The sequence below is a fragment of the Pseudomonas sp. Irchel s3b5 genome (assembly GCF_900187435.1).
Lineage (GTDB): Bacteria > Pseudomonadota > Gammaproteobacteria > Pseudomonadales > Pseudomonadaceae > Aquipseudomonas.
This window is the reverse complement of sequence record NZ_FYDY01000006.1, coordinates 223234-269717: the sequence shown is the minus strand read 5'-3', so window position 1 is coordinate 269717 and position 46484 is coordinate 223234. Positions and strand designations below refer to the sequence as shown.

General features: G+C 60.1%; 41 protein-coding genes (1 of these 41 running past the window's edge). 19 read left to right on the top strand and 22 right to left on the bottom strand.

The features are described from left to right. A partial coding sequence (locus CKW15_RS09915; protein ID WP_143498415.1) for an integrase core domain-containing protein occupies positions 1–230 on the top strand: 230 nt, incomplete at its 5' end. A 63-nt stretch (positions 231–293) separates the two neighbouring features. On the opposite strand, the gene CKW15_RS09910 is transcribed toward CKW15_RS09915, so the two are convergent. Next, on the bottom strand, positions 294–515 hold the full coding sequence (locus tag CKW15_RS09910; RefSeq protein ID WP_095057644.1) for a hypothetical protein: 222 nt from the start codon (positions 513–515) through the stop codon (positions 294–296). Between the two features lie 108 nt (positions 516–623). Beyond that, the gene (locus CKW15_RS09905) at positions 624–986 is read right to left on the bottom strand and encodes a cupin domain-containing protein (RefSeq protein WP_095057643.1); all 363 of its coding nucleotides are present in this window, start codon (positions 984–986) and stop codon (positions 624–626) included. A gap of 237 nt (positions 987–1223) precedes the next feature. Here CKW15_RS09905 and CKW15_RS09900 point away from each other — a divergent pair, with 237 nt between their 5' ends. Both CKW15_RS09900 and CKW15_RS09895 read left to right on the top strand, forming a co-directional pair. Further along, the gene (locus CKW15_RS09900; RefSeq protein ID WP_095057642.1) at positions 1224–2717 is read left to right on the top strand and encodes an aldehyde dehydrogenase; all 1494 of its coding nucleotides are present in this window, start codon (positions 1224–1226) and stop codon (positions 2715–2717) included. A 155-nt stretch (positions 2718–2872) separates the two neighbouring features. After that, complete coding sequence (locus CKW15_RS09895) at positions 2873–4018, top strand: MFS transporter (RefSeq protein ID WP_095057641.1); 1146 nt, start codon at positions 2873–2875, stop codon at positions 4016–4018. A 58-nt stretch (positions 4019–4076) separates the two neighbouring features. Here the strand turns inward: CKW15_RS09895 and CKW15_RS09890 are convergent, their stop codons facing one another. Next, positions 4077–5645, bottom strand: a complete 1569-nt coding sequence (locus CKW15_RS09890; protein WP_095057640.1) for a phospholipase D family protein — start codon at positions 5643–5645, stop codon at positions 4077–4079. A gap of 57 nt (positions 5646–5702) precedes the next feature. Then, positions 5703–7136, bottom strand: coding sequence for a PLP-dependent aminotransferase family protein (locus CKW15_RS09885; RefSeq protein WP_095057639.1), 1434 nt, complete (start codon positions 7134–7136; stop codon positions 5703–5705). Positions 7137–7315: 179 nt separating this feature from the next. Here CKW15_RS09885 and CKW15_RS09880 point away from each other — a divergent pair, with 179 nt between their 5' ends. Further along, positions 7316–7561: a DUF1127 domain-containing protein gene (locus CKW15_RS09880; protein ID WP_095057638.1), complete on the top strand. Its 246-nt coding sequence runs from the start codon at positions 7316–7318 to the stop codon at positions 7559–7561. Positions 7562–7678: 117 nt separating this feature from the next. On the opposite strand, the gene CKW15_RS09875 is transcribed toward CKW15_RS09880, so the two are convergent. Continuing rightward, positions 7679–8992: an FAD-binding oxidoreductase gene (locus CKW15_RS09875; RefSeq protein ID WP_095057637.1), complete on the bottom strand. Its 1314-nt coding sequence runs from the start codon at positions 8990–8992 to the stop codon at positions 7679–7681. 147 nt (positions 8993–9139) lie between these two features. Between CKW15_RS09875 and CKW15_RS09870 the strand changes: the two genes are divergently transcribed. Further along, positions 9140–9493 carry a YkgJ family cysteine cluster protein gene (locus tag CKW15_RS09870; RefSeq protein ID WP_095057636.1) on the top strand — a complete coding sequence of 118 codons (354 nt, stop codon included), beginning with the start codon at positions 9140–9142 and terminating at the stop codon, positions 9491–9493. Positions 9494–9619: 126 nt separating this feature from the next. Here CKW15_RS09870 and CKW15_RS09865 read toward each other — a convergent pair whose 3' ends face one another. Further along, on the bottom strand, positions 9620–10108 hold the full coding sequence (locus CKW15_RS09865; protein ID WP_007975155.1) for an Lrp/AsnC ligand binding domain-containing protein: 489 nt from the start codon (positions 10106–10108) through the stop codon (positions 9620–9622). Between the two features lie 156 nt (positions 10109–10264). On the opposite strand from CKW15_RS09865, the gene dadA reads away from it, so the two are divergent. The 6 genes from dadA to CKW15_RS09835 all read left to right on the top strand — a co-directional run bounded on the left by dadA (position 10265) and on the right by CKW15_RS09835 (position 16528). Beyond that, complete coding sequence (gene dadA, locus CKW15_RS09860; protein WP_095057635.1) at positions 10265–11569, top strand: D-amino acid dehydrogenase; 1305 nt, start codon at positions 10265–10267, stop codon at positions 11567–11569. Next, on the top strand, positions 11541–11894 hold the full coding sequence (locus CKW15_RS09855; RefSeq protein ID WP_095057634.1) for a RidA family protein: 354 nt from the start codon (positions 11541–11543) through the stop codon (positions 11892–11894). The genes dadA and CKW15_RS09855 overlap by 29 nt, the downstream gene beginning before the upstream one ends. A 97-nt stretch (positions 11895–11991) precedes the next feature. Then, positions 11992–13065: an alanine racemase gene (gene alr, locus CKW15_RS09850; RefSeq protein ID WP_095057633.1), complete on the top strand. Its 1074-nt coding sequence runs from the start codon at positions 11992–11994 to the stop codon at positions 13063–13065. A 126-nt stretch (positions 13066–13191) separates the two neighbouring features. Further along, positions 13192–13740, top strand: a complete 549-nt coding sequence (locus tag CKW15_RS09845) for a cupin domain-containing protein (protein ID WP_053163807.1) — start codon at positions 13192–13194, stop codon at positions 13738–13740. A gap of 182 nt (positions 13741–13922) precedes the next feature. After that, positions 13923–14336 (top strand): cytochrome c5 family protein, encoded by a 414-nt coding sequence (locus CKW15_RS09840; RefSeq protein WP_095057632.1) that lies wholly within the window; start codon positions 13923–13925, stop codon positions 14334–14336. Between the two features lie 272 nt (positions 14337–14608). After that, positions 14609–16528 (top strand): acetyl-CoA hydrolase/transferase C-terminal domain-containing protein, encoded by a 1920-nt coding sequence (locus CKW15_RS09835; RefSeq protein ID WP_095057631.1) that lies wholly within the window; start codon positions 14609–14611, stop codon positions 16526–16528. Positions 16529–16656: 128 nt separating this feature from the next. Here CKW15_RS09835 and CKW15_RS09830 read toward each other — a convergent pair whose 3' ends face one another. Together CKW15_RS09830 and rep are read right to left on the bottom strand one after the other, a co-directional pair. Continuing rightward, on the bottom strand, positions 16657–17229 hold the full coding sequence (locus tag CKW15_RS09830) for a xanthine phosphoribosyltransferase (RefSeq protein ID WP_046038985.1): 573 nt from the start codon (positions 17227–17229) through the stop codon (positions 16657–16659). Positions 17230–17286: 57 nt separating this feature from the next. Further along, positions 17287–19296 (bottom strand): DNA helicase Rep, encoded by a 2010-nt coding sequence (rep, locus tag CKW15_RS09825; protein WP_095057630.1) that lies wholly within the window; start codon positions 19294–19296, stop codon positions 17287–17289. A gap of 264 nt (positions 19297–19560) precedes the next feature. Here rep and CKW15_RS09820 point away from each other — a divergent pair, with 264 nt between their 5' ends. Beyond that, positions 19561–21234 (top strand): bifunctional diguanylate cyclase/phosphodiesterase, encoded by a 1674-nt coding sequence (locus tag CKW15_RS09820; protein ID WP_095057629.1) that lies wholly within the window; start codon positions 19561–19563, stop codon positions 21232–21234. 109 nt (positions 21235–21343) lie between these two features. Here CKW15_RS09820 and CKW15_RS09815 read toward each other — a convergent pair whose 3' ends face one another. After that, positions 21344–22741: a NorM family multidrug efflux MATE transporter gene (locus CKW15_RS09815; RefSeq protein WP_095057628.1), complete on the bottom strand. Its 1398-nt coding sequence runs from the start codon at positions 22739–22741 to the stop codon at positions 21344–21346. A gap of 158 nt (positions 22742–22899) precedes the next feature. Here CKW15_RS09815 and CKW15_RS09810 point away from each other — a divergent pair, with 158 nt between their 5' ends. Next, positions 22900–23820 (top strand): LysR substrate-binding domain-containing protein, encoded by a 921-nt coding sequence (locus tag CKW15_RS09810; protein WP_095057627.1) that lies wholly within the window; start codon positions 22900–22902, stop codon positions 23818–23820. 203 nt (positions 23821–24023) lie between these two features. Here the strand turns inward: CKW15_RS09810 and CKW15_RS09805 are convergent, their stop codons facing one another. The 12 genes from CKW15_RS09805 to CKW15_RS09750 form a co-directional block, all read right to left on the bottom strand. Further along, positions 24024–25502: a VWA domain-containing protein gene (locus CKW15_RS09805; protein ID WP_095057626.1), complete on the bottom strand. Its 1479-nt coding sequence runs from the start codon at positions 25500–25502 to the stop codon at positions 24024–24026. A gap of 57 nt (positions 25503–25559) precedes the next feature. Further along, positions 25560–26066 carry a hypothetical protein gene (locus tag CKW15_RS09800; protein ID WP_095057625.1) on the bottom strand — a complete coding sequence of 169 codons (507 nt, stop codon included), beginning with the start codon at positions 26064–26066 and terminating at the stop codon, positions 25560–25562. A gap of 4 nt (positions 26067–26070) precedes the next feature. Beyond that, positions 26071–26802, bottom strand: a complete 732-nt coding sequence (locus tag CKW15_RS09795) for a hypothetical protein (protein WP_095057624.1) — start codon at positions 26800–26802, stop codon at positions 26071–26073. 34 nt (positions 26803–26836) lie between these two features. Then, the gene (locus CKW15_RS09790) at positions 26837–28381 is read right to left on the bottom strand and encodes an SUMF1/EgtB/PvdO family nonheme iron enzyme (protein WP_095057623.1); all 1545 of its coding nucleotides are present in this window, start codon (positions 28379–28381) and stop codon (positions 26837–26839) included. Then, on the bottom strand, positions 28371–29594 hold the full coding sequence (locus tag CKW15_RS09785; protein WP_095057622.1) for an ABC transporter permease: 1224 nt from the start codon (positions 29592–29594) through the stop codon (positions 28371–28373). Before CKW15_RS09785 ends, CKW15_RS09790 begins: the two co-directional genes overlap by 11 nt. After that, positions 29578–30279: an ABC transporter ATP-binding protein gene (locus CKW15_RS09780; protein ID WP_095057621.1), complete on the bottom strand. Its 702-nt coding sequence runs from the start codon at positions 30277–30279 to the stop codon at positions 29578–29580. Before CKW15_RS09780 ends, CKW15_RS09785 begins: the two co-directional genes overlap by 17 nt. Positions 30280–30289: 10 nt before the next feature. Continuing rightward, positions 30290–32269 carry a vWA domain-containing protein gene (locus CKW15_RS09775; protein ID WP_095057682.1) on the bottom strand — a complete coding sequence of 660 codons (1980 nt, stop codon included), beginning with the start codon at positions 32267–32269 and terminating at the stop codon, positions 30290–30292. An 11-nt stretch (positions 32270–32280) separates the two neighbouring features. After that, entirely contained in the window at positions 32281–33303 is a 1023-nt protein-coding gene (locus CKW15_RS09770) for a hypothetical protein (RefSeq protein ID WP_095057620.1), read from the bottom strand. A gap of 3 nt (positions 33304–33306) precedes the next feature. Beyond that, the gene (locus CKW15_RS09765) at positions 33307–36015 is read right to left on the bottom strand and encodes a putative virulence factor (protein WP_095057619.1); all 2709 of its coding nucleotides are present in this window, start codon (positions 36013–36015) and stop codon (positions 33307–33309) included. Next, positions 36012–39077: a virulence factor SrfB gene (locus CKW15_RS09760; RefSeq protein ID WP_095057618.1), complete on the bottom strand. Its 3066-nt coding sequence runs from the start codon at positions 39075–39077 to the stop codon at positions 36012–36014. The genes CKW15_RS09765 and CKW15_RS09760 overlap by 4 nt, the downstream gene beginning before the upstream one ends. 17 nt (positions 39078–39094) lie before the next feature. Next, positions 39095–40456, bottom strand: a complete 1362-nt coding sequence (locus tag CKW15_RS09755; RefSeq protein ID WP_095057617.1) for an SrfA family protein — start codon at positions 40454–40456, stop codon at positions 39095–39097. Between the two features lie 359 nt (positions 40457–40815). Beyond that, on the bottom strand, positions 40816–42309 hold the full coding sequence (locus tag CKW15_RS09750) for a YifB family Mg chelatase-like AAA ATPase (protein WP_095152079.1): 1494 nt from the start codon (positions 42307–42309) through the stop codon (positions 40816–40818). Positions 42310–42537: 228 nt separating this feature from the next. On the opposite strand from CKW15_RS09750, the gene CKW15_RS09745 reads away from it, so the two are divergent. Then, positions 42538–42816 carry a type II toxin-antitoxin system RelE/ParE family toxin gene (locus CKW15_RS09745; RefSeq protein WP_095057591.1) on the top strand — a complete coding sequence of 93 codons (279 nt, stop codon included), beginning with the start codon at positions 42538–42540 and terminating at the stop codon, positions 42814–42816. An 8-nt stretch (positions 42817–42824) separates the two neighbouring features. Continuing rightward, the gene (locus CKW15_RS09740) at positions 42825–43130 is read left to right on the top strand and encodes a HigA family addiction module antitoxin (RefSeq protein ID WP_095057590.1); all 306 of its coding nucleotides are present in this window, start codon (positions 42825–42827) and stop codon (positions 43128–43130) included. 155 nt (positions 43131–43285) lie between these two features. Here CKW15_RS09740 and CKW15_RS09735 read toward each other — a convergent pair whose 3' ends face one another. Continuing rightward, entirely contained in the window at positions 43286–43546 is a 261-nt protein-coding gene (locus CKW15_RS09735) for an accessory factor UbiK family protein (RefSeq protein WP_095057589.1), read from the bottom strand. A 409-nt stretch (positions 43547–43955) separates the two neighbouring features. On the opposite strand from CKW15_RS09735, the gene glnK reads away from it, so the two are divergent. The 4 genes from glnK to sutA form a co-directional block, all read left to right on the top strand. Further along, positions 43956–44294: a P-II family nitrogen regulator gene (gene glnK, locus CKW15_RS09730; protein ID WP_002555808.1), complete on the top strand. Its 339-nt coding sequence runs from the start codon at positions 43956–43958 to the stop codon at positions 44292–44294. Between the two features lie 35 nt (positions 44295–44329). Then, positions 44330–45667 carry an ammonium transporter gene (locus CKW15_RS09725; protein WP_095057588.1) on the top strand — a complete coding sequence of 446 codons (1338 nt, stop codon included), beginning with the start codon at positions 44330–44332 and terminating at the stop codon, positions 45665–45667. A gap of 214 nt (positions 45668–45881) precedes the next feature. Next, the gene (locus CKW15_RS09720) at positions 45882–46307 is read left to right on the top strand and encodes a secondary thiamine-phosphate synthase enzyme YjbQ (RefSeq protein WP_095057587.1); all 426 of its coding nucleotides are present in this window, start codon (positions 45882–45884) and stop codon (positions 46305–46307) included. A 101-nt stretch (positions 46308–46408) separates the two neighbouring features. After that, a protein-coding gene (sutA, locus tag CKW15_RS09715) for a transcriptional regulator SutA (RefSeq protein WP_095057586.1) crosses the window boundary here: on the top strand, positions 46409–46484 show its beginning. Its footprint extends 251 nt past the window's final position; the window shows 76 of its 327 coding nt (coding positions 1–76); its start codon is at positions 46409–46411; its stop codon lies off the right edge, out of view.

Sequence of the window (46484 nt, the reverse complement as noted above, 5' to 3'; positions counted from 1 at the left end):
ACACCAAGCACGGGGTCATTTGTTCGATGACCGATGGCTATGACTGCTATCAGAACGCGATGGCGGAGCGAATAAACGGGATTTTGAAGACGGAGTTTTTGCTGCATCGCCCCAAGAACCTGGCCGATGCGGTGAGAATGGTTGATGAATCGGTGCTGATCTACAACGCGGAGCGGCCACATCTGGCCTTGAAATACAAAACGCCCGATGCGGTGCATCGGGCGTTTTGAGACTGAAACAGGTGTAAACCTATTTCAGGACTAGACATTGCGCCTTACGTCAGGGCGAAAGGATCAGCCGAAGTAAATGGAAATGATGATGTCCTTTTCGTTGACGTTCAGGTTGATGCGTTCTGCGCGGGAGTCGTAGGTCGCGACGTAGTTGCCCCACGGGCGAGTAGGGCGACCGGTTGTGTCTTCGACCTGTTGGCGCAGTTCTTCGGAGTAAGGCGAGCCGACAATGGAGTTGATCAGGTCAAGTACCTGCTTGTCGGTGTAGGTGGTTGCGTTTGGCATGTTGCTTCCTTGCGGTGAGTGATCAATCGAGGCGCTTCGTCCTTCGAAGCGCCTGTGAATGATCCAACCGAAAAGGCTGCCTGGTGCGGTATATAGTTATTGCGAATCTCAGGCTTTCTGTTCAAACGCCACGTAGATCTTGCGGCACGGCTCCAGCACTTCCCACGTCCCTTTGAACCCGGCCGGGATTACGAAACGATCGCCCACGCGCAAGGTCTTGGCGTTGCCCTCGCTATCTCGCAGCACCGAAACCCCCTGCACGATTTCGCAGTATTCGTGTTCGGTGAAGTTCACCATCCATTGCCCGGTTTCCGCTTCCCACACCCCGGCGTTCAGTTGGCCGCACGGGCTGTTGTAGTGGTTGTACAAGGTTTGCTCAGGATCGCCCTTGAGCACTTTGGCCGCGTCTGGGCGGTAGCGTTCAGGTTCGGTGGTGGCCTGGCTGAAGTCGACGACGTTCTGGATGTTCATTGTTGTTATCCCCCGTAAATACGGCGCGAGTTGGTAGGTCAGCCCAAAGTCTATGTTTATTAAAATGAACATCGCAAGGCCGTTTGCCGGTGTTGTGTCAAATATATTGAAACTTCACCCGCCGCTGGTTTAGGGTGACGGTTGCCTTGGGCCGAAAAAGCAGGCTGGCCGGGCAGAATTCCTGACAGCGCCCGCGAAGAACGCGGGTGTCGTATTCAATAAGAGGAGGACACTCGCATGACCACCCTGACCCGTGCCGACTGGGAACAACGTGCCCGCGACCTGAAAATCGAAGGTCGCGCCTACATCAATGGCGAATACACCGATGCCGTCTCCGCCGAGACCTTCGAGTGCATCAGCCCGGTCGATGGCCGTCTGCTGGGCAAGATTGCCAGCTGTGATGCCGCCGACGCCCAGCGCGCTGTGGAAAACGCCCGTGCCACTTTCAACTCCGGTGTCTGGTCGCGTCTGGCACCAGCCAAGCGCAAATCCACCATGATCCGTTTCGCCGGCCTGCTCAAACAGCATGCCGAAGAGCTGGCCCTGCTTGAAACCCTGGACATGGGCAAGCCGATCAGTGACTCCCTGTACATCGACGTTCCAGGCGCGGCGCAAGCGCTGAGCTGGAGCGGTGAAGCCATCGACAAGATCTACGACGAAGTCGCAGCCACTCCGCACGATCAATTGGGTCTGGTGACCCGCGAGCCGGTAGGCGTGGTTGGCGCCATCGTGCCGTGGAACTTCCCGCTGATGATGGCCTGCTGGAAACTCGGCCCGGCACTGTCCACCGGCAACTCGGTGATCCTCAAACCGTCGGAAAAATCCCCGCTGACCGCCATCCGCATCGCGGCGCTGGCCGTTGAAGCCGGCATTCCGAAAGGCGTGCTGAACGTGCTGCCAGGTTACGGTCACACCGTCGGCAAGGCCTTGGCCCTGCATAACGACGTCGACACCCTGGTGTTCACCGGTTCGACCAAGATCGCCAAGCAACTGCTGATCTACTCCGGCGAATCGAACATGAAGCGCGTCTGGCTCGAAGCCGGCGGCAAGAGCCCGAACATCGTGTTCGCCGATGCGCCGAACCTGCAGGACGCTGCCGAAGCTGCTGCCGGTGCGATCGCGTTCAACCAGGGCGAAGTCTGCACCGCCGGTTCGCGCCTGCTGGTGGAGCGTTCGATCAAGGACAAATTCCTGCCGCTGGTGATCGAGGCCCTGAAAACCTGGAAGCCGGGCAACCCGCTGGACCCGGCGACCAACGTCGGCGCGTTGGTGGACACCCAGCAGATGAACACCGTGCTGTCCTACATCGAATCGGGTCACACCGACGGTGCCAAGCTGGTGGCTGGCGGCAAGCGCATTCTGGAAGAAACCGGCGGCACTTATGTCGAACCGACGATTTTCGACGGCGTGAGCAACGCGATGAAAATCGCCCAGGAAGAAATCTTCGGGCCGGTGCTGTCGGTCATCACCTTCGACAGCGCTGAAGAAGCCATCGCGATCGCCAACGACACGCCGTATGGCCTGGCCGCTGCAGTCTGGACGACCGATATCTCCAAGGCGCATCTCACCGCCCGCGCCCTGCGTGCCGGTAGCGTGTGGGTCAACCAGTATGACGGTGGCGACATGACCGCTCCGTTTGGTGGTTTCAAACAGTCCGGTAACGGTCGCGACAAATCGCTGCATGCGTTCGACAAGTACACCGAGCTGAAGGCGACCTGGATCAAGTTGTAAGCCGTTAGGGGGCCTGTTGTAGAGCAGGCCTCCAAACGACACAGATTCCTTGTGGGAGCGAGCCTTTGTGGCGAGGGAGCAAGCCCCCTCGCCACAAAGGCTCGCTCCCACAGTGCTTTGTGTTGCACATAAAAATATCCACAGGAGCGTGGTACATGCGTTGGGCGACGTATTTCGCCGTGTTGGCGTCTGTCTTGAGTGTTGGCCTGGCCCTGGGGGTCAGTATGCCGCTGGTGTCGTTTCGCCTGGAAAGCTGGGGCTACGGCTCGTTTGCTATCGGCGTGATGGCGGCGATGCCGGCCGTTGGCGTGTTGCTGGGGGCGAAGATCTCGAGTCACCTGGCGGCGCGTTTCGGCACGGCGAATCTGATGCGCCTGTGTCTGTGGGCCGGGGCGGTTTCCATTGGTTTGCTGGCGCTGCTTCCGAGCTATCCGATCTGGCTGGTGTTGCGGTTGATGATCGGGGTGATCCTGACCCTCGTCTTCATCATCGGTGAAAGCTGGATCAATCAATTGGTGGTCGAACAATGGCGCGGACGGTTGGTGGCGCTGTATGGCAGCTGCTATGCGCTGAGTCAGCTGGCCGGGCCGGTGTTGCTGGGCTTCATCGGTACCGATCACGATTATGGTTTTTGGGTGGGCGTCGGATTGTTGATGAGCGCGCCGTTCCTGTTGTTCGGTCGAAGCGGCGCGCCCAGCAGCGAGGCCAGCAGCGTGACCCTGACCGACTTGCTTGCTTTCTGTCGTGGCCTGCCGGCGATTGCCTGGGCGGTGTCGCTGTTCGCGGCGTTCGAAGCGATGATCCTGACGCTGTTGCCGGTTTACTGCCTGCGCCAGGGCTTCACCACGGAGATCGCTTTGGCGATGGTCAGCACGGTGGTGGTCGGCGATGCGATCCTGCAGTTGCCGATTGGCGCCTTGGCAGATCGCCTGTCGCGGCGTGCTTTGTTCACCGGTTGTGCGGTGGTTCTGTTGGTGTCGAGCCTGGCGATTCCGATGCTGATCGATACGCTGCTGATCTGGCCGTTGTGGGTGTTGTTTGGCGCCAGTGCCGGTGGGCTGTTCACCTTGTCGCTGATCCTGATCGGCGAGCGTTATCGCGACGATGCGCTGGTGCGGGCCAATGCGCACGTCGCCCAGCTCTGGGGGATCGGATGCCTGATCGGGCCGTTGCTGGCCGGTGCGGGCAGCCAGTGGATCAGCGGGCATGCGTTGCCGTTGTTGATGGCGGTCGGGGCCTTGGGTGTGTTGATTGTGGTGTCGCGGCAAGGGGCGTTTGGCACGGCCGCAGAACCAGCCTGAGGAACAACAAACTGTGGCGAGGGAGCTTGCTCCCTCGCCACAATGGATCATTGGCTGGTTACAACATCTTCTCCAGGCCGACGGTATTGCTCAGCCAGGCATTGAATCGCCGCCACCAGTCTGCCGGCTCTCGGGTCAGGGTATGCGTGTTGCCGTTGTCTTCGGTGGTCCACACGACCTGTTCGTTTTCCAGTTTCACCTGATAACTCAGGGCTGGCGCCATGCCTTGCATCGCCAGTTCGCGGACCTTCGCGGCCAGTTCCGGGCTGTCGACCAACACGCCGACTTCGGTGTTCCACAAGACCGAGCGCGGGTCGAAATTGAATGAGCCGATGAAGGATTTCTGCTGGTCGAAGATGATCGCCTTGCTGTGCAGGCTCGAATCGGATTCGCCGTAGGATTTGGTGGAGAACAGGCGAGGTCCGCTACCGCTTTCATCGCCGGGCTGGCGGCGCAGCTCGAACAGCTGCACGCCGTGTTCCAGCAGGGCCTTGCGATAAGGCGCGTAGCCACCGTGCACCGCCGGTACGTCCGTGGCTTCCAGCGAATTGGTCAGCAATTTCACCGAGACCCCGGCATCAGCCCGTCCGGTGAGGTACACCAGGCCCGGTTGTCCCGGTACAAAGTAGGCCGAGACCATGATCAGTTCTTTTCTGACGCCATCGAGTTCCGGCGCCAACTGTGTGGTCAGCAGCAAATGCGGATCAGGTTCGCCGTCGGCCAGCACCTTGCTCGGCGCATCCCACAGCGCCTGATTCCAGGCCCAGATCAGTTCCTGGCGCCAGGCGTCCAGGCGTGGATGTGTGGTGTAGGTCATCAGGTGCTGATAGAGCGCGTGATTCTGTTGGCGCGATTCGGCCAGGGATTTTTCCAGTCGGCTGCGGGTTTCTTCAAGGTCCTTGGCCGTCGGTTTTTCCGACAGGAACTCCTCGATCGGCTTGCTCAGGGCGCTGTTCCAGTACTGGTCGAAACTCTGTCCCAGCTGCTCGGCGACCGGGCCGACACCGAGCAAGTCGATGTCGGTGAAGTTCATGTTGGTCTCGGCATCGAAATACTCGTCGCCCAGATTGCGCCCGCCGACAATGGCCATGCTGTTGTCCGCCAGCCACAGCTTGTTGTGCATGCGTCGGTGTTGCCGTGACAGGTTGAGAAACCGCCCCAAGGTTCGCGTGACGCCGGTGCTGCGGCCCAGATGCAAGGGATTGAATACGCGGATCTGGATCTTGGGATGGGCTGCCAGGGTCGCAATGGTGCGGTCCTGGCCGTCGCTGGTCGTGTCGTCGAGCAGAATGCGAAAGCGTACGCCGCGGTCGGCGGCCTTGAGCATTTCATCCACCAGCATGCGTGTGCTGATGCCGTCATGCACGATGTAGTACTGCAAATCGATGCTGCTCTGAGCATGGCGGATCAGTTCGGCCCGCGCAGTGAAGGCTTCAGTACCGTCAGACAACAGGCGAAAACCCGATTGCCCCTGATAAGGCGCGGCTTGCGCCTTGACCGAGCGACCGAACGCGGAATCCGTCGCCGGCAGTACCTGGCTCGGTTGAACCTGAAGGTCGAAGTTGGCACAACCGCCTAGAAACGAGGCAAGTAGCAGAAGAGCAAGCAGGGGCTGTCTGGCGCTCACGTAGGCTCGTTCCGATTGGCGGCTGTTGGCATATGGACGCTGGTTTTCCGAGAAAAGTCAGTCGGTCAGTCGTGCGCTTTCTGCCAGCAACTGGATGGCGGTTGCGCCGACCTTGCGCACCGCTTCTTCAATCAGCGGTGTTGGTTTGGCAGCGTAGTTCATGCGCAGGCAATTGCGGTATTTGCCCGAGGCGGAAAAAATGCTGCCGACTGCAATCTGTACGCCTTGGTCGTGCAGGGCACGATTCAGTTTCAGCGTATCGAAGCCGTCCGGCAGCTCGACCCACAACATGAAGCTGCCTTGGGGGCGGCTGGCGCGGGTGCCGGCCGGGAAATAGCGGGTGACCCAATCGAGCATCATGTCGCGATTACGCTGGTATTGCGTGCGCATCCGCCGCAAATGCGGTTCGAAATGCCCGCCCTTGAGGAATTCGGCGATAGCAATTTGCGGTTGCGGCGCCGTGGAGCCGGTGCTGATGTATTTCATGTGCAGCACCCGTTCCAGATAGCGGCCGGGCGCGACCCAGCCGATGCGCAGGCCCGGCGCCAACGTCTTGGAAAACGAACTGCACAGCAGCACGCGACCGTCCTCGTCGAAGGACTTGATCGTGCGCGGGCGCGGGTAGGTGTAGGCCAGCTCGCCATACACATCGTCTTCGATGATCGCGACATCAAACCGCTGGGCAAGCGTCAACAACGCACGTTTGCGCGACTCGGGCATGATGTAGCCCAACGGGTTGTTGCAGTTGGGGGTCAGCTGTATGACTTTGATCGGCCATTGCTCCAGCGCCAGTTCCAACGCTTCGAGGCTGATCCCGGTCAGCGGATCGGTCGGGATTTCCAGGGCTTTCATGCCCAGGCCCTTGAGGGTCTGCATGGCGCCGTGAAAGCTCGGGGAGTCCACCGCCACAATGTCCCCCGGTTCGCAGATCGCCCGAACGCTGGTGGACAGGGCCTCATGGCAGCCGGTCGTCACCACCAGATCGCTGGCGCTCAACTGGCAGCCGGAGTCGAGCATCAGGCGGGCGATTTGCTCGCGCAGTTCCAGGTTGCCGTGGATGTTGTCGTAATACAGACCGGGCATGTCCTGCCGCCGACTGATGCGCGCCAGATCGCGCAGCAGCGGTTTCATGGTCGGCGAGCTGATGTCCGGCATGCCCCGGCCCAGTTGCACCACGTCTTTGCGTGGCACTGCGCGAATCAGCTCCAGCACCTGATCCCACTGGGAAATATCCACCGGACGCTGGGCCGGGCGGCCCACTGCGGGCAGATCGGGCAATTCTCGACAGGCCGGAACGAAATACCCGGACTTGGGCTTCGGCATCGCCAGGCCGCTGTCTTCCAGCACCCGATAGGCCTGCTGCACCGTGCTCAGGCTGACTCCATGCTCGACGCTCAATGCCCGCACCGACGGCAGCCGGTCACCGGGGCGATAGAAGCCCTGTTCGATACGTGTGCCGAGCAATTCGGCGAGGTTGACGTAGAGGGTCATGGCGCAGCCTCGGTGTTGGTGATTCGGTAGACCAGTACAGATGACGCAGAAATACGCCATTCAGTCGCAAAAACGGCAAATCTGTATGGAGTTAATACAGTTTGTTTGAATCTGTAACGATTTTATTCGCCCGCGCATCATGGAACCTCTGGCTACCCAAGTAAACAGGAGCAACCACCATGAACGGCTTGAGCGATGTGCGGCTGACGTTACACAGTCAGGAACTGGAGACCGGGCAGAAGGACACTGCGCGCCATGCGCTGATGCGTAACGCGTCGTCCGGCCTGGGTCGCTGGGATCTGTTCTGGCAGCGTCTGCACACGCGCAGGGCGTTGCTGGCGCTGACGCATGATCAGCTCAAGGATATCGGGCTGACACGGGAGCAGGCGCGGGAGGAAGGGTTGAAGCCTTTCTGGCGGATCTGAGTTTTGCAGTGTTCTTGTGGGCCTCTTCGCTGGCAAGCCAGCTCCTACAGGTTTTGCGCGGAACCTGTAGGAGCTGGCTTGCCAGCGAAGGCGCCGGAACTGCCACAAAACAATCTTTCAGACCAACTCTTTCAGCCGATGCCACAACATCCCCAGCGCCAACAGCGGCGAGCGCAGATGCTTGCCACCCGGGAAGGTGATGTGTGGCACCTTGGCGAACAAATCAAAACCACCGCCGTGCTGCCCGCTGATGGCTTCAGCCAGTAGCTTGCCGGCCAGGTGCGTGGCATTCACACCATGACCGGAATAGGCCTGGGCGTAATACACGTTCGGCTGGTCATTGAGTCGGCCGATCTGCGGCAGGCGATTGGCGCCGATGCCGATCATGCCGCCCCACTGATAGTCGATCTTCACGTCAGCCAATTGTGGAAAGACTTCGAGCATTTTCGGCCGCATGTACGCAGCAACGTCTTTCGGATCGCGTCCTGAGTAATGACAAGCACCGCCGAACAACAGGCGTCGGTCCGCCGAGAGCCGGTAATAATCCAGCGCCACCCGTTGATCACAGACCGCCATGTTTTGTGGCAGCAACGCGTGGGCGAGCTCTTCACTCAAAGGCTCGGTGGCAATGATGTAGCTGCCCGCCGGCAGGACTTTGCCGCTGAGTTCGGAATTGAGCCCACTGAGATAAGCGTTGCAGCCCAACACCAGCGTCTTGGCGCGAACCGTACCTTGGGCGGTATGGACCTTGACCTCTGGACCGTAGTCGATGCGCGTGACAGCCGATTGCTCAAACAGCTTCACCCCCAGTTGCTGCGCAGCGGCCGCTTCGCCCAAGGCCAGGTTCAAAGGATGCAGATGCCCGGAGCCCATGTCGATCAAACCGCCGACATAACGCTTGGAACCGACCACGGTGTGCATTTCATGGGCTTGCAGCAAACGGGTCTCGTAGCGGTAGCCGAGACCGCGCAGTTCTTCGGCATCTTCGGCGAAGCCTTCGAGGTCCCGGGGTTTGTTGGCCAGGTCGCAGTAACCCCACGTCAGGTCGCAAGGGATCTGAAAACGCTCGACGCGTTGGCGGACGATTTCCACCGCTTCCAGGCCCATGAGTTTCATCTGCCGAACACCGTCGACGCCGATGATGTTGGCGAATTGATCGAGGCCATGGCCGACGCCGCGAATCAGTTGCCCGCCGTTGCGCCCGCTGGCACCCCAGCCGATTTTATGCGCTTCGAGCAGCACCACACTCAGACCGCGTTCGGCCAGTTCAAGGGCCGTGTTCAACCCGGAAAATCCCCCGCCGACCACGCAGACATCGGCCAGCACTTCGCCTGTCAGCGCTGGATATTCTGGCTGCGGCAAACTGCTGGCGGCGTAGTAAGACGCGGCGTGTTGGTGGCTTGGGGCGGGCTGTTGAGCACGGGCATTCATGTGCATGCTCCTGATTTTTGTGTCTGGAAAATTTGCAGGAGCATAAGCCGGACGTTCCTGAGTGGGCAACATTGGTCGGCTAGCGCTGTCTGGATCGGGTTTTTTGCGTCAGAATCGCGCTCTATTCCGCCTTCGGTTACCGCTTCAATGAGCTGCAACAGTCAGACAATTCGCACCTTGCGCCAACAGATTCCCTCGTTCGAGTGCGTCCCCGGCTGCCATGACTGCTGCGGGCCGGTGACCACCTCGCCGGAGGAAATGTCGCGTCTGCCGCGCAAGACTCGCGCCGAGCAGGATGCGGCGATGGATGAACTCAATTGCGTTCATCTGGGTCCGAACGGTTGCACGGTGTATGAAGAGCGGCCGCTGATCTGCCGGCTGTTCGGGACCACCAAAACCTTGCCGTGCCCGAATGGGCGCGGGCCGGTGGAACTGATTCATCCGCGGGTGGAGAAGCAGGTGTTCGAGTACATGGCCTCGAACCGACAGGTGTTGGTTTAGACCCTCGAACCGAGTTTTCCGCATCGCTAGCAGGCTAGCTCCCACAGGGTGCGAGTGAACCACGGATTTGTGTTCACCACCGAACCTGTGGGAGCCAGCCTGCTGGCGATAGCAGCACCACAAATGTCAGTCCGGAATCGGCAGGGTCAGGCTCTCTTTCACCTCTTCCATCACGATGTAGCTCTTGGATTCCCGCACATGCGGCAGCTTGAGCAGAATGTCGCCCAGCAGCTTGCGATACGAAGCCATCTCGGAAATCCGCGCCTTCACCAGATAGTCGAAATCCCCTGACACCAAGTGGCATTCCAGCACGTGGGGCAATTTCAGCACCGCACGGCGGAACTCCTCGAACGTATCACCGGACTTGTAATCCAGGCTGATCTCGACGAACACCAGCAAACTCCCCTTCAGGTGCTGCGGATTGAGCCGGGCGTTGTAGCCCATGATGATCCCTTCGCGCTCCAGGCGCCGGACCCGCTCAGTACAGGGCGTGGTCGAGAGCCCGACCTTTTCTCCAAGCTCTGTAAAGGAAATCCGCCCGTCCGCTTGCAGGATCCGCAGGATATTGCGGTCGATCTTGTCCAGCTCACGTTTGGTCTGAGTGTTGGTACGCATAGGGGATGCGCCTCCGTGAAAAGGGTTTTTGCCGAGAATTGTCGCCAAATATAGGCGCTTATATAGTGAAAAGCACTGGCAAATCTTTTTTACACTGCGCGTATCTAAAGCTCTCAATAACAAACGTCAGCGGTTAGCCGCGATGAGGGATATAAAATGCGCGTCATGGTCTTGGGTAGCGGCGTCATCGGTACCACCAGTGCTTATTATCTGGCCCGTGCCGGGTTTGAAGTGGTGGTCGTGGACCGGCAGCCGGCTGCCGCGATGGAGACCAGTTTCGCCAACGCAGGGCAAGTGTCGCCAGGCTATGCCTCGCCGTGGGCTGCGCCGGGCGTGCCGCTCAAGGCTATCAAGTGGCTGTTGCAGCGCCACGCCCCGCTGGCGATCAAGGCGACTGCGGACATCGATCAGTACCTGTGGATGGCCCAGATGCTGCGCAACTGCACCGCCAGCCGTTATGCGGTGAACAAGGAGCGCATGGTCCGTCTGTCCGAGTACAGCCGTGACTGCCTCGACGAACTGCGTGCTGAAACCGGCATTGCCTACGAAGGCCGCAGCCTCGGTACCACCCAACTGTTCCGCACCCAGGCTCAACTCGACGGCGCCGCAAAAGACATCGCCGTGTTGAAAGAGTCCGGCGTGCCGTTTGAACTGCTCGACCGTGAAGGCATTGCCCGCGTTGAGCCGGCACTGGCCAGCGTCACCGACATCCTCGCCGGTGCCCTGCGCCTGCCGAATGACCAGACTGGCGACTGCCAGATGTTCACCACCAAGCTCGCCGAGATGGCTACGAACCTTGGCGTGCAGTTCCGTTTCGGTCAGGACATTCAGCGCCTCGACTTCGCCGGTGATCGCATCAACGGCGTGTGGATCGACGGCAAGCTGGAAACCGCCGACCGCTACGTGCTGGCCCTCGGCAGTTACTCGCCGCAACTGCTCAAGCCGTTGGGGATCAAGGCGCCGGTGTACCCGCTCAAGGGCTACTCCCTGACCGTGCCGATCACCAACCCGGCGATGGCCCCGACGTCAACCATTCTCGACGAGACCTACAAGGTCGCGATCACCCGTTTCGACAACCGCATCCGTGTTGGCGGCATGGCCGAGATTGCCGGTTTTGACCTGTCGCTGAACCCGCGTCGCCGTGAAACCCTGGAGATGATCGTCAACGATCTTTATCCTCAGGGCGGCGATCTGGCCCAGGCCGATTTCTGGACCGGCCTGCGTCCGACCACTCCGGACGGCACCCCGATTGTCGGCGCCACCCCGTTCAAGAATCTGTTCCTGAACACCGGTCACGGCACACTCGGCTGGACCATGGCGTGCGGCTCCGGTCGCTTGCTGGCTGACCTGATGGCGAAGAAAAAGCCGCAGATCAGCGCCGAAGGCCTCGATATTTCCCGTTATGGCAAAAAAATTCAGGAGTCTGCAAAGCATGTCAGTCCAGCGCCAGCTCACCAATGAGCGCATGAGTCAGATCGTCACCCATAACGGCACGGTGTACCTGGCCGGGCAGGTCGGCGACGACATGAACGCCGGGATTGAACAGCAGACCCGCGAAACCCTGGCCAACATCGAGCGTTTGCTCGATCTGGCCGGCACCGACAAAAGCAATCTGTTGTCGGTGACGATTTACCTGAAGGACATCGACGCGCATTTTGAAGGCATGAACGCGGTGTGGGACAAGTGGCTGCCAAAAGGCGTCGCCCCGGCCCGCGCCACCGTCGAATCGAAACTGTGCGAACCGGAAATCCTGGTCGAGCTGTCGGTTGTCGCCGCTCTGCCATAAGCTTTCAGACAGATCCCTCTCCCGGTGCTGCCGGCGGTTTACGCCACCAGTCAGCGCCGGTTTTTCTTCCCGATGACCCGACCAGAAGTCTGCCGCCATGCGTCCTGCCCGTGCCCTGATCGACCTTCAAGCCCTGCGTCACAACTACCGAATCGCCCGTGAACTCACGGGGGCCAAAGCCCTTGCCGTGATCAAGGCCGATGCCTATGGCCATGGCGCCGTGCGTTGTGCCCAGGCACTCGAAGCCGAGACGGACGGTTTTGCGGTAGCGTGTATCGAAGAGGCGTTGGAGCTGCGGGCGGCGGGCATTCGTGCGCCGATCCTGTTGCTGGAAGGTTTTTTCGAAGCCGATGAGCTGGCGCTGATCGTCGAGCACGATTTCTGGTGCGTGGTGCATTCGCTGTGGCAACTCGAAGCCATCGAGAAAGCCTCACTGAACAAACCGATTACGGTGTGGCTGAAGCTTGATTCGGGCATGCACCGCGTGGGGCTGCACCCGGCGGATTATCAGGCGGCCTACCATCGACTGTTGGCCTGCGGCAAAGTCGCGAAAGTGGTGCTGATGAGCCACTTTGCCCGTGCCGATGAACTGCACGAGCAGGCCAGTGCCGATCAGGTGGCGGTATTTGAAGCGGCGCGCAAGGGCTTGTCCGCCGAGGTCAGCCTGCGCAACTCGCCGGCGGTGCTCGGATGGCCGCAGATTCCGAGCGATTGGGTGCGCCCAGGCATCATGCTCTATGGCGCCACACCTTTCGAAGAAGCCAACGAAGTAGCATCGCGCCTGCAACCGGTCATGACCCTGGAATCGAAAGTGATCAGCGTGCGTGAATTGCCGGCCGGCGAACCTGTCGGTTACGGCGCCAAATTCATCACTCAAAAACCAATGCGCATTGGCGTCGTGGCCATGGGCTACGCCGACGGCTACCCGCGTCTGGCACCGACCGGCACGCCAGTGCTGGTGGCAGGGCAGCGCAGCCAGTTGATCGGCCGGGTATCGATGGACATGCTCTGCATCGACCTGACCGATGTGCCGCAGGCCGGTCTGGGGTCGACCGTCGAATTGTGGGGCAAAAACATCCTCGCCAGTGACGTGGCCATCGCCGCCGGCACCATTCCTTATCAGATTTTTTGCAACCTGCGCCGGGTGCCACTGCTCTATTCCGGGGCTTAGTGCCAAACGCGGCGGACCGGAAGTCGCCTCGCTGAACAGGATTCAGGTCAAAGTGTTGTAAATACTGAACGCTGTCGCCATGATAACGCTCACTATTCCAACAATTGAATCCTGGAGGCGCAAGCTTTGGACGTCGGTGAACGACTGCAATCCATCCGTAGGCTCAAAGGCCTTTCCCAGCGTGAACTCGCCAAACGGGCGGGGGTCACCAACAGCACGATTTCGATGATCGAGAAAAACAGCGTCAGCCCCTCGATCAGTTCGCTGCGCAAAGTGCTGGGCGGAATTCCCATGTCCATGGTCGAGTTCTTTTCCGAAGAAATCCTGCAGGAGAAACCGACTCAGATCGTCTACAAGGCCAACGAGCTGATCGATATTTCCGATGGCGCGGTGACCATGAAACTGGTCGGTCGGGCGCACCCGAGCCGGGCTATCGCATTCCTCAATGAAATTTACCCGCCAGGCGCCGACACCGGTGACGAGATGCTCACCCACGAGGGCGAGGAAACCGGCATTTTGGTCGAAGGCAAACTGGAGTTGGTGGTCGGGCAGGAAACTTTTGTGCTCGAAGCCGGCGATAGCTACTACTTTGAAAGTACCAAGCCACACCGTTTCCGGAATCCGTTCGATGCGCCAGCGCGACTAATCAGCGCAGCCACACCGGCGAATTTCTAAGAGAAGCGGCGTCCTGTCAGCCTCGCAGAGGCGGTCAGGCGGCTTTTCCGCCGCCGCCTAAGACCCCTTCGACTTTGGGGTTGTTTCAGTGCGACGGGCTTACCGCTATACTTGCGCCCGCCTGCGAACCGTGGCCGTAGGCGTGACTAGCCACCATTGAGGGTGAACGCGTGAATCTAATTATGAAAATGCTGGCTGTACCAGCAACCGTATTGGCCCTATGGGCTGCCAGCGCTCAAGCTGCGACCAACGACGAAATTGCCAAACGCCTTGAGCCGGTCGGCCAGGTCTGTGTGACAGGTAAAGAGTGCAAGGGCATGGAAGTCGCCGCTTCGGCTGGCGGCGGCGGTGGTGCCAAGGCACCTAAAGATGTTATTGCCAAGCATTGCAACGCTTGCCACGGCACCGGCCTGTTGGGCGCGCCGAAAGTCGGCGACAAAGCGGCCTGGAAAGAACGCGCCGATCACCAGGGCGGCCTCGACGGCATCCTGGCCAAAGCCATTACCGGTATCAACGCGATGCCGCCTAAAGGCACCTGCGCCGACTGCTCCGACGACGAGCTGAAGGGCGCCATCAAAGAGATGTCCGGTCTGTAACCAGCCCGCCTCTTTCGCGAAGAAGCCGCTTTCGAGCGGCTTTTTTGTGCCTGCGATTTTTGTTGCTTACCGTAGGAGCGAGCCTGCTCGCGATGGTCGTTAACGATAACTTGGCGAACCTGAAACCCCGCGGCGTCTGAGAGTCCTTCGCGAGCATGCTCGCTCCTACACGGTTTTTGTGTGGGGCGATGGTTTTTTACAGGCTGTTCAATGCAGCAAAGACCCGGCAAGCTCGGTCCAACCCCATACCATGGAATGCGAGGGAGGTTCGGATGGTTCAGTTGTGTACTATCGAACAAGCGGTCGATGACGTTCTGGCGCGGTTGCCGGCGCATATTCACATGGGCCTGCCGTTGGGATTGGGCAAACCCAATCATTTCGTCAACGCGCTGTATCGACGTATCGCCCAGTTGCCCGAGCGGCGGCTGACGATCTACACCGCACTGTGCCTGGGCCGTCCGTCCTTGGGCGATGGCTTGCAGAAGCGTTTCCTCGAGCCCTTCACCGAACGGGTCTTCGGCGATTATCCGGAGCTGGATCTCCTCGCCGACCTGCGCCGCGACAACCTGCCGGGCAACATTCACATCCAGCAATTTTTCATGCAGCCCGGCAGCCTGCTCAACAGCCCGCCTGCCCAGCAGGATTACGTCAGCAGCAACTACAGCCACGCGGCGCGGGACATCAATGCGGCTGGGCTGAACCTGGTGGCGCAGTTGGTGGCCAGCCATGCCGAGCACCCTGATCGCTTGAGCCTGAGCTGCAACCCGGACATCACCCTCGACCTGTTGCCCATGATCGCCAAGCGCCGCGCCGTCGGGGAAACTATTCTGCTGGTCGGCCAGGTCCACAACGATCTGCCCTATATGCCGGGCGATGCGGAGGTCGGCATTGATACGTTCGACCTGCTGATCGACGAGAAAGACAGCACCACACTGTTTTCCACGCCCAACATGCCGGTAGGTTTTCAGGACCATTTCATCGGGCTGCACGCCAGCACCCTGGTGCGTGATGGCGGCACGCTTCAGATCGGCATCGGTTCGATGGGCGATGCGCTGACGGCAGCGCTGTTGGCCAGGCAGACGGAAAATGATGGCTACAAAGCTTTGCTGGCGGATGTAAATCTCAGCCACTGGGCGCAGTTGATCGAGCGCGAAGGGGGCCTCGAACCTTTCGCCAAAGGCCTGTACGGTTGCAGCGAAATGTTCGTCAACGGCTTGCTGATGCTGTCCGACGCCGGAATCGTGCGGCGCAAGGTCTACCCGGATGTTGAAACTCAACAGCAGGCGAATGCCGGCACCCTCGACGAAGCGGCAACCGATGGCATCTCGGTGCACGGTGGCTTCTTCCTCGGGCCGCGCAGCTTCTACGAACGCTTGCGTGAGTTGCCACAGAGCAAGCGGCTTGAATTCAACATGACCCGCATCAGCTACATCAACGAGCTCTACGGCCAGGAAGAACTCAAGCGGTTGCAGCGTCTCGATGCGCGGTTCATCAACACGGCGTTTACCGTGACCTTGCTCGGCGCCGCCGTGGCGGATCAGCTGGAAGACGGACGTGTACTTAGCGGCGTGGGCGGGCAGTACAACTTCGTGGTGCAGGGGCATGCACTGGCAGGCGCGCGCTCGGTCTTGTTGCTGCGCAGCTGGCGCGAATCCGGCGGCGACGTCAGCTCGAACATTGTCTGGGAATACGGCCACTGCACGATCCCCCGGCATCTGCGCGATGTCGTGGTGACCGAGTACGGCATCGCCGATCTGCGCGGCAAGACCGATGCGGCAGTGATCGAAGCGTTGCTCAATATTTGCGATTCACGCTTTCAACAGGGATTGATCGAGCAGGCGCAAAAAGTCGGCAAGTTGCCGAAGGGTTTTCAGCTTGATCCACGTTTCAGTGATAACCGACCGGAGCGCTTGCAGGGCATTGAGGCGCGGCATCCGAATCTGTTTCCGGAGTATCCGTTGGGTTGTGATTTCACCGACGTGGAGCGGGATGTGTTGCGGGCGCTGAACTGGCTCAAGAGCAAATTCAAGCTGAGTGAAGTGCTGGAGTTGGGCAAGGCAGCGCTGGATGCGCCGGAGCCTGGGGCGTTTCCTGAGCATCTGGAACGCATGCAGCTGAGCAAGCCGGAAGGGTTGAAGGAAGACTTGTATCAACGGCTGTTGCTGGCGGGCCTGAAAGCCACCGGGCAATAACTGCCCATCCCAAAACCAACTGTGGGAGCTAGCCTGCTAGCGATTTCAGTCTGTCAGTCATGAAGATTGTGACTGACACGACGCCATCGCTAGCAGGCTAGCTCCTACAGGGGGGTTGCGGTCCGGCTTTATTCGATGAAGGTCACAACACCGTCAGCCAGCGACTTGACGCGGGCCAGCGATTCAACGCGATAACCCTGCGAATCCAGCTCCGCACGCCCGCCCTGGAACGACTTCTCGATCACGATGCCCAAACCGGCGACGGTGGCGCCAGCCTGCTTGATGATCGAGATCAGCGCCTGGGACGCCTTACCGTTGGCCAGGAAGTCATCGATGATCAGCACGCGGTCGCTGCTGGTCAGGTGACGCGGGGAAATCGCCACGGTGCTTTCGGTCTGCTTGGTGAACGAGTAGACGGTCGCCGACAGCAGGTTTTCAGTCAGGGTCAGGGACTGGTGTTTGCGGGCGAAAATCACCGGCACACCCAGGTTCAGACCGGTCATGATCGCCGGGGCAATGCCCGAGGCTTCGATGGTGACGATCTTGGTGATGCCCGAATCCTTGAACAGCGTGGCGAATTCGTCGCCGATCAGCTTCATCAGGGCCGGGTCGATCTGGTGGTTCAAAAAGGCGTCGACCTTCAGGACCTGGTCGGAAAGCACGATGCCTTCTTCGCGAATTTTCTTGTGCAGGGCTTCCATGAAGCTGTCCTCTGTTGGCGCTTTGTGCGCCCTAAGGTTGTAAAAAAGTGGTCAATTCTAGCGCTTTAACATCGCGCGTATATCCGCCAATGCGCTATTGCCCCGCACGGCTTTGACTTCGGTCGGTGTATCGTCGTTGCCTTCCCACGCCAGATCGTCCGGCGGCAGCTCATCGAGGAAGCGGCTGGGCGCGCAATCAATGATCTCACCATACTGCTTACGCTTGGCGGCGAAGGTGAACGCCAGCGTTTGACGTGCGCGGGTAATACCCACGTAGGCCAGGCGGCGTTCTTCTTCGATGGTGTCGGCTTCGATGCTGGAGCGGTGCGGGAGGATTTCCTCTTCCATGCCCATGATGAACACGTAGGGGAATTCCAGGCCTTTGGACGCATGCAAGGTCATCATCTGCACGCCTTCGGCGCCGTCTTCTTCTTCCTGCTGACGTTCGAGCATGTCGCGCAGGACGAGTTTGCCGATGGCGTCTTCGACGGTCATTTCGCCGTCTTCGTCTTTTTCCAGGGTGTTCTTCAGCGCCTCGATCAGGAACCAGACGTTACCCATGCGGTAATCGGCGGCCTTGTCGCTGGAGCTGTTGGTGCGCAGCCAGTTCTCGTAGTCGATGTCCATGACCATGCTGCGCAGGGCTGAAATCGGGTCTTCGCCCGCGCACTGCTCGCGCACCCGGTCCATGAAACGCTTGAAGCGCGACAGGCGATCGGTGAAGCGGCTGTCCAGATGCTCGCCCAAGCCGATTTCATCGGTGGCGGCGTACATCGAGATCTTGCGTTCGGTGGAGTAGTTGCCGAGCTTTTCCAGCGTGGTCGAGCCGATTTCGCGGCGCGGTACGTTGATCACCCGCAGGAAGGCGTTGTCGTCGTCAGGGTTCACGATCAGGCGGAAGTACGCCATCAGGTCTTTGACTTCCTGACGCCCGAAGAAGCTGTTGCCACCGGACAGGCGATACGGCACCTGGTGATGCTGCAACTTCAGCTCGATCAGCTTGGCCTGGTAGTTGCCGCGATAGAGGATCGCAAAGTCGCTGTACGGGCGATCGGTGCGCAAGTGCAGGCTGAGGATTTCCACGGCCACGCGCTCGGCTTCGGCGTCTTCGTTGCGGCAACGGATCACGCGGATCTCGTCGCCGTGACCCATCTCGCTCCACAGCTGCTTTTCGAATTCGTGCGGGTTGTTCGAGATCAACACGTTGGCGCAGCGCAGGATGCGGCTGGTGGAGCGGTAGTTCTGCTCCAGCATCACCACTTTCAGGGACGGGTAATCGTCCTTGAGCAGCATCAGGTTTTCCGGCCGCGCACCCCGCCAGGCGTAGATCGACTGGTCGTCGTCGCCTACCACGGTGAACTGGTTGCGTTTGCCGATGAGCATTTTCACCAGCAAATATTGGCTGGCGTTGGTGTCCTGGTATTCGTCGACCAGCAGGTAACGCACCTTGTTCTGCCACTTTTCCAGGATGTCGGCGTGCTCTTCAAACAGCTTCACCGGCAGCAGGATCAGGTCGTCAAAGTCCACCGCGTTGAACGCCTTGAGCGTGCGCTGGTAGTGGGTGTAGACGATGGCAGCGGTCTGCTCCTTGGGGTTGCGCGCGTTTTCCAGGGCCTGGGGCGGCAGGATCAGGTCGTTTTTCCAGGCGCCGATCATGTTCTTGATCTCGTCGACGCCGTCTTCGCCCGAGTATTCCTTCTGCATGATGTCGGTCATCAGGGCTTTGACGTCGGTCTCGTCGAAAATCGAGAAGCCCGGTTTGTAGCCCAGCCGCACGTGTTCCTTGCGGATGATGTTCAGGCCCAGGTTGTGGAAGGTGCAGACGGTCAGCCCGCGGCCTTCGCCGGCGCGCAGCAGGGTGCCGACCCGCTCCTTCATCTCGCGTGCGGCCTTGTTGGTGAAGGTCATGGCGACGATGTACTGGGCGCGGATGCCGCAGTTCTGGATCAGGTGCGCGATTTTGCGCGTGATCACGCTGGTCTTGCCGGAGCCTGCGCCGGCGAGCACCAATAGAGGGCCGCCGACGTAGTTCACGGCTTCTTGCTGCCGGGGATTGAGTCGGGACATACGTAAATTCAGAAGTCAGTCACGAAATGGGCCGGCATTTTAACAGGCTCAGCGAATTGTGCTGCTCTGTCCGACTTGTGACGTACAACGCTTTCTGTATTTGCCGGTTTTGTTACTTTCACGCAGGATGCGCAATAAATTTGCGGCTAATGTTCGTAATTCCAGATACAAAGACCGCGTTTTGATAATTGATGTCATTGCCATTGGTTATCGGCACGGCATAATGCCGGTCGCCTACATCTTTGCAGAGTCTAGGGAGCTAGCTTGTCTACGCCTGTCGAACCCTTGCGTTTGCTGTTACTGGCCGAAGAGCCAGCGTGGGCAGCGTTGTTGCGCGAGTGTCTGGCTCCGATGGGGAGCACGGCCGTGCTTATCAGTGCGCCGAGCTGGGACTCGGTCAGCAGTCTGTTCGATGACAACCGCAGCGCGGTGTTATTGACGATCCCGGCACTTCAGCCGGCACCCGGCCGTTGCAATCTGCCGACGGTGTTGCTGCTGGATCACGAGCCCCAGACCCCGCCCGATGGCGTGAGTGACTGGTTGGTGCGCGATCTGCTCGATCACGGCATGTTGCGCCGTTGCCTGCGCCATGTGCGCGAACGTGGCGTGCTGGAAAACACCCTGCAACGCCTGGCCGAGCAAGACCCGCTGACCGGCATCGCCAATCGCCAGGGTTTTCAGACCTTGCTGACAGCGCGGCTGGCGGAAAACGACGGGCGCGGTCTGGCTCTCGGTCACCTCGACCTCGACAATTTCCGTTACGCCAATGATGCCCTCGGTCATCAGGCCGGTGACCGCCTGATCCTGCAAGTGGTGGCGCGGCTCAAGAGCCAGCTTGAGGCCGGCGATCAGTTGGCGCGCCTGGGCAGTGATGAATTTGCTCTGCTGATCGACACTCGTCGCGCTCCCCAGCGTGCCGAGTGGATGGCCGAGCGCATCAGCGAAGCATTGGCCGAGCCTTATTGGGTCGATGGCGAAAGCCTGCTGATCGGCTCCAGCCTGGGCATTGCCCATGCACGGGCCCAGGCCGGTGCGGACCCGCTGATGTGGCACGCGCACATCGCCATGCAACAGGCCAAGAGCACCCAGGGCTGCACCTTTCACATTTTCAACGAACGCATCAACCGCAATGCCCGCAGCATCGCCGACCTTGAAAGCGAACTGCGCCGGGCGTTGCGTCGTGACGAACTGGAACTGCATTACCAGCCACGGCTGAACCTTGAAGACGGGGAGATCGTCGGCCTCGAAGCCCTGGTCCGTTGGCGTCATGCCGAGCGCGGTTTGCTGCCACCGAGTGAATTCGTGCCGCTGGCCGAGCAAAGCGGCCTGATCGTGCCGCTGGGCTACTGGGTGATTTCCCGGGCGTTGCGCGACATGCAGGCGTTGCTTGAACTGGGCTTGCCGCCGCTGCACATGGCAATCAACCTGTCGTTCCGCCAGTTCCAGGACAGCCAGTTGCTCTCGACCCTGAGCCGTTTGATCGCCGAACGCGGTGTCGAGGCGCAATGGCTGGAATTCGAATTGACCGAAACCGCGGTCATGCGTCGCAGCGATCTGGTCAAGCAGACCATGGACGCCCTCGGGCGCCTCGGTGTGCGCTTCTCCCTCGACGACTTCGGAACGGGTTTTTCGTCGTTCGTGCACCTCAACAGCCTGCCGATCACGCTGCTGAAGATCGACAAGAGCTTTGTCGGCGGCATGGAGCAGCGCGAGGAGAACCGCAAACTGGTCCACGCGATGATCAACCTGGCGCACAACCTCAACCTCGAGGTCGTGGCTGAAGGCGTGGAAACGCCGGAGCAGCTGGATTTGTTGCGCGGGTTTGATTGCGATCAGGTGCAAGGGTATTTGATCAGCAAACCGTTGCCGCTGGCCGAGTTGGTGGAGTACCTGACGTTCGACGCCAGACAGCAGCCGATGATGGAAATCGTTAGTTAAGGCGCCACAAGTCACCTGTAGGAGCTGGCTTGCCGGCGATGATGGCCTGACAGCCAGCGATGATGTGACGGTCATCGCTATCGCTGGCAAGCCAGCTCCTACAGGGATCTCAGTCTGGCTGAGCGACTGTGAAACCGTTCCGTTGCGCTGGCTCGCGCTCGATCATCCGTTTCATCTTCCACTCAAATCCAAGCGTCAGGCTCACCGCCGCGCACGCCAGCCCCAGCGCCAAACCCCACCAGACGCCGGTCGGTCCCCAGTTCAGGTGAAACGCCATCCACCAGGCCGCAGGCGCGCCAATCAGCCAGTAGCAACCCAGGCCGACGAGGAACGTGGTCTTCGCATCCTTGAGCCCGCGAATGCAACCCATGGCAATGGTTTGCACGCCGTCGAACAGCTCGAACCACGCGGCCACCGCCAACAGGCTCACCGCCAGACTGATGACTTCGCGGAAGGCCGGGTCATTGTGGTCGAGGAACAGACCCACCAATTGATTCGGCAGCAGCCAGAACACCATCGCGAAACACAACATCGCCACCGCGCCGAAGACTATGCCGACACGGCCAGCCAGGCGTGCGCTCAACAGTTGCCCGGCGCCGTAGTGCTGACCGATGCGCATGGTGATCGCGTAAGAAATCCCCGCCGGCACCATGAACGCCACCGACACGATCTGCAGGGCGATCTGGTGCGCGCCCAGTTGCGTACTGCCCATGGTGCCCATGCACAGCGCGGCGAAAGCAAACAGCCCGACTTCCACCGCATAGGTGCCACCAATCGGCAGGCCCAGGCGCCACAGCTCCTTCAGGTACTGACGGTTGAGTCGCGATAGACCCTGGCGCAGCGGATAGTCGTTGTAGGCCGAGTGCCGACGGATGTGCCACGCCAGTGCCAGCGCCATGAGGTTGGCGACAATCGCCGTCACGAGCCCGATCCCCATCAGCCCCAGTTTTGGCAGGCCGAACATGCCGGTGATCAACGCATAGTTGAGCAAGAAGTTGGCGACCGTACCGCCCACGCTGATGACCATTACCGGTGTTGCGCGGCCGATGGCACTGGTGAACCCGCGCAGGGCCATGAAGCTCAGGTAACCGGGCAGAGCGAACGGCAGGAAGATCAAAAACTGACCGGCCGCGTTGACGTTGGTTTCGGTTTGGCCAAACAGCAGCAGGACCGGTTTGAGGTTCCACAGCAGCAGGCCGGCAACCAGTGCCATCAGCCACGCCAGCCATAACCCGGCCTGGGTCAATCGGGTCGCTCCGAGGATGTCGCCGGCACCTTGCCGGATCGCCACCAGGGTGCCGACCGCGGCAATCACGCCGATGCAGAAAATCGACACGAACGAATAGGTCGCCGCACCGAGCCCGCCACCGGCCAGCGCCTCGGGACTCAGGCGCGCCATCATCAATGTGTCGGTGAGGACCATCAACATGTGCGCCAACTGCGAGGCAATCAACGGCCCCGCCAGCCGCAGGATGGCCCAGAGTTCAATACGCGCTGGATGCTGCATGGTCATCACGCTCGAATATCAGAGAGAACAGGAAAGCGTCGATTCTCGGCGCTTTGCGGGGATTGCACAAAGGGATAAAAAGGATAGATGGCATGATTCAAACTCATGCTGAATAGTTTCTGCTAGGGTTGGCGAGTCCCGCTGTAGGAGCATTCCTGATGTCACGTCGTCTTCCTCCCTTGTATGCCCTGCGCGCATTCGAAGCGGCGGCGCGGCACAGTTCGTTTACCCGCGCCGCCGAAGAACTGTCGATCACCCAAAGTGCGGTCAGCCGGCATATTCGTACGCTGGAAGATCATTTTGCCTGCCGCTTGTTTCACCGCAGTGGCCGCAACCTGCAACTGACCGAGTCGGCCCGTTTGCTGTTGCCGGGTATTCGCGAGGGTTTCACAGCCCTGGAGCGGGCCTGCAACACCCTGCGTGCCGAAGACGACATCCTGCGCATGAAAGCCCCGTCGACCCTGACCATGCGCTGGTTGCTGGCGCGCCTCAGCCGCTTCCGTCATCTGCAACCGGGCAACGAAGTGCAATTGACCAGCGCCTGGATGGACATCGATACGGTGGACTTCAATCACGAACCCTTTGACTGTGCCGTCATCCTCAGCAACGGGCATTTTCCTCCGGACTGGGAGACGACTTTCCTATTCCCCGAAGAGCTGATTCCGGTGGGCGCACCGAATCTTCTGAAGGATCAACCGTGGGACGTTGCGCGCCTGGCCAGCGCCGAGCTGCTGCACCCGACGCCGGACCGCCGTGACTGGCGCAAGTGGCTGGAGCGCATGGGCCTGACCGATCAAGTCTCGCTCAAGGGCGGGCAGGTGTTCGACACACTGGAACTGGGCATGATTGCTGCCGCCCGAGGCTATGGTGTGTCCATGGGCGATTTGCTGATGGTGGCGGAGGATGTTGCGCAGGGACGTCTGAGTTTGCCGTGGCCGACAGCCGTCGCCAGCGGTGAGAATTATTACCTGGTCTGGCCGAAAACCCGCCCTGGAGGTGAACGTTTGCGCCGCCTCAGCGTTTTCCTCTTGGGTGAGGTTCGGGCCATGGAATTACCGGCGGTCGAGCACCTGAGCTGAATCGATGTGGCACTGTGGCTGTGACTGCCTAGGGGCTGGAAAGCCTGGCGCAGACTTGCGGCATGATGTTGACCGGTTTCGTTGAGGCGCCTCTGAGATAGCCATCGCGAGCAGGCTCCAACACTGTATTTGTGATCGACACAAACCCTGTGGGAGCGAGCCTGCTCGCGAATGGGGTCACTTCATTTCAGCATGCTCCCAAGCTAATCACACTTGGCATTGCTGGATAATTCCTTGCTTGCCTGTTTCAACTGGTTGCCCAGTTCAGCCGCGTTGGTGCTGTTGTAAACCCGGCCGCCGGTGTTTTCAGCGATGCAACGTGACGGGCCGCCAACACCGATTTTCACCACGTTGACCCGCAGGCGCGGTTGTTCCCTGGCGATTCGACGGGATACCGCGCAAACGTCCTGCCCGCAACCGTCTTCTCCGTCGACAAACATCACGATAACCGCATCGTTATTGCGCCCGTCGACGGTACTCGCCGCGTGGGCCAGGCTGTCGGCCAGCGGTGTGCCATCGTCGGGAACCAGACCTCGAATCCCGTTGATCAGCCTCGGGCGGTCGCCGAACCTGAACACACCCCGGTCCGGTGTTCTTTCGCAGCCGGCGAAGGTGATCAGGCGTGTGTCGATCTTCGGGTCCAGCCCGTTGATCATGCTGGCCAGCGAGTCCTTGGCGACGTCCATGCGGCTGGGTCTGGCGGTGAGCCGCATGGTGCGGTTCGGGTCCAGGAGCTTGTTGAGGTCACTACCGAAGAACCAGTCCTCGTCGGCTTTCACTGACTTGATGTTCAAGTTCATCGAACCCGAGGTGTCGAGCACCACCACGAATTGCGGGATCTCTGAGTTCGGCGCATTTTTACGGCATGCGAAGTTGTCCAGCGTTGGGGCTGGTGGCGGGGCAGCCACTACCGGTTTGGGTGGTGGAACCGGTTTGGGTGGCGGGATCGGCTTGGGTTCCGGTGCTGGTTTTGGTGGCGGGACCGGCTTGGGTTCCGGTACTGGTACTGGTACCGGTTCTGGCGCGGGTGCTGGTACCGGAGCAGGTTTCGGTTCCGGTTCCACGACAGGCTCGGGAGCAGGTTCAACCGGTTTCTCAACCGGCGTCACCACTGGCGCCACTGGCGCGACAGGCGGAACCACAACAACCGGCTCACGGTGCAGGAACCACCAGAGCCAGAGCGCCAGAAGCAGCAGCAACAACGCGAGCAAGGCCGCCGCGATCCACCAGCCTCGACGCGATGGCGGCACGACCGGAGCGAGAGGTACCACCGGCGGCACGATCGGTTTGGGCGGACGCAGGTTCCAGCGCACCACCAAAGGCTCACCGTTGAGGCTGTAGAGTTTGTCCAGCTCAGGCGCGCCGAGCAGGCTGCGCAGGTCATCCGCTTCCGTCGGTTGACCGCGTTTTTGCAGTTCGTCCGCCAGCTGTCCAAGGGACGTCTGTCGCACTTCATAGGTTTCCAGCAACCGTCGTTGCGCGTCCTCGTTGAGGTCGGCATAGGGCGTGGGTTGGCCGCCCAGTTCGGTCCACCATTCCAGCACGTCGCCGCTGCCCATTCGCGGGATGGCAAACAGACTGGCGACGGTCGGCGGAAAGTGTTTCTGGATGAGGGCGACTTTGGCTTGCAGCGTACTCATCCCCTCCGATGTGGCTTGCGCATCCCTGATGACCCGCTGCATGACGACGATTCCTGAAAAAGTGCAGGCATCCGTCGGGATGCCCTGCGGGGTGAAAAGTTACTCTTCGTAGCCGAGGCTGAATTGCAGCTGATTGACCTTCTTCTGCAACGTTTTCAGCTCTTGCTGCTTGGCCGCCAGCGTCGCTGGGGTTGATTGGGTCGTTGGCGCCGCTTGCGAAGCCTTGAGCTGCTTCTCGAGGTCGGCAATTTGCTTCTGCACCTGGGCTTCATTGCCACGGCGGGCCTTGAGCGAGGTCAGCAGTTGCGCCAGCGACTGATTCAGCGCCGCCTGGGATTTCTGCTGGCTGGCCAGATCGGTCTTGGTGCTGAGTTGTTGGGCCTGAATGTTCTCGTACACCTGATGGAACATTGCGTTTTGCTGGCGGGACTCGCTCAGGGCCAGTTCCTTCTGCTTGACCTGATCGCTGTAACCACCGGAGTAGTCGCAATTCATCTTGGTCAGCATGCTGCTGTCGCGATTGGTTGCATCGCACTCGCCGGGCGCGGTCGCGCAACCGCTCAGGGCCAGGACGGCGGTGATAACCACCAGTTTTCGTAGCGTCATGTGCTTAGCCCAGTGTGATTGCGGAGCGTTGGCTGTACAGAGCATCGACTTCCTTCTGGAGGGTGACGACTTTCTGGTTCATTTTCTGAATGTTCATGTCCACCTGCCTGATCTCGGCGCTGGTGCCTTGTGAGCGCTCGGCGTCTGCCACTTTGCTGTACTCGGTGACTTTGGTACGCATGTTGGCAAGGTCTTTACGCAGGCGTGCGATGTCCGAATCGATCCCGGCGATTTGCGCCTGAGCCCTGGACTTGTCGACCCTCTTGTTGGCGATGTCCTTTTTGATCTGGGCGATTTGCGCCTGGTCATCATTGATCACTTGCTGAGCGGTCGCGGTACGGGCGATCACCTTCTGCGTGTCTTGCTCGACGTCGCTGTTCATTTTCGCCAAACGGGTGGTGGTGTCGGCGTATTCGGCGCGACGTTGATCCAGGTAATAGTTGGCGCCCATGGCCACGCCGCACGCGGTAATACCGGCGGCGACGACGCACACGGTTTTGTTGTTGCTGTTGGACAGTGCGCAAGCGAGGATGGCGACACCGGCGCCGACGGCGCAGGCCTGGTATCCGGACTTGCTGAAGAAATCTGCGTCATTGCCCTGGGTCAGGCGCGGGTCGGCACCGTCGCCCTCGCCGAGCATGGAGCTGCCAGTGTTGGCGCAACCGGTCATTAGCAGGCTGCCGGCGACTACGAAAGCGATCTGTAGCTTGAAGCGAGTCCAAAGGCTGCGCGACATGGTGAAACTCCTACATAACGGTGTTGACGCGTTGTTATTGAGTGACGGTTTTGCAGCTGGTCAGCCAGGCTTCAGTGTCGATTTTCTGCTTTTGCAGGAACGCCTTCTGATTGGCCCAGTGGGTGCGCAAGTAAGGCTTGAGGTCTTGCAGCTGTTTGTTGCGGCTGATGATTTCTTCCATCACCGGGACTTGCGTTTCAAGCAGTGGCTGGCCGTACAAGGTAGCCGATTCCACCAGGCTACTGGCGTAGTAACGGCTGAGTTTGTGCAGGCGATCCTTTTGCTCTTCGAGCTTGCCTTTACGCATGTCGCAACTGGCGTCTTTGTCCGCGCCTTCGCAATTGAGCTTGTAGTTTTTTTGCAGGAAGTCCACGTACTGGCCATCGTCGAGCATCTTGGTGCACAGGAAAGCACCCAGGTTGAGGCTGGCACGGATCGCCTGGTCGCGGGTTTCTTCCTGCTGCTGGTTGCTGGCACGCAGCTGGCTTTCCAAGGCCTTGAGTTTTTCCTTGAGCGCTTTGTCTTCGACGCCCGAGGCGAGGCTGTTCAGGGATTGTACGGTGCCTTTGTCGGCGGATTCGGGGTCCTTGCTGCCGGTGCCGAGTTTCTTCCAGCTGCTTTCGATGCTGGCGACCCGTTCGCGAGAGGTGAGGGTCGGTGAGACCATGACCAAGCGCAGGCCGGTGGTCTTGTTTTTCACCTGGCCTTCGGCGTTGTAATACGGCTCTTCCTGGCGCAATGCCGTACGCAGGTCGGCTTGCGCGGTCAGGTAGTTGCCGCCACGGACGACGTAGCCGCCGGCCTGACCGTGCTGGCGGTCGAGTTTGTTCAGGCGAAACGGCTCGAACATCATTTCGTCGACGTTACCGAGCATGTCATGCAGGCCCAGCGAGTTGGGCTTTTGCAGACCGGTCAATTGCACTTTGCCGTTGGACGATTGCGCCCCGGCGAACCACTCGTAGGCGTTGATGCCTTCAGGCATCGGGTAGTGCGTGTCGCGGAATTCAGCGGCACTGACTTCCAGCCCGCCGCGTGCGGCGAACTCCCATTCGACTTCGGTTGGCAGGCGCAGAAAGCCTTGCGCGCCGTCTTCCTTGGGCAGCTTGCCGGCGGCGTTTTTGCGCAGCCACAGGTTGTACTTGTCGGCGGCGTCGATGGCTTGCACCCAGCTCACCGCCGTTTGCGGCAAGCGCATCTTGGTGGCGGCGGTGGGGCAGGTCGCTTCGGTCAGCGCGGCGTATTGCAACTGACTCATCTCGTACTTGGCCATCAGGTAGTAGCGGGATTTGTCGTTCTTGGCCCCGGTAAAACTGCCGGCGATAAAGGTCGGACGGGTCTGTTCGACATAGCCGTATTCCGCGCCGTCCTGACCGATGTTGATCGGGTAGTCATCCAGCGGGCCGGCGACCGGAATGAACACCTTGCGAAACACCATCGAGCCTTCGCAGGGCATTGGCAGCACCACGTCGGCGGCGTCTGGCATCGGGTTGTAATACTTCGCTTCCCAGCCTGCCGCCGAGGCGCAAAGCACGTAGCCGAGGCTCAGGGGCAACAGCAAGCCAAAACGTTTATAGCTCACGCAGACTCTCCGCAGGTTGGATGTTGATGGCTCGCAGGGCGCCGATCGCGGCCACCCATGCAGCGACCAGGAAGGTCAGGAGCAGGGCGGCAACGCCATGCCAAGCGGTAATGTGGCAAACGAAGGTGCCGGTCGCCTGGCTGTTGCCGAGCAAGTAGTCGAACAAATGACTGCCCACAGCATAAAACCCCAGCCCGCCAATGTAGCCGGCAAGGCTCAGCACCAGCGCTTGCAGGACCACGAAACCGCCAACGGCCCGGCGTTTGAAACCCAGCAGGCGCAGGACCGCCAGGCTTTTGCGTTTACGGTCGATGTTGGCCAGGAACGCGCCCACCATCGACGCCACGCAGCCGATCAGTGCCGCCATGGCGATTACACCGAAGATCAGCCCCAGCACATGGTTGATGGCTTTGACGTTGTCGATGTCGGCCAGTCGGCTGGAGGTTTCGATGTGTTGTTCGTTGAGCCAGTGTTCCAGCGGTGCGACCTGATCGATGTCGCGCGCATAAACGCGGGCGCGGGCATACAACGGTTGCAGATTACCCTGAGGCTTGCCGGTGTCAACGCCGAACCCACTGACCTGGTAGCCGTCGCGAAAGCGCTCCAGATCCAGCAGCAGCGGCGGGGCGACAAACCCGGCAGCGCGACCGAAGCGGGCACCGTCGAGCACGGCCAGTACCGTCAGCGTCATCTCGCCACGTTCATTGACACCGTCCAGGCGGCGCAAGGCCCGCATCTGCACGCTGTCGCCTACCTTGGCCTGCAAGCGTTGCGCTGCGCTGGCGCTGAGGATCACTTGATTGCCGACGGGGTTGAGTGACGCCAGGTTCAGTTGTGGGTCGCCCGGCTCGGTCGCGATGATTTCTGCGCCTTCGACAAACCGTTGCATGCCAATCTGCAAGTCAGCCTGGGTATTGAGGGAGCGGGTCTGGCCGAGGGCAAAACCGGTCTCGGGGCGCTGGCGCAAACGCTCGATCCAGGCCGTGTCGTAATTGCCGTTGCTGAGCATTTTCACTTCAAGGTTGCGCGGGTCACGCAGCAGTTCGTCCTGCAGCTGGCTGACCACCCCGTGTTTGAGCCCGAACAGCAGCAATAACGGTGCGATCACCGCCACCAGGGACGCGGCGATGCACAGCGAGACCTTGCGGTCGTGCCAGAGGTCTTGCAGCGCCAGTGAGCCCAGCAGGTGCAAGCGATCAGTCCATCGGTTCAAACAGAGTCTCTCCCTGGCGGCTGATAGCGCCGAGTCGCGGCAAGCCGAAATCTTTCAGCAAGGCCCAGTCATGGGACACAACGAGTGCGCTCAGGCCCATGCTCGACACCAGGCTCAGCAGCAACTCGAACAAACGCCGGGCACTGTGAGGGTCGAGCGCGGCGGTCGGCTCGTCGGCCAACAGCAGCAGCGGTTCATGGGCAATTGCCCGAACGCAGGCCACGCGCTGGCGTTCACCGATCGACAAGGCCTGTGGTTGTTTATCCAGCAACCCTTGCAGGCGCAACACATCAACGGCGTGGTCGATGTGCTCGCTCTTCGCCGGCATCCCGAGCAAACGGCGCGGCAGGCTGATGTTGTCCCGCACGCTCAGGAATGGCAGCAAGCCGCCGCTCTGCAAAATGAATCCCAAATGCCGTGAACGCACCGCTGCCAGAGCAGGCTGGTCGTCAGTCGCCAGCAGATGGGCGATATCCTGAGCGGGCGCCGCGCCCAGTCGAAAGCGCTCGAGTTCCACTGGCGCGAGCAACAGGCCGATGGCTTCGAGCAACGTGCTTTTGCCACTGCCGCTTTCGCCGGTGATGGCGAGGATTTCCCCGGCGCCAACCTGCAAGTGCGGCAATCGCACGTGATGAGCCTGTGCGCCTTCACCACGGCGCACCAGCAGGTTCTTGATATCAAGCATGGGCGTCTCGTTAAGGCATCATTTCCAGTGGTACGGGGTAGACGTTATCCCGCGCATCGCTGTCCTTGGCCAACGCTACCCAGCGGTCGACATCGGCGTTGTAACGCTGGTAATGCCGCAGTTTGGTGTTCAGCGTGCGGATGAATTTCTCTTGCGCCAGACCGTCCCAGCTCTTCCAGGTCTCTTCATCCAGGTTCAGCACTTCACTGTGATAAGGCAGGTCTTCGAGGTATTCGCCGAGGACGCCCATGTCCGCCAGTTTGGCGTTGCCGTTCTGTTTGAGCTGATTGGGATCGGCGCCCATGGTCGCCGCCACGGAACGCAGGCGATCGAACATTTCCGTCGGCGAAATCAGGCCTTCGTTGGCGGCATCGAGAATCTGCTTCATCACGTCGCTCAAGTCGCTGAGCTGGGATTTGGTCAGCAGCACCCGCACATCGGTGGTCGGAATGTTCTGCTTGATCAGGTCGCGGTCAGTGATCCACGCCTTGAACACCGGCGGGGCCTTGCTGTTGGTCTTCTCGCCGAGGTAGGCGAGTTGCATGGCGTGGCCGATCAGCGCCGCGTCTTCGAGCATTTTCTTCTCGGCCGGGTCCTGCTTGGCATTCGCCGCGCTGCCGATGGCGTCCTCGCCCATGTAGGCGGCTTTCACCTGTGTCGTGATCGCACCGGCCAGGGCGTCAACCTTGCGCCCGAATTCTTGCACATCCCCAGCATTCACCGGGTAGTACAGCGAGGTATTGGTGCCCGGGTAGGTCGACAGGTTCTGGTACTGCGCCTCGGCCTTGGCGTGGTCCTTGGCCCCGGCCGGGGTTTTCAGGTGCAGGGTGTAAATCGCCACGCCCGGGTTGGCGGCTTCCATACGCACCTGTGAGGCACTCAAACCGGTCTTCGACAGCTTGTCGTCACCTTCGATGGCGCCCGCGTCAGTGATCAGCACCACGTAGCGCGCGCCGAACTGGTTCCAGTCGACCTTGTCGATGCTCTCCATGACGCCAGCAAACGAGTCTTCATCGAAACTGCTGCTCGACACGGTAGCCTGCTTGAGGTCGGCGATTTTGGCGAAGAAGTCGGCGCTGTCTTTCACCCTGGTAGGGTCGGCGTACATTTTGGTGGTGTATTCCAGCCCAGGTACCGCCTGGGTGTTGGAGCGGAAAGCCACCAGGCCGAATTTGACCTGCTTGCCGAGATTCTGCGCTTCAATCTTCTGGTAAACCTTGCGGATCGCCTCGCGGGTGCGGTCGATGTAGGGGTCCATCGAAATCGTCGAGTCGATGACAAATACCACGGCCGCACTGAATTCCTTCAGCTGGTTGGCCTTTTTCTCTTCGGCTTCCTTGCTGCCGGCAGCGCTGGTTGCAGCACCACCCTTGGCGCTCTTGTCATCCGGCTTGCTGACGGAGGCGACGTTGAGCAGGCGCGTGCGGAAACCGCTTTCGGTCATGACTTCTTCGCCACTGAGCACCGGCAGCAGGTAGAACTGCTTTTGCAGGTCGACGAAGTATTCAGGTTCTTCAGCCAGTACGCCCGGTGCTTGCTGGCCCTTTTTCAGCGTGGCCCGCAGCGGCGCGACTTTGCTGACCGGGTCCGGTGCATCAAGAATGCCTTCGACGGTGGCGCGGTCCTTGAAGAACAACAGCCGGTCACGGTTGGCCGGATTGGTGAAGGCCAGCGTCAGCTGCATCTTCCAGTCGGTGGTGCAGCTTGCAGGCAGCCAGCCAATGGTTTTGCCATAGCTGTCGGGGCCGACTTTCAGCCATTCGGCGTTGCCTGCTTGCGCGCGCTCGTACACATAAAAGCGGCTGAAGACGGGTTGTGCGTCACCTTCGGTACCGCCCGCCGTCGGGCTGGTCTTGCAGCCCGGCGTGGTCAGCACGCGTTGAAACAGGGTCTTTTTACCGGCCTGGATCAGCGGTTTGTCACCGGCCTGGGACAGCGGGCTGATGCACAGTGCGAGCAAGGCGGCACCGCTCAGCAGGAATCGACTCATGGGCGAACGGATCACTTCTGCAACTCCTCGAAGCGCTGCTTGGCTTCGGTGTTGTTCGGGTCCTGGGTGAGGATGGTTTCGTACCAGTAGGCGGCGGTGGCGTTGTCCGCGGTCGGGAAGCACTCGCTGGCCTTCAGGTATTTAGGGTCGTATTCGCGGGCATAAGCATTGGCGATCAGCGTGTCACCGGCCTGGGCACGGTTGGCGTACAGACGCTGGGCGACGCCGCAGTGTTTACCGGCCTTGGCCTGGTTGATGATCTCCAGCAACCTGGCGCTGTCGGGGGCCGCCTTGATGCAGGTCTGGACGAAGGTCAACTCGGGCAGACTGTTCATGCTGTCGAGGGTGCAGGCTTGAGCATCGGCGCCGGCGGGTGCGGCGGCAGTGGCGGTAACCGCAGGGGCCGGGGTGCGTTTGTAGAACCAGAATCCGGCACCCGCTGCCAGCAACAACACCACAATCAACAGACCGATCAGGCCTTTGTTGCTTTTCTTCACCGGTGGAGGCGGCGGCGTGTAGGCGGGCTCGGTGAGCACCGACTCCAACTCCACTTCGGGTTCGGCGGTGGACAAGACCAGTTCAGGCATGTCCGGGATCTCCGGGATCTCCACCGGTGGTACGCTCGGCGTCGTCAGTTCGGCGCTGCCGTAGGTCGAGCGCGTCTGGCCGCCGGCCGTGGACGGCAGCAGCCCAACGCCTGGGCGAACCACGCCTTTATCGGCATGACCGTGGTTCTGTTGGCGCAGTTCGATCTGGAATTGCGAATTGGCGCCGCCTTCCAGCAGCGGGTCGACCACGTTCGGGCCGACCTGCGTTTCCAGGGCTTCGTCGTTGGCCGTGAGGTTGAAACGCGAGACCTTGAACCAGAATGGATTGTTGCTCCAGGTCTTGTGGTCCTGGAGGTAAAAACCGTCCTGGTTACGCTGAATGGAAAACTCCAGTTGTTCCTCGTCACCCTGCCATTTCTTCACAGTGAGGCGGGCCTGGCCAGGCACATTGGGCTCTAACGCGAGCAGGTCGACACGAATGGGCATTGCTTATCTCGCTGCGAAGGCTGTGAGCACTTGGCCCAGCCGTTCGTTCTGTTCAGGGGTGATTTCTCGTCCGGCACCATGGCCGGCATTGTCCTGCGTGATGTAGGCCAGGCCCGAGAGCCAGTCGCCCAGATACCGCTGCGCCTGATTCGCCGGTTGCGCCGGCAGCACGGGCACTTGTCCCGGGCCAATGTCGGTGTAGAACGAAAACAATGGCTCCTTGGCCCCGGCGCGGCTGTTTGGGCGCTCGCTCACCGGTTTCTGGAGGTAGCCGAACCAGGACACGTAATCGCGCAGCACCCGTTGCACTTCCAGTACCTGGCGCTCGACCAGTTGATCGCGCCGCGCGCCGCTTTGTGCACGTTTGAGGACGGCGCGGCTCAGTTGCCCCGGCAAGTCCTGGCGATAACCGGCGGTGATCAGTTCATCGACCACCGCTTCCAGCAAGGCCTTTTCCAGCCCCAGCAGGTTGAGCAGGCTTTGCCGGGTGGTCAGTTCACGCAGGTGTGCGATCCAGGCCTTGAACGCCGCTTTGGCGAAACGGTGCTCGTTGCTTTGCAGTTCGGGCGCCGGGGTGCCGGTTTTGCTGCTGACGGGCGCTTCGTGGCTGAGGTCGTCACTGAAATCGAAATTGAAACCGGCGTCGTTGCCATACAGGCTCTGGCTCGGTGTCGGGGCGACCGGCTCTTTCGCGGCCGGCACGTCATCGGTTTCGTACACGCCGCTGAGGTACAGGTCGCGGACCTCTTCGCTCGGTATGTCGAGTTGATCGATCAATTCGCCAAGTACTGCCGGACGACGACCCAGGCCTGTCAGAATCATTTGCGCCTTGGCTTTCTTGGCGGCTGCGGCGCTGTCGTCGTCGGCGTGGTACCAGGTGCTGAGGCCGTGAGTGGTCAGACCTTCGAGGCATTCGCTCAATTGCTCGCGGATGCGCTGCAATTTGAATTCGATATTGGCCACGCCTTTGAAACTGCCGCTGAAGTGGCTGATGCCACCGTCATCGTTGCGCAGCATTTCTGCCCAGGCGTTGGCCGGGTTCTTGATGTGTTTGCACACCAGGGCGTTGCTGGCAAAGCTGGAACCCAGTGCGTCGACACGTTCTTGATAGATGGCGTTGAGGCCGGTTTCCGCGCCGGTCGCGTCTTGCCCGATGAACGCCGCGTCCATACGCGGTTTGCGCACCAGGTAGGTATTCTGGAACGGTGTGCCGGCCCAGTCGTTCATCCAGCTCAGGCTACCGAAGCGCTCCAGCATGGTCAGCTTGACCATGCCGTTCCAGCTCTCGTCGTACTGATCGGGTGTCAGGCTGAGGGAGTTGGTAATGCGCAGGTCGAGCATGGTCAACGCCCAGATCAGCCCGGTGTCGCGCTTGCTGCGAGCGGCCGAGTCGGCGCCCTGGGTTTTTTCGATCCAGCGGGTCAGCACCGGGCCCACGTCGTTGACGTCGCTTTGCTTGGTCGAACCGGTGCAGACCACCAGTGCGTTCATTTCCTGGTTGTCGGTGTAGCGTTCGAACAGATAGGCGACCTTGCCGCGAAGGATCAGCTGGGAAACGGAGTTGTCCTTGGCGGTGGATTGCGGGTCGTTGGAATTGGCGATCTCGTGCAGTTTCTGGCGTCCGCGATAACCGGGGAAGTCCAGCAAGTCGACCTGATTGACGATGTCATCAACCGGCGCTTCGATCAGGGGGAAGGTCATTTCGGCGGTCAGCGCCGCCAGTTGCGCGACAGGTATCGCCTGACTGTTTTGCAGGCGATCGCCAACCAGCGGTCGAACATCGATCGGCAAGTCCTGCGGGCTGCCGAAGCGTTCGAGGATGTCGACGTTCATGATGCTGTCGCGCTGGCTGTATGTGTCGTTTTCGAAACTCACCAAGGCCTTCAACGGTGCGAACACGGTCTCGGGCAGACCCAGCTTGTGCAGCGCGCCGGCCAATTGCTGGTACACGCGCGTCAACTCGCTTTGCTCGCCCCAGAGAATCGAAAACAGCTCGGCCCGTTCCTGGAAATTCAGGCGTGGCGCCAGTTGCAACGCTTTGGGCCAGTACAGGTGCTCAAGCTTCTTCACCGAGTTGCGGAAATTGTCACGCAGGTAATCCCACAGCGACACCAGATCGTCGGCATTGACCCCCGTTTGCAGCGGGCCGGTTTCGCGGCCCTCGAACGGTTTGAGCGCGCGCTGGATGCGTTCTTCGTCGATCTCGTAGGAAATCCGTTCAAGGTCGAAATCCTTGAACCAGGCGTTGGCGAGAATCTTTGCCAGCTCGATTTCCTTGAACAGCGTGAGTTCTACCGGGAAGTCCTTGTCCTGGCTTTCCGTCGCCCGACGGCTGAAGCGCGTTACCAGGCCGGTGGCTTCCTTGCCACCACCCACCGGGTTGATGTGCTTGATGAAGTCCAGGCGATGGTCGCCGAACTCGGTCTCCAGCTTGCCGTTCTGACCGGCGGCGAGGGCCGAAATCAGGTAGGACTTGCCAGCCTGGGACAAACCGAAAAAGCCAATGGTCATCGGCGTACAGGCCACGCGACCGAGGCTTTGGGCCAGGTTGCGGGCGCGGTGCAGGCGGATGTTCAGGTTGTCGGCTTCGCTGTCCAGACGCGGCGCATTGCCGCGCGTCTGGCCTATCCAGTCCAGCGCCTGACCGGCGCCTTCATAAACAGCGGCCCAACTGGCAGAGAGCTGAGTTTGATCGGGGGTCAGGTCATTCATTTGCGTTTCACACTTCCACTGTCGAGCCAGTACTTGGTCTCGCTCAGGCCGGCGTCGAGCATGGTGTTGAGTTCCAGTTCGAGGTCGCTGCGCGGGTTGAAGTTGACGTTGTTGCTGTTGGATTCGATGTCGCGGACCGAGAGGCGGTCGCTGACCAGATCCTGTTTGCGTGTGTATTTGTCTGCCGGTTTGACCTCGAACCGTACCTTGAGCAGCGGCGCGCTGCCGTTTTCACCGATTGCCCGGGAAAACTTCTCCCGACCGGCCTTGGTGAACCGCAAGGTGTACAGCGGCGAGGCGGCCCAACGGTCGGTGGCCAACTGGCGGAAACCGAGGCGCAGGTCACCGCGCATTTCCAGCTGTGGTGTGTCGGCGCCGTCGCCCGTGCCGATTTCCGGCAGCTTTATTTTGTAGTCTTCGGACTGGATGTCGCGGTACAGCACGTCGGCATCCTTGATCACGTTGTTCAGGTCGATGACGCCGATGTGCTTGACCGTCGAATACGGCTTGAGCGCCGATGCCCGGAAGTAGAAGTTCGGCACGCTGTGGTTGGCGCACAACAGGCAGAGCATGGCGCCGACCGAGGCGGTGCTTTTCGGGTCGTCGATCCGGCCGTTCTTGTGAAACGGATACCAGCCGCCGGTACGGTAGTTTTGCAGCGCCAGAATACGCCCCGGCGGCAGCGGCAACACCTTGCGAATGAACGCCTGGATGCCGGGCAGGCGCGAAGGACGGCCGGTCAGCAGCAAAACATCACACGGGTAATGCGCGACCACTTCACACAGCGCACCAAGGATCTTGGTGATGTTGATCTGATCATTGAGGAACGCGGCGTGGAGCTTTTGCAGGTCGAAGCTGATCGGCGCGGCATACAGGTCGAAACCGCTTTGACCGCCGACATCGCGACGCACGGCGGCATTGACGTAGTCCAGCACGGTCTGGCTGATTGCGTTGTCACCGAGCAGTTGGCGGTAGCTTTGCGGGGTGACTGCTTGCGGGACCTGCGGATCGTAATGCTCGTACGCCTTGAGCAGTGCCAGGCCCAGCGGGGCGAACACCTGGAGGTTCAATTGCTGGCGCAGGATCATGTCCTGGGCGCTGACCGATTCATCGCCACACAACCGTGACATCAGCGAATCCGCAGCTTTCACGCCAGCGTTCTGCAAGGCTTTTTCGAAACTCGGCAGGACGAAGTCCTGAATCACGTCCAGCAGGATGTCGTCACCGGCCACTTTGAAACCATCGCGAAAACGCTGTTCGGGCACGATGTGCACGTTGCTGCCGCTGCCGGTATTACCCGCGCGGTCGAGGCGATAGTCGGTGATCACCAGGTCGGTGGTGCCACCGCCGATGTCGATGGTCGCGAGGGTGATGCGTTGGCGGTCGGCCTTGTCCGGCCGGGCGATGGTGTCGAAAAACTCTTCCGGATGACCGGCGAAGTTCTCGTTGACCTCGGTGTACAGGTACACCAACTGGCCGCAGGACGCTTCGTCCCATTCCACGCGGATACTCGGGATCGGCGTGCGTGGGCTGACGGCCTGATCCTGATGTGGATCTTCCTCGCCGGCATGCCAGCCGAGGCTTTTCCACACCAGGCCGATGGCTTGCAGCATGCGTTCGTTGAGGATGCTGCGCTCGGCCTGCGGCATGCCCGGCGGTACGGTCAGCGTGATGCTGTTGAGTTGGCGCGGCACGCGGGTGTGACCCTGGCGCGAACGCTGGGCCGGGCTGTTGATTTGCGACAGCGCCTGGGCCAGCACTTCGGCGAGCATGAAGGTCATTAGCGAGCTGCGTGAATAACGCGGCATGAACACCGGCAGACGATCGTCTTCTTCGAGGCTGTATAGCGCCTCGCCGGTTTCGTTGATCAGGTGCGAGAACGGCGCGGCGGTGGCGTACGGCTCGTTGTCGGTCTTTATGTACGAGCAGTTGAAACGCCAGCCGTGGCCATAGGCGTTTTCGTCCCACAGATAGCGTTTCGGGCTGGACAGGCCGGTGGAGCCTTCGGTGCCGCGACGACGACTGGCCAGACGACTGGCCTCATTGCCGACGCGGGCAATCGTCGCCCATTGGAACGCATCGTGACGACCGCTCTTGACCGAGCAGTGGTCTTTGCCGAAATACGCCTGGGCGAACTCCACGCGGCTTTCAAACGGCAGGTTGTAGGTGTGTTCGGGGGTGATCAGGTCACGCAGTTCCAGCACGTAATTCTGCTTCAGTCCGGAGCCGGCCTGACCGTGGTTTTCGATCAGGATGCCGCAGGTGCGCGAGTTGCCGACGTCCAGCACCAGGTCCACTGGAATCGGTTTGACCAGGCCATTGCTATCGTTGGCGACCACTTTCAGCTCAGGGATTTCAACTTTCGCCCGGGCTTTCGACGGCTGGGCGGATGACGGTTTGCTCAACAGGCTGAGCAAGTTGAGGTAGTGCGCCAGGTGATAGTTGGCACGGATATCGATGTCCAACTCTGCGCGCGAACGGTGGGCATTGCCCTCATTGAACACTTCCAGCAACCACTCGTTGACCCACGGCTGTGCCAGAAACCAGCGGGTTTCGCTAGCCTTGGTCGCCAGTTTGAAAGATACGCCGGAGCTGATGTCTTCTTCGTTTGGCGCCAGATATGCAGTGCCGTCACGCTTGGGCATCACACGGCTGTCGAACGCCATCGTCAGGCGGTGGGTGTTGCCGTCGATGTCGGGAGTTGCCAGTTTCACCAAGCGCATGCGCGACCAGTTGGTAGGGCCTTCGTCGAAGCGATGCGGCGGCATGAAACGGAAAAACGGGGTCGGCAGCCAGATACCGTCGAGTAAATCGAGGCTGCTTTTCATGTCGACGCTGAACGCAGGTTTGGCCTTTTCGACCTTTTCCGGTTCGGGCTCGTAGAAAAAGAAGTCTTTCTCTTCGTTATACGCCAGGCGGCAGATCAGCCCGCTGATCATCGGTGCGAACTCACCCGCCGGTTCCTTGCGGGGATCCAGGCGCAGGGCGAAATCCATGAACTGGATGCCGGTGTCGCTGACCAGCGTGACGGTGTCTTCGAATTGAGTGACTTCAGGCAACATGTCGGGTTATTCCGTTTTTATTCGGCCACTTGCCGCATGGACATGGGGAATTGATCTTTTCCGTAACCGCCGGTGCAGTCCGCGACCGTGGTCGCCCCTGGGCGGCAGTTGACCTTGGGCATGTCGTAAGTGCTGCCATCGCCGCAAACGGCCTGGCCCTGACTGTCGATGGCCAGGCTGCCACCCTTCATAGTAGCGCTCACCGGCCCACTGCATTTCGAGCCGTCGGCCTGGTGTACGGTGACTTGGCCCTTACCGTCCTTGAGCTGGTATTCCAGACGCAGCGGTTTGCCGGTTCGGCGGTCCTGTATCCCGGCGCCTGCGTTGTACTGGCCGTCGAGGAACTTGGCGGCTCCGTCGGCGACGTCTGGTGGGATGCTCAGGGGAGGGCCGGCTTTTGCGGCGGCGGATTTTTCTGCCTCGGGCGATGTGACATCCGGCGGCGCGGTTTTGTTTTCGGGGGGGGCGGCTTTGTTTTCGGCTGCCGGGTCTTTGGCCGGGTCTTTGGTCAAGTCGGCGGGTGCTGCGTCAGCCTCGTTACCCTCGACGCCCGGCGTTTCCACACCCTGTGTTCCGGGCACGACGGTGCCGGTTCCTGTGGTGGAGCCTATAACGGTGCCTGTCACAGGAACGCCATTGAGCGTCGTGACATTGCCGGGCAGTTGCGGCTCTTCCAGTTGTTTTTCCACCGGAACGATGCCCTCAGGCAGCAGGTCCACAGCCACTAATGGAATCGGGACGCAACCGCGCAGGCCGAGCAACAGCCACAAAAGCAGCAGCAGGAGCGGCAGCAGCAACAGCCACCACCACCAGCGCCGCCACCACGGACGGGCAACTACCGGCGCAACAACAGGCGCTTCGACCACGGGTGGCAGCGTGAATGCGGGCGGAACTTGATAGAGGCAGTGCAGGGGATCGCTAATGCCGCTACCAGCATGCTCGAACCCCCAAAAGGTCAGCACCGGTTTGCCTTGCACCAGATAGACAAAATTTTCGTCAGGGAAATGAATCACTCGCTTGAGTAGCTTGCCAAAGACGGCTTTGTCGCCTTGCTGCTGCTCACCGGAATCAGTGACCAGGAAACGCTGGCTCAATTCCTCGAGTGCAGTCTTGAGGGCTTCAAGTTGGCGGCGGGCAGGGGCGCGCTCTTCTTCGGTCGCGCTGCTCCACGGGATCACATCGCCGTCGAGGGCGCTGTACCAATCGATCTGGTTGCCGAGCTCATCGCTTTGAGGAATGGCCAGATGATCGACCAAATCGGGGTTCTTGCGGCGAATGGCTTCGCGCAATTGCAGGGCTGCCCGGTAGACCGGTTGACCTGTTTCGCCGAGGGCAGTGAATGACCCGCTCTTACCGCTGCGTAATAGTGCCCCGCGCATTCAAACTCCATACGATCCGTTGCGCAAAAATGACAGACAAATGCGTCTGTACTTGCTCCTGCAATTAGCGGGCGACCTTAGTGTCATCATGACATCGCCGTCAATCTGCCGGAGCTTCAACCGTATGAGACTAACGTAAGCGTGCGGAGGTTGCATAAGGTCAATTTTAATTGGCTTGGGAAGGCTCGGGCGTAAGCTTTATTAAACCTGATGAATCGTTTCATTCGTCATGATTGGAGTTCACCGCTCAAGGACGTGGATCCATTTTTCATCGAACTCAACGGTCGTGGCGGTCTGGGCTGGAGCGCCCGCATCAGCGGCCACTCGATTGAGTGCCGAAGATTGGGTGAAAGAGCAGATCAGTTGGTGCTCGGCCGATACTGCAGCGCCTCAGCCAGATGATCGCGGGTGATGCCTTCAACTTGCTCCAGGTCCGCCAGGGTCCGTGAGACTTTAAGCAGTCGATGGGCCGCTCGCAGCGACAAGGTCAATCGCTCACATGCCGTTTCCAGCCAGGTTTCGTCGGCTGTGGATAACTTGCAGTGTTCGCGCAGGCCCGGCAGATCAAGGAAAGCGTTCGCGCAGCCCTGGCGTTTTTGTTGTCGCTCTCGGGCGTTGGCAACCAGCACTGCGGCTGTTGCGGTGTCATCACCGGGTTTCAGCGCAGGGTTCAACGCTGTGGCTTCCCGAGCGACGGTCAAGTGCAGGTCGATTCGGTCCAGCAGCGGTCCCGACAGTTTGTTGCGGTAACGCTGGACCATGTCCGGTGTACAACTGCATTTGCCGCTGGGCTCGCCAAGATATCCACAGGGGCACGGGTTCATCGCGGCAACCAATTGGAAACGGGCCGGGAAGCGGACACGATCCTTGGCGCGGGAGATTACGATCTGACCGGACTCAAGCGGCTCCCTTAACACCTCCAACACCTTGCGATCGAATTCGGGAAGTTCGTCGAGAAATAGAACGCCATGATGGGCGAGGGTTATTTCACCGGGTTGCGGTTTCGAGCCGCCGCCGACCAATGCCGGCCCGGAAGCGGAATGGTGGGGTTGGCGGAATGGTCTTTGCGGCCATTGGCTCAATGGCACGCAACTGGTAACGGATTGAATGGCTGCGACTTCAAGAGCTTCATTTTCGGCCAGCGGTGGAAGCAAACCCGGTAAACGACTCGCCAACAGCGTTTTCCCCGTCCCCGGCGGTCCGCTGAGCAAGAGGTTGTGAGCCCCCGCCGCTGCAATCAGCAAAGCGCGCTTGGCCGAGAGTTGGCCCTGCACTTCATTCAAGTCAGGATAGGGTTTGCTGGCATAGAGCAAGCCGTTGGAGACATAAGGCTCAATCGGTGTATGCCCATTGAAATGCGCAACGGCCTCAAGCAGATGATCCACCGCAATCACTTTCAGTCCCGAGGCCAGGCACGCTTCCTCGGCGTTAGCTCGCGGCACCATCAACCAGCGCCCGGCCTTGCGTGCCGCCAGCGCCGCCGGCAGAACCCCACGAACCGCCCGCACTGCGCCCGAGAGCGCCAACTCCCCAAGGCATTCCACATCATCGAGCGTCAACGTCGGCACCTGCACACTGGCCGAGAGAATCCCCAGGGCAATCGCCAGATCGAACCGTCCGCCATCCTTGGGCAAATCCGCAGGCGCCAGATTCAAGGTGATCCGTCGTGCCGGAAATTGCAGCCCCGAATTGATGATCGCGCTGCGTACCCGGTCTTTGCTTTCCTTCACGGCGGCCTCGGGCAAGCCGACCATGGTCAGCGACGGCAGGCCGTTGGCCAGGTGAACTTCTACGGTGACGGCAGGCGCATCCACACCCACCTGGGCGCGGCTGTGGACGATGGAGAGGGACATGGTCGTTCCTTGAAATGACGGGAGCCGCTTCCTGCGGTTTTTTCAAGGGTAGTCATAAGTGCCGGTATCAGAGGCTGCAAACCTTCGCAGAATGTTGCTGAACGTCCAGCGCCTGAAAAGCTGCACGTAGTCCATTTCCTAAAGTCTGGAGGAACAAGGGGGGTGAGGTTGTCTTTATGAGCACTCGATATACACTGAAGATTAATGCATAACGTTAAGCTTTAAATTCTGATCGTTAGCTTTAAGTGTTCTGAGACCGAGTACCTGTTTCGCAACGGTAAGACCCGTATGTGGTCAGCCATTCTGAGTGTCGTGGAACGAAAGATGACGATGCTTGATGCCGCTGCGGTGCTGATAGACCTTCGATCCCCGCCGGGCAATCGCTTAGAGACATTGGAGGGAAATCGAAAAGGTCAGCACAGCATCCGCATCAACGCTCAATGGCGAATTTGCTTCATCTGGGGGCCTAACGGACCAGAGAATGTCGAAATCGTCGATTATCACTGAGGTGAGTAATGACTAAGAATGGTATGCGCCCGGTACACCCTGGCGAGATCCTCAAGGAGGAATACCTGGAGCCCCTGAGCCTTACGGCTGCAGCATTGGCCAGAGCGTTGAGCGTTTCGACGCCCACGGTGAACGATATCGTGCTCCAGCGTCGAGGCGTCAGCGCTGATATGGCTCTACGGCTATCTATCTGCCTGGACACGACCCCGGAGTTTTGGCTGAACCTGCAATCGACCTACGATCTGCGTAAAACCGAGATCGAGCGAGGGGCTGCGATCCGGGATCAGGTTGAGCGGCTTCCACACTGCGCCTGATTGTGCCAAAGATTGATTGAACCCCACGTCAGAACTTGGGGTTTTTTGTCTTCAGAGTGCGTGAAAAGATCGCAGCTTTCGGCAGCTCCAAGTGAAGCGCAAGGTCGTTCCGACCTTCAATCGTGAGTAGGCTCGCTCCCACAGGGATCGTAGTGTTATTCGGTTGGTGGAGTGAGCTTCGCTTCAAGCTCGGCCACTTTCGCTTCGAGGCTTTCCAGCCGGGCGCGGGTACGCGCCAGCACCACCATCTGACTATCGAACTCTTCCCGGCTCACCAGATCCAGTTTGCTGAAGCCGCTCTGCAGCAACATTTTGAACTGACTTTCGATTTCGGCTTTCGGCAGCGGGGTGTCGCCGCTGAAGAGGCGGGAGGCGGTGCCGGTGAGGGCGTCGAGGAAGTCTTTGGGCGCGAGCATGGGCGATGTCCTGGTAACGATGGCGGGCAGTGTATCACGCAGTGTCTATAGTGAATTTCGTGGGTAGGGGATGCACGCTTTTCGCGCATGGGGACGGACGGTCGCGCACCGTTGTTGTGCGTATCGCGCCGGGTGTTGCGGCGAAGTCGCTGCCATCTGCGGGCAAAGGCTTGAAAACAATCGTTTTTGTGGAGATGGCAAGGTTTCTGCTTAGACGCTAGTGACCCATGCACTGATGCAGTCGCTGTGACGAATGCAGTGCGCCAAGCGAAGCGGGGGGAGTGTTTCGTGAGGGGCGTCGGACGGGCAGGTCAGGGCCGACGATGCGTTACAAAGCCAGGCACTGCGCTTAGACTTGAGACGGGTTTGTTTTCCTGGGGCAAGTCCACCTATTCGGGAGAGAGTTTTCATGAAGCTAGTCACTGCCATCATCAAGCCGTTCAAGTTGGACGACGTGCGCGAGTCGTTGTCCGAGATCGGCGTGCAGGGCATTACCGTTACTGAAGTCAAAGGCTTCGGCCGGCAGAAGGGTCACACCGAGCTGTATCGCGGCGCGGAATACGTGGTCGATTTCCTGCCAAAGGTGAAGATTGATGTCGCCATCGACGACAAGGATCTGGACCGGGTTATCGAGGCGATAACCAAGGCGGCCAACACCGGCAAGATCGGTGACGGCAAGATCTTCGTGGTCAATCTGGAACAGGCGATTCGCATCCGTACCGGCGAAACCGATACCGACGCGATCTAAGCCGCCACAAACCCAACGCCCCAGGAGAAAACAATATGACTCTGCGTAAATTCGCAGGGCTAGGAGCCCTGTTGTCCATCGTCATGCCCAGCCTTGCTTTGGCGGCAGACGAAGTGGCGGCCCCAGTCCTCAACTCCGGCGACACCGCCTGGATGTTGACCTCGACAGCCTTGGTGCTGTTTATGACCATTCCCGGCCTCGCGCTGTTCTACGGCGGCATGGTTCGGTCGAAAAACATTCTTTCCGTGATGATGCAGTGCTTCGCCATTACCGCTCTGATCAGCGTCCTGTGGGTCATTTATGGCTACAGCATCGCGTTCGACACCACCGGTATGGAGCAGGGCGTCGTCAACTTCAACTCGTTCTTCGGCGGCATGGGCAAGGCGTTCCTTGCGGGTGTCACGCCGGCCAGCCTGACCGGTCCGGCAGCGCTGTTCCCTGAAGCCGTGTTCATCACCTTCCAGATGACCTTCGCGATCATCACCCCGGCGCTGATCGTCGGTGCGTTCGCCGAGCGGATGAAGTTCTCCGCGATGCTGATCTTCATGGCCATCTGGTTCACCCTGGTTTATGCACCTATCGCGCACATGGTCTGGGCCGGTAACGGCGGCCTGATGTGGGACTGGGGCGTGCTGGACTTTGCTGGCGGCACCGTGGTGCACATCAACGCCGGTATCGCCGGTCTGGTGGCCTGCCTGGTACTGGGCAAGCGCAAAGGCTTCCCAAGCACCCCGATGGCACCGCACAACCTTGGTTACACCCTGATGGGCGCGGCCATGCTGTGGATCGGCTGGTTCGGCTTCAACGCCGGTTCCGCTGCGGCGGCCAACGGCACCGCTGGCATGGCGATGCTGGTGACACAAATCGCAACCGCCGCCGCTGCGCTGGGCTGGATGCTCGCCGAGTGGCTCACCCACGGTAAACCGAGTGCACTGGGTATCGCTTCGGGTGTGGTTGCCGGTCTGGTCGCCGTTACTCCGGCTGCCGGCACCGTTGGCCCGATGGGTGCGCTGGTGATCGGTCTGGCTGCGGGCGTGGTCTGCTTCTTCTGCGCCACCACCCTGAAACGCAAGCTCGGTTACGACGATTCCCTGGACGCCTTCGGTGTGCACGGTATCGGCGGTATTCTCGGCGCGATCCTGACCGGTGTGTTCGCTGCACCGTCGATGGGTGGCTTCGGCACCGTGACCGACATCGCCGCACAAGTGTGGATTCAGTGCAAAGGCGTAGGCTTCACGGTGATCTACACCGCGATCGCCACCTTCGTCATTCTCAAGGTGCTGGACGCGGTCATGGGCCTGCGCATCACCGAAGAAGAAGAGGCTGTCGGCATCGATCTGGCGCTTCACAACGAGCGCGGCTACAACGTGTAAGCATGCGTACAAAAAATTTGCCCGGCTTGCCGGGCATTTTTTTGTCTGGAATTTGTCGTTGAAGGCTGAGCTGAAAGGTTTTTTCCTACAGGTTTGATGGTGTTTGCGTCGGGTGATTTTGTACGGCCAAAGGCTTACAGGATTGAAGGAATATTAGGGCCTTTGTTTTTTCCCAGAGCGCGCTAGAATGCGCCCCGAACGTGCGGAGAACTGTATGTGGCAACAGACTCTGATTACCCTGCGGGCGAGGCCCCGGGGCTTTCATCTGGTAACGGACGAGTTACTCGCCGGTTTGCCTGAACTCAAGGCATATCGGGTCGGTCTGTTGCACCTGTGGCTACAGCATACCTCGGCCTCGTTGACCATCAACGAGAACGCCGATCCGGCGGTACGTCGCGACTTCGAACGATTTTTCAATCGTCTGATCCCACAAGGAACAGACGGCTATGAGCACAACGACGAAGGCCTGGACGACCTCCCGGCGCACTTCAAAGCCAGCGTGCTTGGTTGTCAGCTGAGTTTGCCGATTTCGGCAGGTCGACTGGCAATAGGGACCTGGCAAGGCGTTTATCTGGGCGAGCACCGCGACCATGGCGGTGCCCGTAAAGTCCTCGCCACCGTTCACGGTGAAGGGGCGTAACCGCTGGTCACCAGCGGCTGTTGATTTTTTTCCGGCAACCTTCGACAGAAGGCAAAGCTGGGCTATAACTAATCTGCTTTTCGCAAGTCATGAGGTAGAACATGAGCGACGATGATCTGGAAAACGACGACCTCGAAGTAGGCGACGAAGACGAGGCCGAAGAAGGCCTGGAAGCAG

Bases quoted from the DNA above. Each gene is read 5' to 3' on its own strand.
- CKW15_RS09910 (WP_095057644.1), bottom strand. From the start codon at position 515: ATGCCAAACGCAACCACCTACACCGACAAGCAGGTACTTGACCTGATC.
- CKW15_RS09905 (WP_095057643.1), bottom strand. From the start codon at position 986: ATGAACATCCAGAACGTCGTCGACTTCAGCCAGGCCACCACCGAACCT.
- CKW15_RS09900 (WP_095057642.1), top strand. From the start codon at position 1,224: ATGACCACCCTGACCCGTGCCGACTGGGAACAACGTGCCCGCGACCTG.
- CKW15_RS09895 (WP_095057641.1), top strand. From the start codon at position 2,873: ATGCGTTGGGCGACGTATTTCGCCGTGTTGGCGTCTGTCTTGAGTGTT.
- CKW15_RS09885 (WP_095057639.1), bottom strand. From the start codon at position 7,136: ATGACCCTCTACGTCAACCTCGCCGAATTGCTCGGCACACGTATCGAA.
- CKW15_RS09880 (WP_095057638.1), top strand. From the start codon at position 7,316: ATGAACGGCTTGAGCGATGTGCGGCTGACGTTACACAGTCAGGAACTG.
- CKW15_RS09875 (WP_095057637.1), bottom strand. From the start codon at position 8,992: ATGAATGCCCGTGCTCAACAGCCCGCCCCAAGCCACCAACACGCCGCG.
- CKW15_RS09870 (WP_095057636.1), top strand. From the start codon at position 9,140: ATGAGCTGCAACAGTCAGACAATTCGCACCTTGCGCCAACAGATTCCC.
- CKW15_RS09865 (WP_007975155.1), bottom strand. From the start codon at position 10,108: ATGCGTACCAACACTCAGACCAAACGTGAGCTGGACAAGATCGACCGC.
- dadA (WP_095057635.1), top strand. From the start codon at position 10,265: ATGCGCGTCATGGTCTTGGGTAGCGGCGTCATCGGTACCACCAGTGCT.
- CKW15_RS09855 (WP_095057634.1), top strand. From the start codon at position 11,541: ATGTCAGTCCAGCGCCAGCTCACCAATGAGCGCATGAGTCAGATCGTC.
- alr (WP_095057633.1), top strand. From the start codon at position 11,992: ATGCGTCCTGCCCGTGCCCTGATCGACCTTCAAGCCCTGCGTCACAAC.
- CKW15_RS09840 (WP_095057632.1), top strand. From the start codon at position 13,923: ATGAAAATGCTGGCTGTACCAGCAACCGTATTGGCCCTATGGGCTGCC.
- CKW15_RS09835 (WP_095057631.1), top strand. From the start codon at position 14,609: ATGGTTCAGTTGTGTACTATCGAACAAGCGGTCGATGACGTTCTGGCG.
- CKW15_RS09830 (WP_046038985.1), bottom strand. From the start codon at position 17,229: ATGGAAGCCCTGCACAAGAAAATTCGCGAAGAAGGCATCGTGCTTTCC.
- rep (WP_095057630.1), bottom strand. From the start codon at position 19,296: ATGTCCCGACTCAATCCCCGGCAGCAAGAAGCCGTGAACTACGTCGGC.
- CKW15_RS09815 (WP_095057628.1), bottom strand. From the start codon at position 22,741: ATGCAGCATCCAGCGCGTATTGAACTCTGGGCCATCCTGCGGCTGGCG.
- CKW15_RS09810 (WP_095057627.1), top strand. From the start codon at position 22,900: ATGTCACGTCGTCTTCCTCCCTTGTATGCCCTGCGCGCATTCGAAGCG.
- CKW15_RS09805 (WP_095057626.1), bottom strand. From the start codon at position 25,502: ATGCAGCGGGTCATCAGGGATGCGCAAGCCACATCGGAGGGGATGAGT.
- CKW15_RS09800 (WP_095057625.1), bottom strand. From the start codon at position 26,066: ATGACGCTACGAAAACTGGTGGTTATCACCGCCGTCCTGGCCCTGAGC.
- CKW15_RS09795 (WP_095057624.1), bottom strand. From the start codon at position 26,802: ATGTCGCGCAGCCTTTGGACTCGCTTCAAGCTACAGATCGCTTTCGTA.
- CKW15_RS09780 (WP_095057621.1), bottom strand. From the start codon at position 30,279: ATGCTTGATATCAAGAACCTGCTGGTGCGCCGTGGTGAAGGCGCACAG.
- CKW15_RS09775 (WP_095057682.1), bottom strand. From the start codon at position 32,269: ATGAGTCGATTCCTGCTGAGCGGTGCCGCCTTGCTCGCACTGTGCATC.
- CKW15_RS09770 (WP_095057620.1), bottom strand. From the start codon at position 33,303: ATGCCCATTCGTGTCGACCTGCTCGCGTTAGAGCCCAATGTGCCTGGC.
- CKW15_RS09765 (WP_095057619.1), bottom strand. From the start codon at position 36,015: ATGAATGACCTGACCCCCGATCAAACTCAGCTCTCTGCCAGTTGGGCC.
- CKW15_RS09760 (WP_095057618.1), bottom strand. From the start codon at position 39,077: ATGTTGCCTGAAGTCACTCAATTCGAAGACACCGTCACGCTGGTCAGC.
- CKW15_RS09755 (WP_095057617.1), bottom strand. From the start codon at position 40,456: ATGCGCGGGGCACTATTACGCAGCGGTAAGAGCGGGTCATTCACTGCC.
- CKW15_RS09750 (WP_095152079.1), bottom strand. From the start codon at position 42,309: ATGTCCCTCTCCATCGTCCACAGCCGCGCCCAGGTGGGTGTGGATGCG.
- CKW15_RS09740 (WP_095057590.1), top strand. From the start codon at position 42,825: ATGACTAAGAATGGTATGCGCCCGGTACACCCTGGCGAGATCCTCAAG.
- CKW15_RS09735 (WP_095057589.1), bottom strand. From the start codon at position 43,546: ATGCTCGCGCCCAAAGACTTCCTCGACGCCCTCACCGGCACCGCCTCC.
- glnK (WP_002555808.1), top strand. From the start codon at position 43,956: ATGAAGCTAGTCACTGCCATCATCAAGCCGTTCAAGTTGGACGACGTG.
- CKW15_RS09725 (WP_095057588.1), top strand. From the start codon at position 44,330: ATGACTCTGCGTAAATTCGCAGGGCTAGGAGCCCTGTTGTCCATCGTC.
- CKW15_RS09720 (WP_095057587.1), top strand. From the start codon at position 45,882: ATGTGGCAACAGACTCTGATTACCCTGCGGGCGAGGCCCCGGGGCTTT.